Origin of the sequence: Sphingomonas desiccabilis (assembly GCF_004135605.1) — a bacterium.
GTDB lineage: Bacteria > Pseudomonadota > Alphaproteobacteria > Sphingomonadales > Sphingomonadaceae > Sphingomonas > Sphingomonas desiccabilis.
Map to the genome: position 1 here is coordinate 506767 of NZ_SDPT01000002.1, position 55363 is coordinate 562129.

At 70.0% G+C, this 55363-nt stretch carries 56 protein-coding genes (2 of these 56 running past the window's edge); 27 read left to right on the plus strand and 29 right to left on the minus strand.

Going from position 1 to position 55363, the window contains the following annotated elements:
- The 4 genes in view from EO081_RS10575 to EO081_RS10590 are tightly spaced (at most 15 nt apart) and all read right to left on the minus strand, a layout consistent with a single transcriptional unit that may run on beyond the window.
- Positions 1–748: the 5' portion of an NAD-dependent epimerase/dehydratase family protein gene (locus tag EO081_RS10575; protein WP_129341898.1), read on the minus strand. Its footprint begins 158 nt before the window's first position; only the first 748 of its 906 coding nucleotides appear in the window; the start codon lies at positions 746–748; its stop codon lies off the left edge, out of view.
- The gene (gene proB / locus EO081_RS10580; RefSeq protein WP_129341899.1) at positions 745–1863 is read right to left on the minus strand and encodes a glutamate 5-kinase; all 1119 of its coding nucleotides are present in this window, start codon (positions 1861–1863) and stop codon (positions 745–747) included. The genes EO081_RS10575 and proB overlap by 4 nt, the downstream gene beginning before the upstream one ends.
- Positions 1864–1878: 15 nt before the next feature.
- Positions 1879–2925, minus strand: a complete 1047-nt coding sequence (gene obgE, locus EO081_RS10585; RefSeq protein WP_129341900.1) for a GTPase ObgE — start codon at positions 2923–2925, stop codon at positions 1879–1881.
- A 9-nt stretch (positions 2926–2934) separates the two neighbouring features.
- Complete coding sequence (locus EO081_RS10590; RefSeq protein ID WP_129341901.1) at positions 2935–3546, minus strand: TetR/AcrR family transcriptional regulator; 612 nt, start codon at positions 3544–3546, stop codon at positions 2935–2937.
- 42 nt (positions 3547–3588) lie between these two features.
- Here EO081_RS10590 and EO081_RS10595 point away from each other — a divergent pair, with 42 nt between their 5' ends.
- The 5 genes from EO081_RS10595 to EO081_RS10615 all read left to right on the plus strand — a co-directional run bounded on the left by EO081_RS10595 (position 3589) and on the right by EO081_RS10615 (position 7785).
- The gene (locus EO081_RS10595; protein WP_129341902.1) at positions 3589–4437 is read left to right on the plus strand and encodes a metal-dependent hydrolase; all 849 of its coding nucleotides are present in this window, start codon (positions 3589–3591) and stop codon (positions 4435–4437) included.
- Positions 4438–4637: 200 nt separating this feature from the next.
- Positions 4638–4835 carry a hypothetical protein gene (locus EO081_RS10600; RefSeq protein WP_129341903.1) on the plus strand — a complete coding sequence of 66 codons (198 nt, stop codon included), beginning with the start codon at positions 4638–4640 and terminating at the stop codon, positions 4833–4835.
- Positions 4836–4844: 9 nt separating this feature from the next.
- Entirely contained in the window at positions 4845–5576 is a 732-nt protein-coding gene (recO, locus tag EO081_RS10605) for a DNA repair protein RecO (RefSeq protein WP_129341904.1), read from the plus strand.
- Between the two features lie 47 nt (positions 5577–5623).
- A complete protein-coding gene (gene leuB / locus EO081_RS10610) occupies positions 5624–6670 on the plus strand; it encodes a 3-isopropylmalate dehydrogenase (RefSeq protein ID WP_129341905.1) in 1047 nt (348 codons plus the stop codon).
- Positions 6667–7785 carry a glycosyltransferase family 2 protein gene (locus EO081_RS10615; protein WP_129341906.1) on the plus strand — a complete coding sequence of 373 codons (1119 nt, stop codon included), beginning with the start codon at positions 6667–6669 and terminating at the stop codon, positions 7783–7785. Before leuB ends, EO081_RS10615 begins: the two co-directional genes overlap by 4 nt.
- A gap of 183 nt (positions 7786–7968) precedes the next feature.
- Here EO081_RS10615 and EO081_RS10620 read toward each other — a convergent pair whose 3' ends face one another.
- Positions 7969–9213, minus strand: a complete 1245-nt coding sequence (locus tag EO081_RS10620) for a phospholipid carrier-dependent glycosyltransferase (protein ID WP_129341907.1) — start codon at positions 9211–9213, stop codon at positions 7969–7971.
- Positions 9214–9344: 131 nt separating this feature from the next.
- Here EO081_RS10620 and EO081_RS10625 point away from each other — a divergent pair, with 131 nt between their 5' ends.
- Genes EO081_RS10625 through EO081_RS10645 form a run of 5 tightly spaced genes read left to right on the plus strand, consistent with a single transcriptional unit; the run spans position 9345 to position 12895 of the window.
- A complete protein-coding gene (locus EO081_RS10625; protein ID WP_129341908.1) occupies positions 9345–10553 on the plus strand; it encodes a trans-sulfuration enzyme family protein in 1209 nt (402 codons plus the stop codon).
- On the plus strand, positions 10550–10948 hold the full coding sequence (gene apaG / locus EO081_RS10630; RefSeq protein WP_129341909.1) for a Co2+/Mg2+ efflux protein ApaG: 399 nt from the start codon (positions 10550–10552) through the stop codon (positions 10946–10948). The genes EO081_RS10625 and apaG overlap by 4 nt, the downstream gene beginning before the upstream one ends.
- Entirely contained in the window at positions 10945–11736 is a 792-nt protein-coding gene (locus tag EO081_RS10635) for a LysR family transcriptional regulator (RefSeq protein ID WP_129341910.1), read from the plus strand. Before apaG ends, EO081_RS10635 begins: the two co-directional genes overlap by 4 nt.
- Complete coding sequence (locus tag EO081_RS10640) at positions 11733–12290, plus strand: GNAT family N-acetyltransferase (protein ID WP_183947930.1); 558 nt, start codon at positions 11733–11735, stop codon at positions 12288–12290. Before EO081_RS10635 ends, EO081_RS10640 begins: the two co-directional genes overlap by 4 nt.
- Before the next feature lie 32 nt (positions 12291–12322).
- Positions 12323–12895, plus strand: a complete 573-nt coding sequence (locus EO081_RS10645; RefSeq protein WP_129341911.1) for a hypothetical protein — start codon at positions 12323–12325, stop codon at positions 12893–12895.
- A gap of 9 nt (positions 12896–12904) precedes the next feature.
- On the opposite strand, the gene EO081_RS10650 is transcribed toward EO081_RS10645, so the two are convergent.
- The 4 genes from EO081_RS10650 to rplU form a co-directional block, all read right to left on the minus strand.
- Positions 12905–14128: a threonine synthase gene (locus tag EO081_RS10650; RefSeq protein ID WP_183947929.1), complete on the minus strand. Its 1224-nt coding sequence runs from the start codon at positions 14126–14128 to the stop codon at positions 12905–12907.
- Positions 14129–14204: 76 nt separating this feature from the next.
- Entirely contained in the window at positions 14205–14765 is a 561-nt protein-coding gene (locus tag EO081_RS10655; protein ID WP_129341912.1) for a GNAT family N-acetyltransferase, read from the minus strand.
- A gap of 175 nt (positions 14766–14940) precedes the next feature.
- Positions 14941–15210: a 50S ribosomal protein L27 gene (gene rpmA, locus EO081_RS10660; RefSeq protein ID WP_129341913.1), complete on the minus strand. Its 270-nt coding sequence runs from the start codon at positions 15208–15210 to the stop codon at positions 14941–14943.
- Positions 15211–15234: 24 nt separating this feature from the next.
- Positions 15235–15561 carry a 50S ribosomal protein L21 gene (gene rplU / locus EO081_RS10665; protein ID WP_125958982.1) on the minus strand — a complete coding sequence of 109 codons (327 nt, stop codon included), beginning with the start codon at positions 15559–15561 and terminating at the stop codon, positions 15235–15237.
- A 281-nt stretch (positions 15562–15842) separates the two neighbouring features.
- Between rplU and EO081_RS10670 the strand changes: the two genes are divergently transcribed.
- The 4 genes from EO081_RS10670 (at position 15843) to EO081_RS10685 (ending at position 20071) form a co-directional block, all read left to right on the plus strand.
- Complete coding sequence (locus EO081_RS10670) at positions 15843–17129, plus strand: GumC family protein (protein WP_129341914.1); 1287 nt, start codon at positions 15843–15845, stop codon at positions 17127–17129.
- A gap of 506 nt (positions 17130–17635) precedes the next feature.
- Positions 17636–17830, plus strand: a complete 195-nt coding sequence (locus tag EO081_RS10675) for a hypothetical protein (protein WP_129341915.1) — start codon at positions 17636–17638, stop codon at positions 17828–17830.
- Between the two features lie 740 nt (positions 17831–18570).
- Positions 18571–19359, plus strand: a complete 789-nt coding sequence (locus EO081_RS10680; RefSeq protein ID WP_129341916.1) for a nucleotidyltransferase family protein — start codon at positions 18571–18573, stop codon at positions 19357–19359.
- Positions 19343–20071, plus strand: a complete 729-nt coding sequence (locus EO081_RS10685) for a metallophosphoesterase family protein (RefSeq protein ID WP_129341917.1) — start codon at positions 19343–19345, stop codon at positions 20069–20071. Before EO081_RS10680 ends, EO081_RS10685 begins: the two co-directional genes overlap by 17 nt.
- Positions 20072–20082: 11 nt before the next feature.
- On the opposite strand, the gene EO081_RS10690 is transcribed toward EO081_RS10685, so the two are convergent.
- From EO081_RS10690 to EO081_RS10725, 8 genes are all read right to left on the minus strand, one after another.
- Positions 20083–20823, minus strand: coding sequence for a cytochrome b (locus tag EO081_RS10690; RefSeq protein WP_129341918.1), 741 nt, complete (start codon positions 20821–20823; stop codon positions 20083–20085).
- A gap of 70 nt (positions 20824–20893) precedes the next feature.
- Positions 20894–21685, minus strand: a complete 792-nt coding sequence (locus EO081_RS10695; RefSeq protein ID WP_129341919.1) for a sulfite exporter TauE/SafE family protein — start codon at positions 21683–21685, stop codon at positions 20894–20896.
- An 18-nt stretch (positions 21686–21703) separates the two neighbouring features.
- Entirely contained in the window at positions 21704–22453 is a 750-nt protein-coding gene (locus tag EO081_RS10700; RefSeq protein WP_375781656.1) for a 3'(2'),5'-bisphosphate nucleotidase CysQ, read from the minus strand.
- Positions 22450–24369 (minus strand): sulfate adenylyltransferase subunit CysN, encoded by a 1920-nt coding sequence (gene cysN, locus EO081_RS10705; RefSeq protein WP_129341920.1) that lies wholly within the window; start codon positions 24367–24369, stop codon positions 22450–22452. The genes EO081_RS10700 and cysN overlap by 4 nt, the downstream gene beginning before the upstream one ends.
- Before the next feature lie 124 nt (positions 24370–24493).
- Positions 24494–25429 carry a sulfate adenylyltransferase subunit CysD gene (gene cysD, locus EO081_RS10710; RefSeq protein ID WP_129341921.1) on the minus strand — a complete coding sequence of 312 codons (936 nt, stop codon included), beginning with the start codon at positions 25427–25429 and terminating at the stop codon, positions 24494–24496.
- Between the two features lie 444 nt (positions 25430–25873).
- On the minus strand, positions 25874–26914 hold the full coding sequence (locus EO081_RS10715; RefSeq protein WP_240697636.1) for a glycoside hydrolase family 5 protein: 1041 nt from the start codon (positions 26912–26914) through the stop codon (positions 25874–25876).
- Positions 26911–27534 carry a P-loop NTPase family protein gene (locus EO081_RS10720; RefSeq protein WP_129341922.1) on the minus strand — a complete coding sequence of 208 codons (624 nt, stop codon included), beginning with the start codon at positions 27532–27534 and terminating at the stop codon, positions 26911–26913. The genes EO081_RS10715 and EO081_RS10720 overlap by 4 nt, the downstream gene beginning before the upstream one ends.
- A 304-nt stretch (positions 27535–27838) precedes the next feature.
- Positions 27839–29176 carry an ATP-binding protein gene (locus tag EO081_RS10725; protein ID WP_129341923.1) on the minus strand — a complete coding sequence of 446 codons (1338 nt, stop codon included), beginning with the start codon at positions 29174–29176 and terminating at the stop codon, positions 27839–27841.
- Between the two features lie 148 nt (positions 29177–29324).
- Between EO081_RS10725 and EO081_RS10730 the strand changes: the two genes are divergently transcribed.
- From EO081_RS10730 to EO081_RS10750, 5 genes are all read left to right on the plus strand, one after another.
- Positions 29325–30515 carry a GumK N-terminal domain-containing glycosyltransferase gene (locus EO081_RS10730; protein ID WP_129341924.1) on the plus strand — a complete coding sequence of 397 codons (1191 nt, stop codon included), beginning with the start codon at positions 29325–29327 and terminating at the stop codon, positions 30513–30515.
- Positions 30516–30687: 172 nt separating this feature from the next.
- Complete coding sequence (locus tag EO081_RS10735; RefSeq protein WP_165284600.1) at positions 30688–31269, plus strand: calcium-binding protein; 582 nt, start codon at positions 30688–30690, stop codon at positions 31267–31269.
- Positions 31266–32198, plus strand: coding sequence for a class I SAM-dependent methyltransferase (locus tag EO081_RS10740; RefSeq protein ID WP_129341926.1), 933 nt, complete (start codon positions 31266–31268; stop codon positions 32196–32198). Before EO081_RS10735 ends, EO081_RS10740 begins: the two co-directional genes overlap by 4 nt.
- Complete coding sequence (locus EO081_RS10745) at positions 32195–33124, plus strand: sulfotransferase domain-containing protein (RefSeq protein ID WP_129341927.1); 930 nt, start codon at positions 32195–32197, stop codon at positions 33122–33124. The genes EO081_RS10740 and EO081_RS10745 overlap by 4 nt, the downstream gene beginning before the upstream one ends.
- 284 nt (positions 33125–33408) lie before the next feature.
- Positions 33409–34521, plus strand: a complete 1113-nt coding sequence (locus EO081_RS10750) for a DUF5694 domain-containing protein (RefSeq protein ID WP_221215043.1) — start codon at positions 33409–33411, stop codon at positions 34519–34521.
- 22 nt (positions 34522–34543) lie between these two features.
- On the opposite strand, the gene EO081_RS10755 is transcribed toward EO081_RS10750, so the two are convergent.
- Positions 34544–35434 (minus strand): TraB/GumN family protein, encoded by an 891-nt coding sequence (locus EO081_RS10755; protein ID WP_129341928.1) that lies wholly within the window; start codon positions 35432–35434, stop codon positions 34544–34546.
- A 321-nt stretch (positions 35435–35755) separates the two neighbouring features.
- Between EO081_RS10755 and EO081_RS10760 the strand changes: the two genes are divergently transcribed.
- From EO081_RS10760 to EO081_RS10785, 5 genes are all read left to right on the plus strand, one after another.
- Entirely contained in the window at positions 35756–36298 is a 543-nt protein-coding gene (locus EO081_RS10760; RefSeq protein WP_165284601.1) for a hypothetical protein, read from the plus strand.
- The gene (locus EO081_RS10765) at positions 36295–37161 is read left to right on the plus strand and encodes a glycine--tRNA ligase subunit alpha (RefSeq protein ID WP_129342479.1); all 867 of its coding nucleotides are present in this window, start codon (positions 36295–36297) and stop codon (positions 37159–37161) included. Before EO081_RS10760 ends, EO081_RS10765 begins: the two co-directional genes overlap by 4 nt.
- On the plus strand, positions 37158–39713 hold the full coding sequence (glyS, locus tag EO081_RS10770) for a glycine--tRNA ligase subunit beta (RefSeq protein ID WP_240697637.1): 2556 nt from the start codon (positions 37158–37160) through the stop codon (positions 39711–39713). The genes EO081_RS10765 and glyS overlap by 4 nt, the downstream gene beginning before the upstream one ends.
- A gap of 97 nt (positions 39714–39810) precedes the next feature.
- Complete coding sequence (gene ppdK, locus EO081_RS10780) at positions 39811–42468, plus strand: pyruvate, phosphate dikinase (protein WP_129341930.1); 2658 nt, start codon at positions 39811–39813, stop codon at positions 42466–42468.
- A complete protein-coding gene (locus EO081_RS10785; RefSeq protein ID WP_129341931.1) occupies positions 42468–42674 on the plus strand; it encodes a hypothetical protein in 207 nt (68 codons plus the stop codon). Before ppdK ends, EO081_RS10785 begins: the two co-directional genes overlap by 1 nt.
- A 236-nt stretch (positions 42675–42910) precedes the next feature.
- Here EO081_RS10785 and EO081_RS10790 read toward each other — a convergent pair whose 3' ends face one another.
- From EO081_RS10790 to EO081_RS10825, 8 genes are all read right to left on the minus strand, one after another.
- Positions 42911–43504: a hypothetical protein gene (locus EO081_RS10790; protein WP_129341932.1), complete on the minus strand. Its 594-nt coding sequence runs from the start codon at positions 43502–43504 to the stop codon at positions 42911–42913.
- 63 nt (positions 43505–43567) lie between these two features.
- The gene (locus EO081_RS10795) at positions 43568–44566 is read right to left on the minus strand and encodes a type II secretion system F family protein (protein ID WP_183947927.1); all 999 of its coding nucleotides are present in this window, start codon (positions 44564–44566) and stop codon (positions 43568–43570) included.
- Positions 44567–44570: 4 nt separating this feature from the next.
- Positions 44571–45548, minus strand: a complete 978-nt coding sequence (locus EO081_RS10800; RefSeq protein WP_129341933.1) for a type II secretion system F family protein — start codon at positions 45546–45548, stop codon at positions 44571–44573.
- A 45-nt stretch (positions 45549–45593) separates the two neighbouring features.
- Positions 45594–46880 carry a CpaE/TadZ family protein gene (locus EO081_RS10805; protein ID WP_129341934.1) on the minus strand — a complete coding sequence of 429 codons (1287 nt, stop codon included), beginning with the start codon at positions 46878–46880 and terminating at the stop codon, positions 45594–45596.
- Positions 46880–47560 carry a CpaD family pilus assembly lipoprotein gene (locus EO081_RS10810; RefSeq protein ID WP_129341935.1) on the minus strand — a complete coding sequence of 227 codons (681 nt, stop codon included), beginning with the start codon at positions 47558–47560 and terminating at the stop codon, positions 46880–46882. Before EO081_RS10810 ends, EO081_RS10805 begins: the two co-directional genes overlap by 1 nt.
- A 20-nt stretch (positions 47561–47580) precedes the next feature.
- A complete protein-coding gene (locus EO081_RS10815; protein ID WP_129341936.1) occupies positions 47581–49110 on the minus strand; it encodes a type II and III secretion system protein family protein in 1530 nt (509 codons plus the stop codon).
- Between the two features lies 1 nt (position 49111).
- Entirely contained in the window at positions 49112–50146 is a 1035-nt protein-coding gene (gene cpaB / locus EO081_RS10820; RefSeq protein WP_129341937.1) for a Flp pilus assembly protein CpaB, read from the minus strand.
- A gap of 50 nt (positions 50147–50196) precedes the next feature.
- Positions 50197–50667, minus strand: coding sequence for an A24 family peptidase (locus EO081_RS10825; RefSeq protein WP_129341938.1), 471 nt, complete (start codon positions 50665–50667; stop codon positions 50197–50199).
- Positions 50668–50714: 47 nt separating this feature from the next.
- Here EO081_RS10825 and EO081_RS10830 point away from each other — a divergent pair, with 47 nt between their 5' ends.
- Both EO081_RS10830 and EO081_RS10835 read left to right on the plus strand, forming a co-directional pair.
- On the plus strand, positions 50715–51665 hold the full coding sequence (locus EO081_RS10830; protein ID WP_129341939.1) for an alpha/beta fold hydrolase: 951 nt from the start codon (positions 50715–50717) through the stop codon (positions 51663–51665).
- The gene (locus EO081_RS10835; protein ID WP_129341940.1) at positions 51662–52756 is read left to right on the plus strand and encodes an NAD(P)/FAD-dependent oxidoreductase; all 1095 of its coding nucleotides are present in this window, start codon (positions 51662–51664) and stop codon (positions 52754–52756) included. The genes EO081_RS10830 and EO081_RS10835 overlap by 4 nt, the downstream gene beginning before the upstream one ends.
- A 4-nt stretch (positions 52757–52760) precedes the next feature.
- Here EO081_RS10835 and rnhA read toward each other — a convergent pair whose 3' ends face one another.
- From rnhA to ispH, 3 genes are read right to left on the minus strand one after another with little or no spacing between them, the layout of a single operon-like run.
- Complete coding sequence (gene rnhA, locus EO081_RS10840; protein ID WP_129341941.1) at positions 52761–53222, minus strand: ribonuclease HI; 462 nt, start codon at positions 53220–53222, stop codon at positions 52761–52763.
- Positions 53219–54172: a homoserine kinase gene (gene thrB / locus EO081_RS10845; RefSeq protein ID WP_129341942.1), complete on the minus strand. Its 954-nt coding sequence runs from the start codon at positions 54170–54172 to the stop codon at positions 53219–53221. Before thrB ends, rnhA begins: the two co-directional genes overlap by 4 nt.
- A 3-nt stretch (positions 54173–54175) precedes the next feature.
- On the minus strand, positions 54176–55150 hold the full coding sequence (gene ispH, locus EO081_RS10850; protein WP_129341943.1) for a 4-hydroxy-3-methylbut-2-enyl diphosphate reductase: 975 nt from the start codon (positions 55148–55150) through the stop codon (positions 54176–54178).
- 115 nt (positions 55151–55265) lie between these two features.
- Here ispH and EO081_RS10855 point away from each other — a divergent pair, with 115 nt between their 5' ends.
- Positions 55266–55363 carry the 5' end (the start) of a hypothetical protein gene (locus EO081_RS10855; protein ID WP_183947925.1) on the plus strand. 550 nt of this gene lie beyond the right edge of the window, so only the first 98 of its 648 coding nucleotides appear in the window; its start codon is at positions 55266–55268; its stop codon lies off the right edge, out of view.

Consider the following 55363-nt stretch of genomic DNA (forward strand, 5'->3'; position numbering starts at 1 on the left):
CCTTGGGCCCGCGCGCCAGCCGGTCGAGGCGCGCGCTCAGCCGCAGCACGCTTGCGGGCACTGACAGCGGGACGACGCGGCGGCCGACGGCGGTGCCGATCGCGCGGGCGAAGCCGGCGTGGGTCCAGGCCCCGGGCGTGCCGTCGTCGGGCTCGTAGACGGTGCGGCCGGGGTCCTCGCCGGCAAGCGCCAGCAGCAGGCGGGCGAGGTCGTCGACGTGGATCAGCGACAGCCGGCCGGCGGGCGGCATCGGCACCACGCCCCACCGGGCGGCGCGGAACAGCTCCAGCATCTCCAGGTCGCCCGGGCCGTAGACGGCGGGCGGGCGTACCATCGTCCAGGCCAGCGGGGAGGCGCGCACCGCATCCTCGGCCCCCGCCTTGGAGCGGCCGTAGAGCGACAGGCCCGGCTCGCGCGCGGCGAGCGAGGAGACGTGGACGAAGCGGCGGATGCCGGCGGCTTGCGTGGCGGACAGGATCGCGCAGGTGCCGTCGACGTTGCCGCGGGTGAAGCCGTCCGGCGTGGGTGCGTTGACGACCCCGGCGACGTGGATCACCGCATCGGCTCCGATCGCCAGCTCGGCGAGCGCGTCCGGCGTGTCGAGTGCGCCCGCCACCCAGGTGACGCCCGCCTGCGGCGGCTGCGGCCGGCGGGTGAGCGCGCGGACGCTGTGCCCGGCCTCCCGCGCGAGCGCGAGGGTACGGCGGCCGACGAAGCCGGTGGCGCCGGTGAACGCAAGGACGCTCATGCGACCACCATATGGTTGCGGTGGACCAGCGCGGTGCGCGGCGCGTGCCCCAGGATTGCCTCGAGTTCGTCGCTGCGGCGGCCGACGATGCGCACCGCCTCCTCCGCGTCATATTCGCTCAAGCCGCGGGCGACCGGCTGGCCGGCCTCGTCCAGGATCATCACCAGGTCGCCGCGCGCGAACCGCCCTTCGACGCGGGTGGCACCGGCCGGCAACAGGCTGCGCCCGTCCTGGAGCGCGGCGGCAGCGCCGGCGTCGATGTGGATGGTGCCGCCGGCGACGAGCCGCCCCTGCAGCCAGGCCTTGCGCGCGGGCTGGGCAGGGCGGGCGACGAACACGGTGCCCCGCCCGCTGTCGGCGAAGCGCGACAAGGGACGCTCGACCCGGCCCGATGCGATGGCGAGGTGCGCGCCCGCCGCGGTCGCGATCCGGGCCGCCTGCACCTTGGACACCATGCCGCCCGATCCCATGCCGGAGGCGGAGCGGGTGTCGGCCATTGCCTCCACCGCCGCATCGATCCGCTCCACCCGCTCGATGAAGCGCGCATCCGGATCATGGGTGGGATTGCGGTCGTAGAGCCCGTCGATGTCGGACAGCAGCACCACGCCGTCCGCATTCGCTGCCTGGCCGACGCGCGCGGCGAGCCGGTCGTTGTCGCCGAAGCGGATTTCTTCGGTGGCGACGCTGTCGTTCTCGTTGACCACCGGCACGACGCCTAGCGTCAGCAGCCGGCCGAGCGTGGCGGCGACGTTCAGGTAGCGGCGGCGCTGCTCCAGGTCGTCCAGCGTCACCAGCAGCTGTGCGGCCGTGAGCCCCCGGTCGCCGAGCAGCTCGGCCCAGGCGCCCGAAAGCGCGATCTGCCCGGTGGCAGCGGCCGCCTGCGCATCCTCCAGGCTGGCACGGCCGCCCTTGGGCAGCCCCAACCGCCGGGCGCCGAGCGCGATCGCGCCGGAGGAGACGACGATCACCTGCTGGCCGGCGGCGTGGCGCTCGGCGATGTCGGCGATCAGGCCGCCCAGCCAGTCGCGCCGGATCGCGCCGCCGGCGTCGACCAGCAGCGCGGACCCGACCTTGACCACCAGGCGCGGGCAGGCGGCGGGGGCGAACAGCGACATGGGATCAGGCGCGCGTCAGATCGGCGACCATTCGATCGGGTCCTCGCCCTCGTCGCTGTCCTCGACCTGCTTGTTTTCCGGATCCATCAGCTCGATCAACTGGTCGAGCACCCAGTCGACGCCGACGCCGCTGGCCCCCGACATCGGGATCACCGGCGCGCCGCTCGCCTCTTCCAGCTCGGCCGAAAGTGCTGCGATCAGCTCGTCGTCCAGCGTGTCGATCTTGTTGAGCACGACGATCACGCGCTTGTCGGTGAGGCCCGCGCCATAGTTCTCGAGCTCGTCGCGCACGATCCGATAGCTTTCGGCCACGTCCGCATCATTGGCGTCCACCAGGTGCAGCAGCACGCGGCAGCGCTCGATGTGCCCCAGGAAGCGGTCGCCGATGCCCGCGCCCTCGGCCGCACCCTCGATCAGGCCGGGGATGTCGGCGATCACGAACTCGCGCATCTTATGGCTGACCACGCCCAGCTGCGGGCGGGTGGTGGTGAAGGCATAGGCACCGACCTTGGCCTGGGCGTTGGTGACGGCGTTGATGAAGGTCGACTTGCCCGCGTTGGGAAGGCCGACCAGACCGACGTCGGCCAGCAGCTTCAGGCGCAGCCACACCCACGCCTCGGCACCCGGCCAGCCGGTGCCGTGCTGGCGCGGCGCGCGGTTGGTCGAGGTCTTGTAGCTGGCGTTGCCGCGGCCACCGTCGCCGCCGCGCAGGAACACCTCGCGCTGGCCGGCGCGGGTGAAGTCGAGCAGCACGGTCTCCTTGTCCTCGGCGAGGACCTGGGTTCCCACCGGCACCTGGATGACCAGATCGTCGCCGCCGCCGCCGGTCTTGTTCGAGCCCGAACCGCCCTTGCCACGCTGGGCTCGGAAATGCTGGGTGTAGCGAAAGTCGATCAGCGTGTTGAGACCGGGAACGGCTTCGAACACGATGTCGCCGCCCTTGCCGCCGTCGCCACCGTCGGGGCCGCCATATTCAATGAACTTTTCGCGGCGGAAGCCGACGGCACCGGGGCCGCCCGTTCCGGAGCGCACGAAAATCTTGGCTTGATCGAGAAAATGCATGGCGCCGCTTTACGTGCGCGCGGGGCTTTTATCCACCGTCGCGTTCAGGTCGCCGTAGGAGGACAGCAGCCGCTGGCGGGCGAGCGCGCGGGCACGGTCGCGCGGCAGGCCCAGCGCCTTGGCCATGGCGCCGCCGAGCAGCGCGTCGCCGAGCGCGATCAGGACGAGGTGCAGCGTCTCGTCGGCAAGCGGCAGGTCGCCCAGGCCGGAGTCGGTCGCCAGCGTGTCGACCAGGCGATGGATCGCGTCCAGCACCGGATCGAGCAGCTGGTGGTTGCCCGACAGGATCATCCAGCTGGCAAGCGCGCCGGCACCCTGGTGGCCGAAGGCGTCGAAGGTGAGGTCCACCACCTCGGTCGGATCGCCCTTGCTGCGCGCCCGCAGCGCCGCCGCGCCGATCTCGGCAGTGATGGTGGCGGCCATGCGCTCGACCAGCGCCTCCTGCAGCCCGGCCGCCGAGCCGAAATGGTGGAGCAGGTTCGCATGGGTGCGGCCGATCCGCGCGGCCACCGCCTTCAGCGTCACGCTTTGCGGGCCGCTTTCGACCAGCAGCGCGCGGGCGGCGTCGAGCGCCGCCTCCCGCGATTGCGCCGACGACAGGCGCCGGCGTGTTATTGACATGGGTGTAAGTAGTACATAGCTCCTTCTGATTGGAGGATTTTCATGACGAAGGCAAAGACTCCCGCCGACCTGACGATCACGCCGCGCGACCTGCGCTTCGGGCGCGGGCAGGCGCGCCGGCGCTGGTGGCTGAACGACGATCCCATCGGGACCGCGCTGTTCAACGCGCTGTCGGTGACCTTCCCCAAGGGGGAGGCGTTCTTCATCGAAAGCGTGCGGCGCTTCCGCGAGGGCGTGTCGCCGCGGCTGGCCGGGGAAATCGCCGCCTTCACCCGCCAGGAGGCGATCCACACCCGCGAGCATGTCGCGTTCAACCGCCACGTCACCGAACAGGGCTATGACGTGTCGCGGCTGGAGGCGCGGGTGGACGAGGAGCTGGCGATCGCCCGCAGCCGGCCGCCGAGCGTGTCGCTGGCCGCGACCCTGTGCCTCGAGCATTTCACCGCGATCCTGGCGCACGCGATCCTCGCCGATCCCCGCCACCTGGAAGGCGGCGACCAGAGCGCTGCGGACCTGTGGCGCTGGCACGCGATCGAGGAGATCGAGCACAAGGGTGTCGCCTATGACGTGTGGATGCACGCTACCCGCGACTGGAGCCGCTGGCGGCGCTGGATGGTGAAGGCGCATGCGATGCTGATCGTCACCGCCCGCTTCCTGAGCGGCCGCACCCGCGGCATCCTCGACCTCCTGGAGCAGGACGGGCTGAAGGGCGCGGGCGTGAAGTGGCGGCTGTTCCGCTATGCGTTCGTCCGGCCCGGCGTCGCGCGCAGCCTGGTGCGGCCGTGGATCGCCTTCTTCCTGCCGGGCTTCCACCCCTGGAACCACGACGATCGCGCGTTGATCAACAAGGCCGACAGCGAGTTCGCGGCGGCGCGGCCGGCGGTGGCGTAGGGCGAGATCCCTTCCCAATACCCGTTCGCCTCGAGGTGCCGTCGAGCTTGTCGAGACGGCGTATCGAGAGGCCGGTTGTTGCGGCTCTCTCGGTACGGGCTCTCGACAAGCTCGACGACTACTCGAGACAAACGGGGTGGGAGCGGGAGAAGGGTCGGAGCCCACTGGCACCCCGCCCGCCGATGCGGCATGGCAGGGCCATGCGCACCATCTCGCACGATGTCGCCGTCCGGCTCTACCACCTCGACGACGAGGGTGGGGTCGCCACCACCATCCTCTACGGCACGTTGGCCGAGGCGCTGGCGCGCGCGGCGGCCGAGCCGGAGGACATCCAGGCCGGGCTCTACCTCCAGACCAGCAACGACGTGGTGTCGTACCTGGATTACTGCGAGGGCTGAGGCGCGGCCATGCACCTGATCGCCGAGGCCATCCTGCTGTCCGTGCGCGGGCATGGCGAGCATGGCGCGGTGGTGCGGGCGTTGACCGCGCGTTCGGGGGTGCAGCCGGGCTACGTCCGCGGCGGGCGCTCGCGGGCGCTGCGCCCGGTGCTCCAGCCGGCCAATCTCGTGCGCGGCGAATGGCGCGCGCGCACCGAGGAGCAGCTGGCCGGGCTGACGGTGGAGCTGGTGCACAGCCGCGCGCCCCTGTTCGCCGAGCCTTTGGCAGCCGCCGCGATCGAATGGGCGTGCGCGCTGACCGCCACCGCGCTGCCGGACGGACTGCCCTATCCGCGGCTGCATGCGGCGCTGTCGGCAGTGCTCGACGCGGTGGAGGCGGCGCCGGCGGCGCGTGGCTGGGCGGCGGCGCTCGCCCGCTACGAACTGCTGGTGCTGGCGGAACTCGGCTTCGGTCTCGACCTGGAGCGCTGCGTCGCGACCGGCACGGCCGAGGACCTCGCCTTTGTGAGCCCCAGGAGCGGCGGCGCCGTCAGCCGCGCCGCGGCGTCGGGCTATGAGACCCGGCTGCTGCCGCTGCCTGCCTTCCTGCGCGAAGGAGGCGAGGCGGACTGGCCCCAGCTGTTCGACGCGCTGCGGCTGACCGGGCATTTCCTGGAGCGCGACGTGCTGGTCGGACGCGGCGCGGAGGCGCTGGCGGCGCGGCAACGACTGGTCGAAAGGCTCAAAAGGGCGGTTGCGTGAGCGGGGCGGCTGGGCCAATCCCCGCAGCGCCAAGCGAAAGGAGTGGAATGTCGCTGATCGCCTTGCTGCCCGGAGACGGGATCGGACCGGAAGTTATCGCCCAGGCACGCCGTGTGCTCGAGGCTCTGTCGCTTGACCTGAGCTTCGAGGAAGCGCCCGTCGGCGGCGCCGCCTATCTCGAGAAGGGCCATCCGCTGCCGCCCGAGACGCTGGCGCTCGCCAAGCGCGCCGATGCGGTGCTGTTCGGCGCGGTCGGCGATCCCCGCTTCGATGCGGTCGAGCGCGCGTTCCGGCCCGAGCAGGCGATCCTGGGCCTGCGCCGCGAGCTGGGGCTGTTCGCCAACCTGCGCCCGGCCAAGCTGTTCCCCGGCCTGGAAGACGCCTCCGCGCTCAAGCCCGAGGTCGCGGGCGCGATCGACATGGTGATCGTGCGCGAGCTGAACGGCGACGTGTACTTCGGCGAAAAGGGCCGGCGCACCACGATGGACGGCCTGCGCCAGGGCTATGACCTGATGAGCTACAACGAGCGCGAGGTGGAGCGGATCGCCCGCGTCGGCTTCGAGACCGCCCGCGTGCGCAAGAAGCGGCTCTGCTCGGTCGACAAGGCCAATGTGCTGGAGACCAGCCAGCTGTGGCGCGACGTGGTGAAGAGCGTCGCGACCGAATATCCGGACGTGCACCTGACGCACATGTACGTCGACAACGCCGCCATGCAGCTGGTGCGCAACCCGGGCCAGTTCGACGTGATCGTCACCGGCAACCTGTTCGGCGACATCCTGTCCGACCAGGCGAGCATGTGCGCCGGCTCGATCGGCATGCTGCCCTCGGCCGCGCTCGATACCGGCAAGAAGGGCCTGTACGAGCCGATCCACGGATCGGCGCCCGACATCGCCGGCCAGGGCAAGGCCAATCCGTGCGCGACGATCCTGTCGGCGGCGATGATGCTGCGCTACTCGCTCGACGACGAGGTTTCGGCCGAGCGGATCGAGCGCGCGGTCGCGGGGGCGCTGACCGCGGGTGTGCGGACGCCCGACCTGGGCGGCACCGCCACCACCGCCGAGATGGCCGACGCGGTCCTGGCCCGGCTGGCGTGAACCTGGCGCTCGCGCTCGCGGTCGTCGTCCCGGTCTTCAACGAGCGCGCCAATGTGGCGCTGCTCGTGGAGAAGCTGGCGGCGGCGCTCGCAGGCCGGGCGTGGGAAGTGATCTTCGTCGACGACGACAGCCCGGACGGGACCGCGGAGGCCGCACGCGCGCTGGCGGCGACGGACTCCCGGGTGCGGGTGATCCAGCGGATCGGCCGCCGCGGGCTCTCGACCGCGTGCATCGAGGGGATGTGCGCCACCGCCGCGCCGGTGGTGGCGGTGATCGACGGCGACCTCCAGCATGACGAGACGCTGCTGCCGCGCATGCTCGACGCGCTGGAGGGCGACGCGGACCTCGACCTGGTGATCGGGTCGCGCTTCGTGGACGGCGGCGGCACCGGGGAGTGGGACGCCGATCGTGTCGCCAAGTCCGCCTTCGCCACCAGGCTGTCGCGCCGGCTGCTGAAGGCCGATCTGTCCGACCCGATGAGCGGATTCTTCATGATCCGAACGCCGCTGGTGCGGGCGCTGGTGCCGTCGCTGTCGGGGATCGGCTTCAAGATCCTGCTCGACATCGTGACGGCGAGTCCGCGACCCCTGCGCTTCGTGGAGCTGCCCTATGTGTTCCGCACGCGCGTGGCCGGCGAGAGCAAGCTCGACCATGTCGTGGCGCTCGAATATCTGATCGCGCTCTACGACCGCATGTTCGGGCGGATCGTGCCGGTGCGCTTCGTGCTGTTCTCCGCGATCGGCGCGGCGGGCGCGGCGGTGCACCTGGGGCTGCTGGCGCTGCTGCTGGAACTGGCGCCGATCGGCTTCGTCGCCGCCACCATCCTGGCGACGGTCGCGGCGATGACGTTCAACTTCTTCCTCAACAACGCGCTCACCTATCGCGACCGCCGGCTGAAGGGCGCGCGGGCGCTGCTCGACGGCTGGGTGTCCTTCTGCCTCGTGTGCGCGGTGGGGGCGGTCGCCAACGTCGGGGTCGCCGCCTTCCTCTATGACGTGCGCGGCGGCGCCTGGGCGGTGCCGGCGCTGGCGGGCGTGCTGGTGGGCGCGGTTTGGAACTTCGCGCTGTCGAGCCGCTTCACCTGGGGACGCTACGGCCGCAGGCCGGCGGCGTGAGGCATCGGTCGGATCGACATCCCTCCTTTCCCGCTTGTCTCGAGTAGGGATGGAGCTTGTCGAGAGCCCGTATCGAGAGAGCCGCAACCGCCGACCTCTCGATACGCCATCTCGACGAGCTCGATGGCTACTCGAGGCGAACGGATAAGGGGAAATGGCGCAACGCCTGCGCTGAACGTCGCTTCACCGCCAGCTGTCGAACCACATCCAGCGGTTGAACGCGCCCGGCCCGTCCAAGGGCGCGGCGCTCAGGATCGGCCAGAAGTGGAAGAAGGCGAACAGCGCCGCGAACAGGAAGATCTCGTCCAGGTAGCGGCGCCGGCTCTGCGGCCAGGCGTGAAAGGCCGCGGCGATCGCCACGCACAGGAAGATGCCCGACAGGTGGTAGTAATAGAAGAAGCCGAGCGACTTGGGGATCGCCGCCCAGATCGCCAGCGACGCGACCCACAGCAGCCCGGCCCCCCCGATCGCGGACGAGCGCCGGCGTAGCCCCGCCCACAGGCACGCCGCCACCGCGACCAGGCCGCCGTACCAGATCACCGGGTTGCCGATCAGCAGCACGCCGCGCTGCACGCCCCCGTCGGGCTCGTAGAAATACCAGATCGGGCGGACCAGCAGCGGCCAGCTCCACCAGTCCGACTGATAAGGATGCGGCGGCAGCAGCTGCGTCTGGCGCTCGTACATATAGCGCTGGAACGGGATCAGCTCGCCCAGCGTCATCGGATCGAGGCGGTAGAAGAAGGCCGGCAGGAAGGTGAGGAAATAGGTGGCGATGCTCGCCAGCCCCAGCACCAGCACGGCGGCGATCGCGTGGACGCCGGGGAAGTAACGGTCGCGGTCGCGCCACTTGGTCCACAGGATCAGCAGGCAGGCCAGGGCGACATAGGGCGCCGCCACCCATTTGGTGCCCACCGCCAGGCCGAACAGCACCCCCGACAGCAGCAGCCGCGGCCACACGCGCCCGCGCGGCGCCCGCATCGCCCATAGCAGGGCGGCGATCGCGCAGGTCACGAACGCGCCCAGAAACCCCTCCAGCATCGCGATCCGCGCCTGGATGTAGACGGTCTGGTTGAGCAGCACGAACACGGCGCCCAGCACCGCGATGCGGGCGCGCCCGAACAGCAGCCACAGGATCGCGAACACGCCCAGCACCGTGGCCGTCCCGGCCAGCGTCGACAGCGCCCGCCAGCCGATCGGATTGTCGCCGAACAGGCGGATGCCGAGGCCGATCAGTTCCTTTGCGACCAGCGGATGCTCGGTGTTGGCTGGCTCCGCCAGCGCCCAGAGCGTGCGCGCGGCCGGGACATAGTGGATCTCATCGAACGTCAGCACCGACGGCGCACCCAGCCGATAGCAGAACAGCAGCTGCGCGGCCGCGCCGATCAGCAGGGCCAGGGTCCACGGGCGATCGCGCAGGCGGGAGAGCATGGCCGTGCTGATAGGTCGGAAGCGCCGCCGGGGATAGGGCGTGCAGCGCGGCGCGGCGTACCTCCGGAGCGGAGCATCGGGCCTGCCCCAAATGCTTGCACGGCTCGCCTCAAGGGAGCAAAGCGAGCGCCATGAAGCGTACCACCGGACAAGACCGCACGATCACCCGCAACTGGCGCCCGGCGACGCAGGCCGTGCGCGGCGGCACCGCCCGCAGCGAGTTCGGCGAAACCTCCGAGGCGCTGTTCCTGACCTCGGGCTATTGCTACGACAAGGCAGGCGACGCCGCCGCACGCTTTGCGGGCGAGCAGCAGGGGATGACCTATTCCCGCCTGCAGAATCCGACCGTGGAGATGCTGGAGGAGCGCATCGCGCTGCTGGAAGGGGCCGAGGCGTGCCGGACGATGGCGTCGGGCATGGCGGCGATGACCGCGGCGCTGCTTTGCCAGCTGCAGCAGGGCGATCATGTCGTTGCCGGCCGCGCGCTGTTCGGATCGTGCCGCTGGCTCACCGACACGCTGCTGCCCAAGTTCGGCATCGAGACGACCGTGGTCGACGCGCGCGACGCGCAGCAGTTCGCCGACGCCGCGCGGCCCAACACCAAGGTCTTCTTCTTCGAGACGCCGTCCAACCCGACCATGGACGTGGTCGACCTGAAGGCGGTGTGCGGCATCGCGCGCGAACGCGGCATCGTCTCGGTCGTCGACAACGCCTTTGCCACCCCGGCGCTGCAGCGGCCGATGGAGTTCGGCGCCGACGTCGTCGCCTATTCCGCGACCAAGATGATGGACGGGCAGGGCCGCGTGCTCGCCGGTGCGGTGACCGGCACCAGCGCCTTCATCAACGACGTGCTGCTGCCCTTCACCCGCAACACCGGCCCGACGCTGTCCGCGTTCAACGCCTGGGTGGTGCTCAAGGGCCTGGAGACGCTGGACCTGCGAATCCGCCGCCAGAGCGAGAATGCGCTCGCGGTCGGCCGCTTCCTGGAAACGCGCGTGCCGCGCATCAACCATCCGGGCCTTCCCAGTCATCCGCAGCATGCGCTGGCGATGGCGCAGATGGATGCGGCCGGCCCGATCTTCTCGTTCGAGGTCGACGGCGGCCGCACCCAGGCGCACGCGCTGCTCGACGCGCTGGCGCTGATCGACATCAGCAACAACATCGGCGACTCGCGCTCGCTGATGACGCACCCGGCCTCCACCACCCATGCCAGTGTGGCCGAGGACAAGCGCGTCGAGATGGGCATCGGCGAGGGGCTGTTGCGCCTCAACGTCGGGCTCGAGGATCCGCAGGACCTGATCGAGGATCTCGACCAGGCGCTCACCGCGGCGGGGCTGTGAAGGCGTTCTTCCCCTATGTGGCCGAGACGCGCGGGATCACCGTGCGCGTCTCCGTCAGTTATCTGGCCGAACAGTCGGAGCCGGCGCAGGCGCGCTGGTTCTGGGCCTATCACATCCGCATCGAGAACAACGGCGAGCGCGCCGCCCAGCTGCTGACCCGCCACTGGATCATCACCGACGGCCGCGGCGAGCGCCACACGGTGGAGGGCGAGGGCGTCGTCGGCGAACAGCCGCTGATCCTGCCGGGCGCCAGCTACGACTATGTGTCCGGCTGCCCGCTCTCCACCCCCACCGGATCGATGCAGGGTAGCTATCACATGCTCGACACCGACGGCGCCGCGTTCGACGTGGCCATCCCCAAGTTCGCGCTCACGGCACCGGCGGTGGGCGCGTGAAGCGGACGCACCTGCCGCTGAATGGCCTGCGCGTGCTGGATGCGGCCGCGCGCCACCTGTCCTTCACCCGCGCCGCCGACGAGCTGGCGGTGACGCCGGCAGCGGTCGGCCAGCAGGTTCGCGCGCTGGAGGACACGCTGGGCGTGGTGCTGTTCCGCCGCACCACCAAGGGGCTGGAGCTGACACCGGAAGGCGAGGCGGGCTTGGCGGCGCTGCGCGACGGCTTCCTCCAGTTCGAGGAGGCGGTGCGCGCCATGCAGGCGGGCCAGTCGTCCAAGTCGCTGACGGTCGCGGCGCCGCGCGACCTGACCCAGAAGTGGCTGATGCCCAAGCTCGCGGAGATCGCGCGTACCGATCGCGAGCTCCGCTTCGTGCTGGTCGCCGCCGACGAGGCCGTCGAGTTCACCGAGGCGAACCTTGACCTGGCGATCCGCTGGGGCGAGGGGCCGGGCGTGCACGAGGGTGAGGCGCTGGAGTCGGAGGGGCTGGTGACGGTCGCCGCGCCCGGTTTCGGCACCGACACCGTGATCGGCTGGCCGGGTTGCCCGGGTGGCGAGGCGCAGGCGCTGGTGCAGGTCGCCGATGCCGGCCTCGCGATCGATGCGGCTGCCGCCGGGCTGGGGCGCACGACCGTGCCGGAGCTGCTCGCGCGGGCCGATCTGGCCGCCGGCCGGGTCGTGGCGCTGGGCGAGGCGCAGGCGGGGCGGGAGGGCTATTGGCTGGTCGCCCCGCTGCCGCAGTGGCGCCAGAAGAAGGTCCGGGCACTGGTCGAGGCGCTGGGCGCGTGAACCCGGTGCCGCCGGCATTGCCGGTGCTGGAGACGCCGCGGCTGCGGCTGCGCGCGCTCGAAGCCGCCGATGCGGAGGCGCTGCACCCGACGCTCTCCGATCCCGCCAGCATGACCTGGTGGTCGCATCCGCCAATGGAGAGCCTGGCGGAGACGCGCGCGCACCTGGAGCGCAACGCCGCCGCCCCCGACTGGCGCAGTTGGGTGTTCGCGCCGCGAGAAGGCGGGCCCGCGATCGGCTTCGTCGCCGTCGGCGAGAAGCGCAACGGCGCGTGCGAGCTCGGCTACATGATCGCCCGCGAGCATCGGGGCTCGGGGTTGGCGCGCGAGGCGGTGTCGGCCGTGCTCGACCAGCTCTTCGCCAGCGAGGGCCGCCGCCGCGTGTTCGCGGACACCGATCCCGACAACATGGCCTCGCGCGCGTTGCTGGGACGCTTGGGCTTCACGCTGGAGGGCCGCCTGCGCGCCGAGTGGGAAACCCACATCGGCATCCGCGACAGCCTGATCTACGGCCTACTGCGCGAGGAGTGGCTGAGCAGGCCGCCGCGGGACTAGCAGGCGCGCGCCGGCCGGGGAGGGGACGAGGCATGACGGCGATAGTTGCACTGCTGCTGTTGCTGGGCGCGTCCCCGCCTGTGCAGCCTCCGCCGATCCACGGGATTTGGGAGACCGCCTGCCTGCCGATTGGCGAAAACGGCCGGCACGGCGTCGTCACGCGCGTCACCCTCACGCATCGGCGATTGCAGGCCGTGTCCCAGGTCTATGAGACCCGCGCGTGCGACGTTCCAACGTTCAAACTCCACTTCCGGGGCACGCTCTTGCCCGTGCAGGTGGACGGCGGGCGGTGGCTCCTGCGCCACCATGTTCGCGCGATCACCCTGACACCGCAGGCCGCGGCAGTCGTCGCACAGTACAATCGTGCCGACAGCCCCTCCTCCGGCTGCGGGATGAAGGGCTGGAAGCTCGGTGTGGCGCGGTCGGTGGCGGGACGTCGCTGCGCCCCGATCGACTTCGCCCCGCTCGGGACCCTGCTCTACGACGCGGCCTGGACCGACGGGGAAGAGCTCCGCTTCGGCGCCTTTCCGGAGGCCTGGAGCAACCGCTCTGCCGGGCAGCGGCCGACCCGGCCGCTGCCGCAGAGCTTCCGCCGGGTGCGCTGAAGCAATCGCCTAAAGGGAAGCCAAATCGATTTCGGCGTTGCGGTCCAGCCAGTTGTCGGCCGGCGGCATCGGGTACTTCAGCCCCGTCGCGCAGTTGAACAGGACCGTGCGCTCCTCCGGGTCGACGAGCCCGTCGGCGAGCGCCTGGCGGTAGGCCGCAAGCGTCGCGCCGCCCTCGGGGCAGAGCAGCAGGCCGTCCTTGCGCGCCGCCTCGTCCACCGCAGTGAGGATGGCGGGATCGCCGACCGCAAGCGCGCGGCCGCCCGATTCGCGCACCGCCCGCAGGATCAGGAAGTCGCCCACCGCGCGCGGCACGCGGATGCCCGCGGCGACGGTGGCGGCGTCCTCCCAGCGCTCGGCATGGTCCACGCCCGCCTCGAACGCGCGCACGATCGGCGCGCAGCCGGACGCCTGCACCGCGTACATGCGGGGCCGCTTCGAGCCGATCCAGCCGAGCCGCTCCATTTCGTCGAACGCCTTCCACATGCCGATCAGGCCGGTGCCGCCGCCGGTGGGATAGAAGATCGCGTCGGGCAGCTCCCAGCCGAACTGGGCGGCGAGCTCCAGCCCCATCGTCTTCTTGCCCTCGATCCGGTACGGCTCCTTGAGCGTTGAGAAGTCGAACCAGCGGCCTTCCGCGGCGCCGCGGGCGACGATCGCGCCGCACTCGTCGATCTGGCCGTTGACCCGCCAGACGCGCGCGCCCTGCGCCGCGATCTCGCGGACGTTCACCTCCGGCGTCTCCTCCGGGCAGAGCACCACCGTCTCGATGCCGCAGCGCGCCGCATAGGCGGCGAGCGCCGCGCCGGCATTGCCGTTGGTCGGCATCGCGATGCGGGTGACGCCCAGCTCGCGCGCCATCGCCACCGCCATCACCAGCCCGCGCGCCTTGAACGATCCGGTGGGGAGCCGCCCTTCGTCCTTGACGATCGCACCAGGGCCGCCCGAGCGGGGGATCGGCACCAGCGGCGTCTCGATCTCGCCCAGCGACACGATGCTCGCGGTCCGGCGCACCGGCAGCAGCTCGCGCCAGCGCCAGAGGTCGGTCGGGCGCGCGGCGATCGCATCCCGTGACACCGCCTGCCCGAGCGCCTCCAGCTCGTAGCGGACGAGGAGCGGCCGACCGACCCGGGAGAGGCCGTGCAGCCGGTCGGCTTCGTAGCGCTCGCCCGTCATCGAGCATTCGAGGTGGCTGACGAAGGTCGGCCGGTCGCGGTGCAGATTCTCGTTCACCCCGCCTGCTTAGACCGCGCGGCGGCGGGCTGTCACGCGTCCGGGGGCGGGCCGTCGCGCACGACCCGCCCCTCGATCAGGCTGCGAGCGGCGGCGCGTCGAAGCGGTCGGGCAGGGCCGGGCTCCCCGCGCGCCGGCGGGTGTAGTGCACGGCCGGGAGGTCGCTCCCCCGCGCGCGGCAATGGGCGAGGGCCTGCTCCCCGGTCGGGCGGAAGTCCAGCTTGCGCAGCACGCGGCCGGAGGCGGGGTTGTCGAGGAAGTGGCGCGCGGACACCTCCGGGATCCCGAGCGTGTCGGCGATCGCGAGCAGCGCCCGCGCCGCCTCGGTCGCATAGCCGCGGCCCCAGGCGTCGGGTGTGATCCAATAGCCGAGCTCGTGCCCGCCCTCGTCGCCCCGGTGGAGGCCGGCGCCGCCCACCAGGCGGATGTCGTCGCCCTCGTGCGCGAACACCAGCAGCGCGGGGGTGCGCGGGGCCTGCGGCGTGCGCAGAAACGCCTCGGCATCGCCCAGCGCATAGGGCCAGGGCATGCGGCTGGTGTTGCGCGCGACGGCTTCGTGGCCCGCGGCGCGGGCGAGCTGAGGGGCATCCTCGGCCCAGCCGGGCCGCAGCGTCAGGCGTTCGGTACGGGCGAACATGTGCGCTCTCCTCTTGCGCGGGCGCCTACGCCGTCTTGATGACAGCGCCGCGACCATTTCGGGCAGAGGGAGCAAGAAAAAAGGGAGCCGGGGCGGACCCGTCTCCCTTGTTGGCTGGTCCCGCTGGATGCGGGACCCGGGTCGCCCTGGTGGGCAACCCGGTTGGTCGCCCTATTTATTCAGCCGCAATCGCCGGCATGTCGACCGAGCAGAATTTACGGCCGAGCTTGCCCTCGCGGAACGACACGCGGCCGTCGACGAGCGCGAACAGGGTGTGGTCCTTGCCCATGCCGACGTTGACGCCCGGGTAGAACTTGGTCCCGCGCTGGCGCACGATAATGTTGCCGGCGACCACTTCCTGGCCACCGAACTTCTTCACGCCGAGGCGACGGCCTGCCGAATCGCGACCGTTGCGCGAAGAGCCGCCTGCTTTCTTATGTGCCATGGTTCAAACTCCTCGTGTTCGCGCTCAGGCGGCTGCGCTGTCGTCAGCGCGGCTGTCGCCGATCGCGGTGATCTTCAGGATGGTGTGCTGCTGGCGATGGCCGTTCTTGCGGCGATAGTTATGGCGGCGACGCTTCTTGAAAACGATCACCTTCTCACCCTTCGCCTGGGCGACGATCTCGGCGGAGACCGTGAGGCCCTCGACCGACTTCAGCTCGCTGCCCTCGCCGGCGAGCAGAACGTCGCCCAGGGTCACGTTGCTGCCGGCGTCGCCGTCCAGCTTTTCAACGACGATCTTGTCTCCGGCGGCGACGCGATACTGCTTGCCGCCCGTGCGCACGACTGCGAACATGGCCCTCATCACTTCCCAAAAGCATGTGCCCGCGCAGGGAAGCCCGGCGCAGGAGAGAGGGCGAGCTAGGCGAGCCCGGCCCTTGTGTCAAGGCTGATCGCCCGCAAGGGGCCACGCAGGAGGGTGCGGGGCAGGCGGGAGGGGGCCGTTAGCGCCGCCCGCGGGCCGAGACAAGCCCTGCGCGACTCGGACGCGAATCACTCGGGAATGGAGGGGCTTCCCGTGGCCGCGCGCCGGGTCGTGGCCTAGCCTGTCCCCGGAAGCGAGGAACGGGGGCGCGGATGGGTGCGGGCGATCTGGTGGCGGCGGTGCGGGTCCGATGGCGGCTGGTGGTGCTGGTCGCGGCGGCGGTGCTGCTGCTGGTCGCCGGCTGGACGGTCGCCCAGCCGCGACTCTACCGCGCCTCTGCATCGGTGCTGTTCAACGTCGCCCAGTCCGATCCGCAGAGCATGGCCGGCGACGCGCCGCAGAGCAGCAACGCCCTGCTCGCGACCCAGGGCGACGTGCTGCGCAGCATGCGGGTGGCGCAGGACGTGGCGGCGCGGCTGGGCGGGGCGGCGGGCGGTGGCACGGACGCGGCCGGGCTGGAGCGTGCGGCCGCGTCCCTGCGCGCCCGCGTCAGCGTCACCAATGCGAAGGCCAGCAACGTGATGATCGTCAACGCGGAGGATCGCGATGCCGAGCGGGCGGCGCGCATCGCGAACGCCTTTGCCGAAGCCTATCTCGCCAGGGTGCCGCAGCTGCGGGCGGTCGCCGCGCAGGGCTATTCGAGCTGGCTGGAGCGCCGCACCCGCGACGTGCGCGAACGGCTCGAGACGGCGCAGCAGGCGCTGGCCCGCTACCAGCAGCAGCGCGGGTTGGTGGGCGCCGGCCGCTTCGACCTGGATGCGGAGGCGCTGCGGACGCTGAACGCGGAACTCGCCCAGGCGGAAGGTGCCGCTGCCGAGGCGCAGTCGCGCGCCGGCTCCCGCAGCGTGCCCGAGGTGGCGTCCGACATGGCCGTGCAGCAGCTGCGCACCAGCGTCGCGGCGCAGGCGGGGCGCGTGGCCGAACTCTCCCGCACGCTGGGGCCGAGCCATCCGGACATGCAGGCCGCGACCGCGCAGCTGACGGCGCTCCAGGGGCAGCTGTCCGCCGCGATCGGCAGCGCGGCCGAGTCGGTGGAGGCCGCCAGCACCGCCTCCCGCCGGCGGGAGGCGAGCGTCCGCGCGCGGCTCGCGGCGCGGGAGCAGGCGATGATCGCCGGCTCCGACGACCAGAACCGGCTCACCGTCCTCCAGCGCGACGTCGATGCCGCGCAGCAGACCTACGACCAGATGCGTCGCGAGATCGGGCAGCAGTTCGTGCGCAGCCAGGCGAGCCAGGCCAATGCCAGCCTGCTCGATCGCGCCGACCCGCCGGGTCTTCCCTACAAGCCCAACCTGCCGTTGATGCTGGTGCTGGGAACGGTGCTGGGCATCGCCGTCGGGCTCGCCACCGTGATGGGGCTCGAGTTCCTGGAGCCGCGCATCCGGACCGACCATGGCGTGGAACTGGCCACGGGCGCCCCGGTGATCGCGCTGGGCTAGGAGGAACCCGCGACTCTGCGTGCCCGAACCCAGGCGCCTGCGCGCATCGGCCCATGCATCCCGGAGTTCGGAAACCCCGCGCAGCCGAGAACCGCACGCGAGCCTGCTTCCCGGTCGTGACCTTCCCCGGCCAGGCCTTGGCAACCCGCCCGCGCCGTACTCCCGTAGGGCGGGAGTCCAGGTCCCCAGGCGCCTCCATCGCGGCTCCGCCTGTTCCCGGGGCCGCGTCGCGGCGTGCCGGCGGCGGGAGGGCTCGACGGCCCCCATCGCTGCCCTGGGGCGCGTCCTGCCGGGCAGCAGGAACCCTGCGCCCGCGCGGCTTCCGCTGGCGTTCACCCCGGCCCGCGCGGCCGGATGCCCTTCGCCATTGTTCGTTGGATCAACCCCGGCTTGGTCTGGTAGAAGCGGGCAGGTGCACCGGCGCGAACGCAGATGCGAGTCCACCCTTTCGCGCGCACGGCATCGAGACCGCTCGTGTTGAACGGTTGCGGCGGAGGGTTGGTGACATGGGGACGCGCATAAAGGTTCTTGCCGCTTGCTGGATCGTCGCAAGCGCGGTGCTGCTGAGCGGGATATCGCAACGAATAGGGGGGCTTGCCGACGCCGGGTTCCTCAAGGAGCAGGTCGCGAGCGTGCGCAACCTGACCCTGTCTCCTTCGATCGAGATCTCCGTCGAGGTCACGTTGAACCTGGCGCGGTGATCTTGCGCTTCGCCGTTCGCGGCGGTCGCGTGCGGCACGGGACTCGCGAACCCGTCGGACCTCGGCGTGTCGGCTGGTTCGGGAAGCGCGCGGGCTTGTCCCTGGAAGAGCCGGCCGCGCGGGCGGCCTGAGTGCCGCCGGAAGGGACGCATCGCGGGTGCTGGGGAGCTCCGGCATCCCGGCCGCCGCCTGCGTTCCTCGCCCGCGCCCGAGCGGGAGCGCCGCAACAGTGACCCTGCCGTGCCAGCGCCGGGCCGAGGCGCATCTCGCTGCAGGGAAGGCGATGCCGCTTCTGCCCGGGTAGTGACCATCGCAGCGATCCTTCGCCACCGACGCCGGCGCGCCGATCCGCTCCCCGGAGGGGCTCCTGCTCCTCCCGCGAAGGCCGCAGGTCCGCTTTCGGCCACGCGCCGCGACGCGCCTTTCCTACCGGAGATCGGGCGCGGTACACGCTTTGCGCCCTTCAGGAGGCGGAAGTGGTGCTGGACCGAGACCCTCATCCCATTGCCGGTTTTCTCGCGGTCCACGGCCGCCGCGCGGACGCTTCGCGGCGAGTGCGCGACGCCCGTTCCTGGACTAACTTTCGACTAACTTTCCGCGTTCGCAAGGGGGCGGCCGGAGGGGTCCGGCCGGCCTTGCGCGGCGTGCCGGATGTGCCGCCGTCCGGAACGCTTGTCCCGGCAGCCCGTTGTTTCCGTCCTGCCACCCCCCGGCAGATCAGGGAAGGAAACCGCGTGCGCATGACCGACACACCCCCGGTGCTGGATGCGTCCGCCTTCGATCCTCCGCCCAATTCGCAGGGCTTCTATACGGATTCGCTCCGGCTGCTGGGCGAATCGGGCGTGCCCTATCTGCTGTCGGGCACCTATGCGCTCAGCTGCCACACCGGCATCATCCGCCCGACCAAGGACATGGACGTGTTCTGCAAGGCGGGCGATGCGCCGCGGCTGCTCGCCTGGTTCAAGCAGCACGGCTATGCAATCGAGGTCGAGGACGACCGCTGGATCGGCAAGGTCTGGCAAGGCGAGCATTTCTTCGACGTGATCTACAACCTGTCCTCGGCCAGCATCCCGGTGACCGAGGACTGGTTCCGCGACACCTATGAGGTGGAGATCTACGGCAGCGTCGTGCCGGTGACGCCGCCGACCGAGTTCATCCTGTCCAAGCTCTTCATCCAGGACCGCTATCGCTATGACGGTGCCGACGTGGCGCACGTCATCCTGAAGAAGCATGACGAGATCGACTGGAAGCGGCTGCTGGCGGCCATGGAGCTGCAGTGGGAAGTGCTGCTGATCCACCTGCTCAACTTCCGCTTCATCTATCCGACCGAGCGGGACTGCGTGCCGCGCTGGCTGTTCGACGAGCTGATCGACCGCGCCCGGCTCCAGGCGGACCTGCCGCCGGCGAACGTGAAGGTGTGCCGCGGCCGGCTGCTGAGCCCGCGCGACTATCTCGTCGACATTTGTGATTGGGGCTTCGCCGACGTGGTCGGCAAGGGACTTGAGGAGCAGCATGAGCGAAAAGCCTGAGCGCATCGTCCTCGCCGCGACCGGCGACCTGCACGTCAACGACGCTGACGCCAACCGCTACCGCGACCTGTTTGCGGAGATCTCCGAAAAGGCCGACGTGCTGGCGCTGACAGGCGACCTCACGAACTTCGGCCGGACGCGCGAGGCCGAGAACCTGGCCGAGGACCTGCGCCACTGCACGATCCCGGTAGTCGCCGTGCTCGGCAACCACGATTACGAATGCGGCCAGCCCGAAGAGGTGGTGCGCATCCTCCAGGGCGCGGGCGTGACGGTGCTCGACGAGCAGGCGGTGGAGATCGCCGGGGTCGGCTTTGCCGGGGTGAAGGGCTTTGTCGGCGGGTTCGATCGCGCCGAACTGGGCGCGTTCGGCGAAAAGGCGATCAAGGACATCGTCGATGAATCGCTGGGCGAGGCACGCAAGTTGGAAAACGCGCTGCGGACGCTGCGTACCGACCGGGCGGTGGCGCTGCTCCATTATTCCCCGGTGGCGGCGACCGTTGAAGGCGAGCCCAAGGAGATCTGGCCGTTCCTCGGTTCCTCGCGCCTGGCCGATGCGGTCGACCGCTTCGACAACGTCCGGCTGGTGCTGCACGGCCATGCGCACCGCGGCAGCTATGAGGGGCGCACCCGGCGCGGCATCCCCGTCTACAACGTCGCGCAGTTCGTGCTGACCGAGCAGTTCGGCAAGCCGTACGTGCTGTACGAGGTCTAGCGGAGCGTCGCTTATCCGACCCGCGGGCCGGGCCGGCCCAGCCCCATGCGGGCGAGCTCGCGCTGGCGGTCGACGAACTGGTGCTTGAGGGCGCCGGCGACGTGCAGCAGCAGCAGCGCGAGCAGGATCCAGGCGCCGATGGCGTGGAAGGTCTCGATCCGCTCGTGCACTGCGCGCTGTTCCGGCACCCCTTCGGGCGTGCGGCCGAGTTCCTGGACCGGGCCGATCATCGGCAGCGGGAACAGGCCCCAGATCTCGGTCGGGCCGCGCTTGCGCGGGGGTTGGCCGCCGCCCTTGCCCTCGCCGGCAGGGCCGCCGCGTGAGCTCGTGTCGGGCTTGAGCGTGGGTGCGGGGGGCGGGCCCGGCGGGTTTTCGGCAGCCCAGGCCGCGCCCGCCGAATCGGCCGGCGGATTGGCCGAGATCATCGCCCAGCCGGAGAAGGGCATCAGCAGCATGGCGGCGTAGAGCAGGAGATGGACAGCGTTGGCGAGCCGCTTCTCCCACCGCGCCATGGGCAGGAAAGGCGGCGGGCGGTGGGTGAGCCGCCACCCGACCAGGACGACCGTCAGCACCAGGATGGTGATCCCCGACGAGACATGGAAGGCGAAGAAGCCGCGGGGCAGCACCGGACGCAGCAGACCGGAGGTGAGATTGTAGAGGATCAGCGCGGCGATCGCCCAGTGCAGCGCGATCGCGACATTGGCGTAGCGCAGCCGCCGGCGCGCCATCCTGTCGTAGGTGTCGACCCCCATGCGGACCCACTCCTCTAAACCTGCGTTAACCTGTCCCTCGGCGGCGGCCGGGTCAAGCGCTCGAACGCGGTCAGGCGAGCAAGCGCAGCCCGGTGACCACCAGCACCAGGGCGAGGGTGGGGCGAAGGACGCGGTCGGAGGCGCGGGAGGCGAACAGCGAGCCGGCGATGATGCCCGGGATCGAGCCCACCAGCAGCCCGCCGAGCAGGGGCGCGTCGACGTTGCCGAGCGAGAGATGGCCCAACCCCGCGACCAGGGTCAGCGGGACGGCGTGGACGATGTCGGTCGCCACCAGCTTTCGCGTGGTGAGGCGCAGCGGATAGAGCGCGAAGAGGATGACGGCGCCGAGCGCCCCGGCGCCCACCGAGGTGAGCGTCACCATCACCCCCAGCAACGCCCCCGCGAGCACCGTCAGCGGCGCCTGGAAGTGGTGGAAGCGGGCGGCGGATCGAGCCCGGAAGCGGATCGCCGCCAGTTGCAGCCGCGGGCGCAGCAGCGTCGCAACTGCCGTCAGCAGCAGCACCACGCCCAGCGCGTGCAGGATCAGCCCGCCCTTGATCGCATGGGTTTCGGTATGCGCGAGCACCCACAGGGTGAGCCCGGCGGCGGGAAGGCTGCCGAGGCACAGCCGGCGCACGACCTGGAAGTCCGGGCCGCCGTCGGTGCCGCGATGGCGATGATGGATGAAGCCACCGACCGACTTGGTGATCGCGGCGAACCAGAGGTCCGTGCCGACCGCGGTGATCGGTGCCACCCCGAGCAGCAGGATCAGGATGGGTGCCATCAGCGATCCGCCGCCCACGCCCGTCATGCCGACGAGCAGGCCGACACCCAGGCCGGCGATCACATTGTACAGGTCCATCGCCCCCCGCTGCGACGGCTAGGCCGGCCGCTCGGCGACCAGCGCGAGCAGGCGGGGCGCGGCTTCCGGCCGGCAGATCAGCAGGTCGGGGAGGTACGGGTTGGCGCGGTTGTAGACGAGCGGCTGGCCGTCGATGCGGCTGACGTGCAGCCCGGCCGCGGCGGCCACGGCGACCGGTGCGCAATTGTCCCATTCATATTGGCCGCCGGTGTGGAGGTAGATGTCGGCCTCTCCGCGGACGACCGCCATCGCCTTCGCTCCGGCCGATCCCATCGCCACCAGCTCGGCACCGATCGCCTGGGCGACCGCGACCGCCTGTTCGGCCGGACGGCTGCGGCTCACCAACATCCGGGGCGCGCCGCCGTGCGGCGGTGGGAGGAGGGGCGGCGTGTCCGACGCCAACGTCGCGCCGAGCGCCGGCAGCGCAACGGCGCCTGCCGCGGCCCGGCCGCCGACCGACAGCGCCACATGCACCGCCCAGTCGCTGCGGCCCTCGCTAAATTCGCGGGTCCCGTCGAGCGGATCGACGATCCACACGCGCTCGGCCGAGAGCCGCGTGGCGTCGTCCTGCTCCTCTTCGGAAAGGACCGCGTCGTCCGGGCGCACTTGCGCCAGCGCCTCCAGGATGAAGCGGTTGGCGACGGAATCCCCCGCCTTGCCCAGCGCCTTGCCCGCGAACAGGGAGGAGCCGCGGATTTCCATCAGCAGCCGGCCAGCGCTCTCGGCGATGCGGCGGGCGAGGGCGGCGTCCTCCGCCAGCGTCGTCACGCCGCGGTGCCGAGCAGCTGGGCGACGATCCGTTCGGCGGCGGCCTCCGGCGTTTCCCGCGTGGTGTCGACGTGGATATCCGGCGCCTCGGGCGGCTCATAGGGGCTGTCGATGCCGGTGAAGTTCTTGAGCTCGCCAGCGCGCGCCTTGCGGTAGAGGCCCTTCACGTCGCGGGCCTCGGCCACTTCCAGCGGGGTGTCGATGAACACCTCGACGAACTCGCCCTCGGGCAACATGCCGCGCACCAGCTCGCGTTCCGCGCGGAAGGGCGAGATGAAGGCGGTGAGCACGATCAGGCCGGCGTCGGCCATCAGCTTGGCGACCTCGCCCACGCGGCGGACGTTCTCGACGCGGTCCGCATCGGTGAAGCCCAGGTCCTTGTTGAGCCCGTGGCGGATGTTGTCGCCGTCGAGCAGGAAGCTGTGCTTGCCGAGCGCGTGCAGCCGCTTTTCGACCAGGTTGGCGATGGTGGACTTGCCCGATCCGGAGAGGCCCGTGAACCACAGCACCTTGGGTGCCTGATGCTTCTGGGCGGCGTGCGCGTCGCGGGTGATCTCGACCGCCTGCCAATGCACGTTCTGGCTGCGGCGGAGCGCGAACTGCAGCATGCCGGCGGCGACGGTCGCATTCGTGAGCTTGTCGATCAGGATGAAGCCGCCGAGGTCGCGGCTGTCGGCGTACGGCTCGAACGCGATGCCGCGGTCGGTATAGACCTCCGCCACGCCGATGTCGTTGAGGCCCAGCGTCTTCACCGAAAGCTCGGCCATGGTGTTCACGTCGACGGCATATTTGGGCGGTTGCACCGTCGCGCTTACGGTGCGGGTGCCGATCTTCATCCAATAGCCGCGGCCGGGGAGCAGATCCTCCGCATCCATCCACACGATCGTGGCCTGGAACTGGTCGGCGACCTGCGGCGGCGCGTCGGCGGCCACCAGCACGTCCCCGCGCGAGCAGTCGATCTCGTCGGCGAGCGTCAGGGTGACGGACTGGCCGGCGCCGGCCTCGTCCAGGTCGCCGTCCATGGTGACGATTCGGGCGATGGTGGAGGTGCGGCCCGATGGCAGCACGCGCACCGCGTCGCCCGGCTTCACCGTGCCACTGGCGATCAGGCCGGCGAACCCACGAAAGTCGAGGTTGGGGCGGTTGACCCACTGCACCGGCATGCGGAACGGCCGGCGGCGGTCGCTCGCGAGGTCCACGTCCACCGTCTCGAGATGCTCGATCAGCGTCGGCCCGTCGTACCAGGGCGTCTGTTCCGAACGGCTGGCGATGTTGTCGCCGCCCAGGCCGGAGATCGGGATGGCGGTGAAATCCTCGATCCCGATCGACTCCGCGAACGCGCGATAGTCGGCGACGATCTCCGCGAACCGGTCGGCGTCATAGCCCACCAGGTCCATCTTGTTCACCGCGAGCACGATGTGGCGGATGCCGATCAGGTGCGCGAGATAGCTGTGGCGGCGGGTCTGGGTCAGCACGCCCTTGCGCCCGTCGATCAGGATCACCGCCAGATCGGCCGTGGACGCGCCGGTGACCATGTTGCGCGTGTACTGCTCGTGGCCCGGCGTGTCGGCGACGATGAACTTTCGCTTCTCGGTCGCGAAGAAGCGGTAGGCGACGTCGATGGTGATGCCCTGCTCGCGCTCGGCGGCGAGGCCGTCGACCAGCAGGGCGAAGTCGATGTTCTGGCCCTGGGTCCCGATGCGGCGGCTGTCGTTCTCCAGCGCCGCGAGCTGATCCTCGAAGATCATCTTCGAATCGTACAGGAGCCGGCCGATCAGCGTCGACTTGCCGTCGTCCACCGAACCGCAGGTGATGAAGCGCAGCAGCGTCTTGTTCTGGTGCGCCTCCAGATAAGCATCGATGTCCTCGGCGATGAGGGCGTCGGTCTTGTAGATCGGTTCGTCGAGCACGGACATCAGCGGACCTCGTCGTGCTGAACGGGGTTCAGCGTCCACGGCGCCGAAAGGAGCGCCGGTGCGTGGGGGTGGATGGACCCTGCAACAAGTTCAGGGCGACGGGAGAGAAGGGAGGCGGGTCGCATCAGAAATAGCCCTCCTGCTTCTTCTTCTCCATGCCGGCGCCGCCTTCGTCCTTGTCGATGGCGCGGCCCTGGCGTTCGGAGGTGGTGGTGAGCAGCATTTCCTGGATGACTTCCGACAGGGTCGCTGCCTCGCTCTCCACCGCGCCGGTAAGCGGGTAGCAGCCGAGCGTGCGGAACCGGACGGAGCGTTGGACGGGGGTCTCGCCCGGCCGCAGCGGAAAGCGTTCGTCGTCCACCATCAGCAGCAGCCCGTCGCGCTCCACGGTGGGCCGGGGGGCGGCGAAGTAGAGCGGCACGATCTCGATCCCCTCGGCGAGGATGTACTGCCAGATGTCCAGCTCGGTCCAGTTGGAGAGTGGGAAGACGCGGATCGATTCCCCCTTTGCCTTGCGCGCGTTGTAGAGCCGCCAGAGTTCGGGCCGCTGCGCCTTGGGGTCCCAGCGGTGGCTCGCCGAGCGGAAGCTGAACACGCGTTCCTTGGCGCGGCTCTTCTCCTCGTCCCGGCGGGCGCCGCCGAACGCCGCGTCGAAGCCATATTTGTCGAGCGCCTGCTTCAGCCCCTCGGTCTTCCAAAGATCGGTGTGCAGGCTGCCGTGGTCGAACGGATTGATCCCGCGCGCCATCGCGTCCGGATTGTGGTGGACCAGCAACTCCATGCCGGCATCCGCCGCGGCCTTGTCACGCAGGTCGTACATCGCCCGGAACTTCCAGGTCGTGTCGACATGGAGCAGCGGGAACGGCGGCGGCGCCGGGAAGAACGCCTTCTTGGCGAGGTGGAGCATGACGGCCGAATCCTTGCCCACCGAATAGAGCATCACCGGCCGCTCTGCCTCTGCCACCACTTCGCGCAGGATATGGATGCTCTCCGCCTCCAGCCGCTGGAGGTGCGTGAGGCTGGACCCGGACGGCCGGCGAGTGGACGAAGACGCGTTCATGGCCCGGAGTTGGCAGAACGTTCCGTGGCGTACAATGGCGAATTGGCCCATTTACTCGGTCCGTCCCGGAGAGATCTTGGGCGGGTAGAAGCGGAACTTTAGGAGGGTCGGTGAAGCGGCCGAAACCGCAAACGATAACTTCGCAGGGCGATAGAGATGCTTTGATCGGAGGATCCCTTGCCGCGTCCGGCTGGCATGCCGGGCATGCGAGTCTCGATGGGTAATTGGGGCCTTTCAGGCGGGTGCCGCGATGAACGAGCCCAGGCGCCGGCGCGGCGGGGCGAGAGTTCGCGTCCTCCTGGAGTGGCTTCGCAAGAGCAGCGTCCGCTGTCGGCCGGATGGTCTTGGGACGCTTTTTCTCCGGCGTCGGCAGGGCCGCGTCCGCGGACGAGGGACAATGGGCGTGCTACCGGACAAGCTCGAAGCGGGGCATCCGCCGTTCCCTCAGGACGCGTCGGAAGGTGCCAGATGCTGGCGCAGCACCCGCATCTGCGGCCGCTCGCCGCCCGTGCGGCTCGGCTGCACGCTGTAGTCGTAGCTGGCCGGCCACCAAGGCCCTGCCGCCCAATAGGTCCAGCCGGACCAGACATCCCCGTTTCGGTCCAGGAAGGCGAGCATCCGCTCGAGCGTTGCGAGGCAGCGTGCGTCGCTGCCGGCGCCGAATTCGGCAAGGAAGCCGCGCGCCCGTACCGAGCGCAGCCAGGCGGTCGCAGCGCGGAGGCGGTCGACGCCGGTGTCCGGGCCGCCGCACCCGGGGTGGGTGCCCGAGGAGTCGCTGTCGAGATACTGGTGCATCTCGAACGCGAAGTTGCCGCCAGGATCGTGGAAGCCGGCAAAGGCATCCGCATTGGAGCCGCCGCCGCCGATGCGTGTCCAGCTGTGGGCTCCGGTCCATTTCGCGCCGGGCACGAGGATCAGGTTGCGCGCACCGGTGGCGCGGATCGCCGTCACCACGCGATCCACGATCCTGCGCCAGTCCTCCGGGACGATGCCGGCGGGTTCGTTCATCAGCCCGAAGACGACGGGCCTGCCCCGATAGCGAAGCGCGAGGCGCCTCCACAGATCGACCAGCCCATCGGCGACTGCCGGCTCCGTCACTTTGCGGCCGGCGTATTTGCCATAGTTGTGCACGTCCAGGATCACGGCCAGGCCCAGGGCGCGCGCACTGCCGACGACGGAGTCGAGGCGTCTGACTTCCTCGGTGGAAAGCGCACCGGAAAGCCCGGGCTGCACGCGCTCCCACCGGAACGGCACGCGCACGATGTTCACGCCCGCACGAGCGAACGCCGCCAAATCGGAGTCGCGCGGGTAGATATAGTCCTTGCCGTGGACGCCAGGGCGCCTGGCCGGCTTGAACTCGCCGCCAGCGATGTTGACGCCGGTCAGTTGGGGGCGGCGCTGGGTGGCGGCCAGGGAAGGGACGGCCGTGTTCAGCAGCAGCGCCGCAAGAAGCAGGAGCGCGGCCGCGCGAATGCCAGCGATCACGGCACGATCACCGTTCCCAGCAACGGTACGCCGCCCTCCTCCAGCAAGCCGGTCAGCCGCTGGAGAGGGCGGAGGGCGCTGCCGTTGCGACTCGCCAGCACCAGGGCGCCGTCGAAGCCGCTCAGGATCGTGTCGACCGCACCGAAACGGGTCGACTGGCTTCGGGCGGAGAGGCTGAGAAGCACCAGCCGGTGTCGTCCGATGCGCCCTTCCAGCGCCTCCACCAGCGGCTGGCGCTCGAGCAGCTCGGCGCCCTCCGCCGATCCCGGGCCCGCGGGCAGCAACGATAGCCGCTCGATCGCAGTGGGCTGGATCGCGGCGCGGCCTTGGGGCTCCTGGAGCAGCGTCGACAGGCCGGCGCGGTTGTCGGTGCGGAAGAGTCGGTCCTGGGCGGGCGCTTGCAAATCGCCATCGACCAGCAGCGTGCGCCAGCCCAGCTGTGCGCAGACCACCGCCAGGTTCGCGGCGACGCTTGCCACCTCCACGGTGGCATCCAGGCCGATCAGGGCGACCGCGCGGCGGTCATCCGGCGTGTCGCCGTGCCAGCGGCTCGAAAATGCCCCGCGCAGATCGCGGATACGGGCGACCGCGTCGCTCTGGGCTTCGAAGGCGGCGAACACGGTTGGATCAACGCGAGGGTCGCCCGGATGCAGCAGGGACCCGGCCCGGGCTGGTGGCGTGGTCGCGATGCTGGCGGCTGGGTTGCCAGGCCCCGATGCGGCTTCGGCACCGATGCTTGCGAGCTCCTGCGAAGGGGCGTCGATGGCATCTCCAGGGAAGTCCAGGGACGACGCCCGGGGCGCAAGGGGCGCGCCCAGGCTCGGATCGCCGCGGGCGTCGCTCGGCCAGAGCGCTCTGCCATCCGAACTGCCTGGATCAATCGCGGTGGAGCGCAGTCTCATGGCAGGATCCTCTCGATCGATTTCATTCTGCCGCCGCCACCGCCAGCGCAGGCTCGGTTGCCGCGAGCTGGAGCCGTGCGAGCAGAAACTGCGGCGCGAGTGAGTCCGCGAAGACGGCCGTCCCGGAGTCGTTGAAGAGCAGGGCAGGGGCGAGCGCCTGAGGCACCCGATCCGCCGCGACCGTCTGGTGTGCGGCGGCGTCGCAAGCGAGCGCCCGCAGCCGCTCCCGGAGCTCCGGGAGCCGGCAAAGGCGCTCGAGCAGCGCGGCGGCGGCGGCATTGACGCTGGCCCACTCCTCGAAGCTGCTGGCAAGGCCGGCACGCACCGCCCCCACGTCGACAGTGCTGGTGCCGGCCTCCACCGCCGCCAGTCCCGCGGCCTGGCAGAACAGGCGGACATGATAAGGAGAACCCGCCGCGGCCGCGCCGATCAGCATGCGCGCCTCTGCCGGAAAGGTGATGCCGCTGCGTCGCGCGCCTTCGTCGATCACCGCCTCGACGGCGCGCGGGCCGACGGGACGGATCGGCACCGCGACCATGTGGCGCCGAAGCGACGGGTGGGCCTCGAGCAGCTCGTCTACGTCGGCGGCGATGCCGACGAGCAGGAACTGCAGCGGCGCGCGCGTGTCGGACAGCAGCTTCAGCAGGCTGGCCATCTGCGCCTTGGTCTGGCGGTTCTCGATCCGATCGAACTCGTCCACGATCAGGAAGATGCGCCGCGTGAGCCCCGGCGCCGCCGCGCTTGCGAAGTCGCGCGCGGTGAAATCGCGCTCCCCGAGCGCGGCAAGCGCCGCCCGGCCGGCGGGCCGCGCCTCCGCCTGCAGAAAGGGTAGATAGGGGCGCAGCAGGTCCGCGAACCCGGTGTCGCCGGTCGCGGCGTGATAGAGGGCGACGCATTCCGCCTCGTCGGCGAGGTCGCCGAAGATCCGGGCGAGCGATGTCTTGCCCGAGCCGCGGGCGCCGAAGACCACCGCATGCTGGCGCCGCTCAACGACCCCGTCCACGAGGCGGTTCAGCTCGGTCATGCGTCCGAGCAGTTCGTAGCGGTCGTCCACCGGTTGCGCGGCGTTGAAGGCGGCGATCACGCGAGCGCGCTGCGATCGTGCGCCTATCGCCGCCGCAAAGCGCTGCGCCGGAGCCAGGGTGCTCTCCGGCGTCGGGTGGGCCGGTATTGCGTCCAATTCGGAGATGTTTGCCGGATCTTGAGCCGCAGGCGTGTCGCTGAGCATGCTGTGTCTGCCGCCGTTGTGCGCAGCCGCGCGGGCAGGTGCGGGCCGCTCGTTCACCGCCCAGCACAGGATGCGGTGCACGGCACGCCGCACCTGGTGCCACCAACCGCCTGTCTTGCCATCATCTGCCATGTCCAAGTCGTACGGTGATCTCGGGAAGTAGAAAAGCCGATGCGCCAACAAGTGCGGCAGTATTGAACCAATCCAAGATTGCACTGCCCGGCAACCGGCGCGATCCCGACGGGCGGCTGCCTTGCGGCTGGTGGATCAAGGGGCGGAAATGACGGGCGATTTGTTGTTCGACAGCGGAGAAAACGGCAGCCGGGAGTCACCTGTCGCCTTCCTCTTCACCCAGCAGACGATCGGCCTCGGCGCTCGCAAGACCAGCATGGTGTTCCTGGCAGAGGCGCTGCGGCGGCGCGGCTACCGGGTTCATGTAGTGACCGTGCAGCGGAGTTGGCTCAGCCGGCTGCGGCGGGATCAGGAACGCGCCACCGCGCGCGGTGTGCCCCGCAACCGCTGGTATGCGGCGGATGGCATGCAGGGGTTCCTTTGGGTTCCGCCGGTGCATCCGGTGGCGACGCGCGGCAAGGTGCGGCAGTGGATCTCGGCACCGCTGATCGCCGCCTATGGCGCCTTGTTGCCCCGCGCGGTGGTCGAGCCGCTCCGAAAGGCGGAACTGGTGGTGATCGAAAGCTGCTCGGCGGTTGCGCTGTTCCGGCGTATCCGCCGGGTCGCTGCCCAGGCGCGCATCCTCTACAGCATGAATGACCGACTGACGGTGATCGGCATGCATCCCGGGCTGCAGCGGCGGCTGCATGCCGATGCGCCGCGCTACGACCTGGTCCGCGTGCCGGCGCAAGCCCTGCTGGACGATCTGCCCGGAGCGCGCGCGGCGCTTGTCCGCCATGGCATCGATCGGCGCGCGTTCGACCGCGCCTCGGCTTCTCCCTATTCGGTCGGGCCGAATGCCGTGCTGATCGGCGACATGATGCTGGACCAACCGCTGCTGGAGCGGCTGGCCCGGACGTTCCCAACGGTGCGGTTCCATTACTTCGGGCGCACGCCGCTCGCATTCGCCGCGCCTGCGAATCTGACCGCCTGGGGAGAGCAGCCGTTCGAGCGGCTGGTGCCGTTCGTCCAGCATGCGGACGTAGGCCTGGCGCTCTACCGGCGCGTGCCGGGTCTGGCCTATTTGGCCGAGTCCAGCCTCAAGAACCTCCAGTATCGCTACTGCGGCCTGCCGGTCGTCGGGCCGGAATTCGCGATGCGGGGCGTGCCGGGCGCCCTGTCCTATGATCCGGAGTGCGCGGGGAGTGCGGTGGAGGCGTTGCGCCGGGCACTGGCGAAGGGGCGTGGCCCCCCGGAGGCCGTGGCGGACTGGGACGACGTCGCCGGTGAATTGCTCCGTCTGTCAGGCGCTCGCGAGGCGAGTGTCCATAGGTCCAGATCCAGCATCCATTCTGGATGAATTAAGCTACCTAATCGGAGCAGTCTTCGCGGCGAAGGCCGCGCATGCAATTGCCAGAAGATTTGCTTCGGAAGTAAATCACACGGTGGCGCGTCGGTAAGTCCATTATCGGTTCTTCCCTTGGGACAAAATGTCTCGAAGCCGATACTGCGCGCATACTTGGGAGGTAGATATGGCCTACTATAATGGTACTTCGGGCGACAGCGTGATCGTGGCAGATGGAAACGGGGCAGACGTGCTGAAGGGCGATGCCGGCAACGATCGCCTGAACGGCACCCACGGCACGGACCGCATCAAGGGAGGTTCGGGGGACGACAATCTCGCCGGGCAGCAAGGCAACGACTATCTGCAGGGCGACGCCGGGGACGACATCCTCTTCGGCGGATCGGGAAGCGACTTCCTGTTCGGTGGATATGGTGCCGACAAGTTCGTCTTCGACGACTTCAACCACAGCGACGGCACCGTCGACATCATCAAGGACTTCAAGCTGACGCAGGGCGATACGATCCTGCTGAAGAACGGCGTCACCATCACCGCGGCGGAGATCACCGATCTGCCCGACAGCCTCTACGCCGACAATGAGCGGCCCGACATCCGAATCACCCTGACGTCGGACAACGGGTCGACCCAGGAGCTGTGGCTGGCGGACGTGATGACCGAGAAGGACAACAAGGCGCAGGACCGCCAGATCGCCGCGCTCGAGGATTATCTCGAGAGCCTGGGCTACACCGGCGGCCTCGCGTTCACAGCGTGAGCGAGGCACCGGCACTCCGGCTGGTCTCGCAGGATATCGGCTCCGCCTCGCGCGGGGCCGATATCTCGACGGGCCAGGAGCCGATCGCGACGCTGGAAGCCCAGGTCGTGGTACCCTGTCCGCTGTGCGACCGGCGGGAGGCGTGGGGCTGGGGACATGAGAACGGCTATTCGGCGGTGAAGTGCGTCGGGTGCGGGCTGGTCTATGTCTCGCCGCGTCCGGCGGACGAGACGATCAGCGAGGCCACCCGCACGGGGCAGCACCGGCACGAGGCGGGGGCGATGTCGGTCGTCTACGCCCCCAGCCGCCGCAAGCTCGCGCGATACCGCAGTCGGATGCGCCGAGTGCTTGCCGGCGAACTGGGGCAGGATCCGGTGTCGTGGCTCGACATCGGTGCGGGCTTCGGCGAGCTGATCGAGGCGCTGGGCGACGTGCTTCCCGCCGGCTCTCGGATCCGGGGGATCGAGCCGATGGCGGCCAAGGCGGCACATGCGCGGGCACGCGGACTGCCGGTCACATCCGAGCCGCTCGCGCAGGTGACCGAGCGCTTCGACTTCGTATCGCTGATCAACGTGTTCTCGCACCTGCCGGACCCCGGTAGCTTCCTTTCGGGCCTTGGCCGGCTGGTGCGCCCCGGCGGTACGCTGGTGCTGATGACCGGCAACGGCGCGGAACTCGACAGTGCGGACAGCTATCCGGACCGGCTCGACCTCCCCGACCATCTGGTGTTCGCCGGACGCCCGCAACTCGACGCCTTCCTAAGCGAAGCGGGGTTCGAGCCCTATCGGAGGGACCTGGTGCGGCTCGATACGGCGAGTTGGGCAGCCAAGGCGTTGATCAAGAAGACGCTCGGTCAGCCCGTGCCGCTCGTCATTCCGTATCGTTCCCGGTTCCGGGACATGCTGTATCTCGCGCGGCGGGTGCGATGAGCGTTGCCTTGGAGCAGGCCGCTTCCGGCCCTGCCAAGGACTTGGCGCTGGCACCGGGCGGGGAAGGCGCACCCGAGGTGCCGCCGCTGCCGATCGACTTCCTCGTACTCGGCGCGCAGAAATGCGGCACCACCTGGATCCATCATGTCCTGAGCCAGCACCCCGAGGTGTTCATCCCGCCGGCCAAGGAGCTGCACTTCTTCAACAAGGCGGCGGGGCTGGCGCGCGGGCGCGGCTGGTATGCAGCGCAGTTCGCCGATGCCGCGCCCGGCCAGCTGCGCGGCGAATGCACGCCCAACTATCTGTGGAACCACCTCGCGCCGGAGGAGCGGCCCGCGCTCGGCGAGCGTCACGATCTCGGGCCGGCGCTGGCCGCGACGCGTCCTGGGTTGCGGTTGGTGGCGACGCTGCGAAACCCGGTCGACCGCGCCGTTTCCGCCTTTCACCATCACATCAACCAGGGGCGGATCGCGCCCGACGCGCGCATCCTCGACCATCTCTGGACGCTGGGTATCGCCTCAATGGGCATGTACGCGCGCCACCTGCGCCACTGGTTCGACGCCTTCGGGCGCGAGCCGCTGCTGGTGCTGGTCTATGAAGCGGACATCGCCCCCGACCGGGCAAAGCCGGTGACCGCCGAGCGGCTGTTCGCCCATCTCGGGATCGCGCCGTTTGTGGTGCCGTCGCTCTACGAACAGCGCAATGCGCGGCGCGGCTATCTCGCGATGCGGCTCGCGCGGCGGCTGCCGCCGTCGAGCCTTCCGGGCCGAGCGGTGCGTCGCGCGATCGAAGCGGTGACGCCGCAGCGCGTCGATCGCTGGTTCCGGTTCGAGGTGTCGGCCCAGGACCGCGCCGAGCTTGCCGGGCTGTTTGCACCGTATCAGCGCGAGCTGGAGGAATTGCTCGACCGGCGGATGCCGTGGTGAGCGGCGCCTGGACCGCCGCGACGCCGCCGTAGCTGCCGGGCGGCGAGGGTGGCTATGGGGCAGGGCGCGGTCATACGCGGTCTGCCGCCGAGCGACCCGAAATGCACGCGGAGCGCGCCGACGGGCTGAGCGCCATCGCAGTGCCCCATCGAGGCTCTCGCTTCCTTGCGTCGGGTCGCGGGATCGCCGCGCGACGATCGGCATCGGGGCAGTCGCCGTGGCGTGTGTTGCTCAGGTAATACGGTTCGGCTAGCGTTCCTCCACTATCAGGGGGAGGCGCTGGAATGATCGCATCGCTGGGCCGCATCGTCCGTACGTTCGTGTTGTGGAGCGCTCTGCCGCTGTCCGTCCTTCCCGCCGCGACGGCGCAGGCGCAGGCGTATCGTCCCGCCTTCCATCCGGAGACGTTGAAGGGGCCCCCCGCCGGCGCCCCCAACGAGGTGCTGGTGTTGGGCACGGCGCATCTGTCGGGGCTGCCGGAGACGTTCGAGCCGTCGATGCTGGCGCCGCTGCTCGACCGCCTCGCGGCCTGGCGCCCGACCGCGATCGCGACCGAGGACCTGTCCGGTCTGCAGTGCGACAGCTTGCGCCGCTACCCCGCGCGCTACGCCGAGACCGTCCCGGACTATTGCTGGGACCCGGCTCCGGCCGCTCGGGCGACCGGGCTGGACGTGCCGGCGGCGAATGCCGAGGCTGAGCGGCTGCTCGGCGCCTGGCCGACCGCGCCGACGCCGGCGCAACGTCGCCGCCTCGCCGCGACCCTACTGGCTGCCGGCGAGCGGGGGTCGGCCCTGGTGCAGTGGCTGCGCTTGCCCGCTCCCGAACGGCACGCGGGCGACGGGCTGAGCGCGGAGCTCGCTAAGCTGCTGGACGCCTATCGCGGCCGCCGTAACGAGACGGGGCAGATCGCCGCGGCACTTGCCGCGCGGCTCGGTCTGGAGCGGTTGTGGAGCGTCGACGACCATTCGGCCGATTCGGCGAGCAGTGCCGATCCGGCCGAGCGCAATGCCGCGGCCGATGCGATCTCCCGCGCGTGGGACAACCCGGCGACCCGCGCGCGTGCGGCCGAGGACGCTCGGCTGATGGCGCGGCTGGCGGCGCCGGGCGGCGTCCTGGCGCTGTATCGCGCGATGAACGCGCCAGAGGCGGCGATGCAGGTCTATCGTTCGGACATGGGCGCCGCGCTGGTCGAGCCGCAAGGATATGGCCGCGGCTACGTCGGCTATTGGGAAACGCGCAACCTGCGCATGGTGGCGAACATCCGCGACGTGCTCGCCCTGCACCCGGGCACGCGGCTGCTCGCGATCGTCGGCGCCTCCCACAAGGGGTATTACGAGGCGTATCTCGACCAGATGCACGACGTGGTGCTGGCCGATGCGGAGACGGTTCTGCGCTGAACCGGTCGCGGCGCCCGTTGGGTCAACGCACAGGAGGCGAAATCCGCCGGACGCGCAGCCCCTTGGCGGCGAGCGCGTCCTGCAGCGATCCCGCACCCACGAGGTGGCCGGTGCCGACCGCGACGAACACCCGGCCCGGCTGCGCCATGCGGCGTGCGATCCAGGCCGCCCAGGCGGCGTTGCGGTCGGCGAGCACCCGCTGCTGCACCGCGTCCGAGGTCTGGCGCAGGTCGTCGGCGACGATGGCAGCGAGGGCGTCGGTATCGCCCCGGCTCCAGGCTTCGGCGGTGCGGCGCATGACGTCGGTCGCCGCTTCCTGGCCGTCGAGCACCCGCGTCAGCATCGCGATCTGCTCGGCCTCCGGCAGCTGGTCGAACATCGCGATCTGGTCTCGCTGGGTTTCGAGGCCCTCGATCGGCTTGCCCGTACGTCGTGCGGACGCGGTGAGCACGGCCTCCACGCCTGCTTCCCGGCTGTAGCCGGTGCGGCGGAGCGGCAGGATCGAGAGCGAAGTCGCCGCGAGCCACGGATCCATGCGGTCGAACGCCCCTTCCGGATAGCCGGCGGCGCGCGTCGCGGCGGCGAGCTTCTTCGCATAACCCTGGGGCAAGCGCTCCGGGAGCGGCGGCGCATCGGCGGGTGGCGCGACGCGGCGAAGGGCTTCCTGCACTTCGGCCTCCGGCGGCGCGACGAGTTCGAGCACCAGCGCGTCGCTCGCCTCGAAGGCGCGGCGTACCGGCCCCTGGAACCAGGCGAGGTCGGGGCGCAGCTCGTGCACCGATCCGAACAGGTAGATGGTGGTGTCGGTGTCGCGCACCACCCACAGCGCCGGGCGGGCGGGCGCCGCCGGTCGCGCGGCAGGCCCGGCGAACATCAGCGCGAGCGTGGCTAGGAACAGGCGGGCGAGCGGCATGCGCTTGTCTTAGAGGCTGACGCGTGCAAGCAGAAGCGCGGCCGTGCGCGATGTGCAGGGTCGCGCCAGCGTCCATGTTGATCTGCATGGATGCCGTTACTGGGCCACCCCAGAGCGGGCAGCCCGTAATGTCTGGCCTCCTCCGCGTTGCGCCACAGGACGAGTGGGCGGCCAAACGCGGAAACGGGGTGCGGAGCGCTTCCGCAGCGCTTGTAGGCATGCCCGGTTGTCGTGGACATAGGAGCGGTGACTCGCCGTACCACCGTGCGGGTCCATCCGGAGGTGTCGATGTCCGCTCGATGTTTTCTGCCCGCTTGGATCATGGCCTGGGTCACGGCGGTCTTCTTGCCCAGCGTGCTGATCGCCTATTTCGGTATCTCCCCAGCGGCTGCGGCCATCAGCGTAGGCTTCGACCGGTTGCCGGCCACCAGCTGGAAGGTGGCGGACGATGTCGGTCCTGCCGTCAAGCTGATGATCGGCGGTCTTCTCCTGCTGGGCTTGCTTGGGCTCAGTCGGGCGCGTGGTCTGTCGCCGAGCCTGCGCAGCGGCGGGAGCGCGGCGGTCGGCATGATCGCGGTGACGGCGACGATCGGCATGGTGCCGCTGTCGCTGTCGCGCGGCTTTGCAGGCGCCCTGACGGGAACTGCGTTCGACTGGTGGACGACAGCGCCGCTCGGTGCGCACGCGGCCGCGCCGATCGAAAGGCAAGCGCACCGGCACCCCATTGAGCGTGACAGTGCCAGATCGCAGCCAGCGGCCGGACCGTCACCTTCTGATGCCTGCGGGGAGGCTCGATGCTTGACCCCTTTCGGGCCATGGGTCAAAGCGCCGCGGTGTCCGAGCCACTCAGCTTCCAGCGCATGATCCTCACGCTCCATGACTATTGGAGCGACCGGGGCTGTCTCATCCTCCAGCCGTACGACATGGAGATGGGCGCCGGCACCTTCCACACCGCCACGACGCTGCGCGCGCTGGGGCCGGAGCCGTGGAACGCCGCGTTCGTCCAGCCGTGCCGCCGCCCGACCGACGGGCGCTATGGCGAGAACCCGAACCGGCTCCAGCATTATTACCAGTATCAGGTGATCCTGAAGCCGAGCCCAGCCGATTTGCAGGAGCTGTACCTCGGCTCGCTGGCGGCGATCGGAATCGACTTCACCCGCCACGACATCCGCTTCGTGGAGGACGACTGGGAGTCGCCTACGCTGGGCGCCTGGGGGCTGGGCTGGGAAGTCTGGTGCGACGGCATGGAAGTCACCCAGTTCACCTACTTCCAGCAGATGGGCGGGTTCGATTGCAAGCCGGTCGCGGGCGAGCTGACCTACGGGCTGGAGCGTCTGGCCATGTACATCCAGAACAAGGATTCGGTGTACGATCTGGCGTTCAACGACGCGGGCGTCACCTATGGCGAGGTGTTCCACGAGAACGAGGTCCAGATGTCGACCTGGAACTTCGAGGTCGCCGACACCGACACGCTGTTCGACCAGTTCCGCAAGGCCGCGGCCGAGTGCGAGCGCAGCCTGGCCGCCGGCCTGCCGATCCCGGCGTACGAGCAGGCGATCAAGGCCAGCCACACCTTCAACCTGTTGCAGGCGCGCGGCGTGATCTCCGTCGCGGAGCGCCAGGCCTATATGGGCCGCGTGCGCGATCTGGCGAAGGGCGCGTGCGCCGCATGGATCGAGAAGAAGACGCCCGAATGGCAGGCGCGCTTTCCGGGGTGGACGGCATGAGCGACTTCCTTCTCGAACTCCGCTCGGAGGAAATTCCGGCACGCATGCAGGAGCGGGCGCGCGAGGACCTGGCCAAGCTGTTCGCGGCCGAACTCGCCAAGGCGGGGCTGAAGGCGGCGGAACTCGTCACCTATGCGACCCCGCGTCGGCTGGCGCTGATCGCGCGCGACCTGCCGCTCGCGACGGAAGCGGTGCGCGAGGAAGTGAAGGGCCCGCGCGCCTCCGCACCGCCGCAGGCGCTGGAGGGGTTCCTGCGCAAGACGGGCCTTGCCCGCGAGGACCTGGTCGAGCGCGACGGCGTACTGTTCGCCGTCACCGACAAGCCAGGCCGCGCGACGGCCGAGGTGCTGGCCGAGGCTGTGCCGGCGGTGGTCCGCGCATTTCCCTGGCCCAAGGCGATGCGCTGGGGCGCGGCATCGGTATCAACCGAGAGCCCGCGCTGGGTGCGCCCGCTGCAGGGCATCGTGGCGCTGCTCGACGAGGACGTCGTGCCGTTCGAGGTCGCTGGCGTCACCTCCGGCGCGGCGACGGTCGGCCACCGCTTCCACCATCCGGGCGTCATCACCATCGGCTCGGCGCATGATTACGTAGAGAAGCTGCGTGCCTGCCACGTCATCGTCGACGGGGCCGAGCGTCGTGCCGCGATCGCGGTCGGTGCCAAGCTCGCCGCGCAGGGCGCCGGGCTGAGCCTGGTCGAGGACGAGGGGCTGCTGTTCGAGAACGCCGGCCTCACCGAATTCCCGATGCCGCTGCTCGGCCGGTTCGACGAAAGCTTCCTGTCGGTGCCGCCGGAAGTGATCCAGCTCACCGCGCGCGTGAACCAGAAGTATTTCGTCTGCCGCGACGCCGACGGCAAGCTCGCCGACGCGTTCGTCTGCACCGCCAACATCGACGCCGAGGACGGCGGCGACAAGATCGTCGAGGGCAACCGCAAGGTGCTGGCCGCACGGCTGTCCGACGCCAAGTTCTTCTACGAGACCGACCTGAAGACGCGACTGGAGGACCTGTCCCCCAAGCTCGAGAAGATCGTCTTCCACGAGAAGCTCGGCACCGTCGCCGACAAGGTCGATCGCGTGGCCAAGCTCGCGCGTTGGCTGGTGGAGCAGGGCATCGTCGGCGCGCGCGAGGCGCCGGCGCATGTCGAGCTGCCGCTCGATCCGTCCTCCTCGCCGATCGACGCGCGCGACATCGCCGCGGGCACGGTGAGCGCCGATCGCGAGCGTCTGGCCGACATGGCCGAACGCGCGGCACGGCTCGCCAAGGCGGACCTCGTCACCGGCATGGTCGGCGAGTTCCCGGAACTGCAGGGCCTAATGGGCGGCTATTATGCCGCAGCCCAGGGCGAGGCGCCCGAAGTCGCCGAGGCGATCTGCGACCACTACAAGCCGGTCGGGCAGGGCGACGACGTGCCGACCGCGCCGGTGACGGTGGCAGTGGCGCTGGCGGACAAGCTGGACAGCATTTATTCGTTTTTCTCACGTGACGAGAAGCCGACCGGGTCCAAGGATCCGTTTGCACTCCGTCGCTCGGCGCTGGGCATTATCAGGCTGGTTTTGGAGAACAGGCTCCGCGCGCCCTTCCGCTACATTCTCGAAAGCGCCGACTGGATCGCCTTGCTTGATGAGGGCGGTGCAGACTGGGGGAATCCGACGAACGACCTTCTCGACTTCTTCGCCGATCGTCTGAAGGTGCAGCAGCGCGAGGCGGGGGTTCGCCACGACCTGATCGACGCGGTGTTTGCGCTGGGCGGCGAGGACGATCTCGTCCGGCTGCTGGCGCGGGTGCATGCGTTGCAGGGGTTCGTGACCACCGAGGACGGCGCCAACCTGCTCGCCGGCTACAAGCGCGCGGCCAACATCCTGAAGAAGGAAGGCTACACCGTTCCGGACGAGCCCCGCTCGCCGGTCGAGGCGGGGGCACGGCAGGTGGGTGGCGCGAACGGCGAGGCTACCGCGCACGTCAGCGGCGAAGCCGAGGGAGCAGCGCAGGGCGCTGCCATCGGTGTCCACCGCAGCGTTGCCGCCAATGCGCCCGATGCGCCAGGGTCGGCCGTGCCGGTGGGCAGCACGGGCACGCCGGGCAATCTGCGCTTCCAGGACGAAGAGGCGAACCAAGCGGTGGACCGCCAGGGCACGACCGAGCACGACGGCACCAGCCATCCCTTTGCCGGCGGCCAGCCCGACGGCATTCCCCAGACCGGCGAGGAAGACCCCTTGGTCGAGGTGGAGCAGGGCGCGTTCACCGATTCCGTCGCCGCCTTTGCGCGCAGCGAGCGTGCGCAGTCGCTGTCGTACGAGCCCGAGCCTGCCGAGGACGCGCTGATGGCGGCCCTCGACGTTGCCGAGCCGCGCGCGGCCAAGGCGATCGCGGACGAGGATTTCGAAGGCGCCATGGCCGCGCTCGCTTCCTTGCGCGCGCCGATCGACGGCTTCTTCGACGACGTGACCGTCAACGACGCCGATCCCGTCAAGCGCACGGCACGGCTCGCGCTGCTGGCGCGAGTGCGGGCGGCGGTGCACCGGGTGGCCGATTTCTCCCGGATCGAAGGATAGCGGACAGCCCGATGTGCTGATGCTATCCTTCGTCCGAAGGTCTGGTTTGTGATCCTCCTCCCCAGGGAACGCACTCCAACCCACGCAAGGAACCACGATGACGCAGTATGTGTACCGTTTTGGCGGCGGAGTTTCGGACGGGGGCTCCGGCGACAAGACGCTGCTTGGCGGCAAGGGCGCCAACCTCGCGGAGATGGCATCGATCGGCCTGCCGGTGCCGCCGGGGTTCACCATCTCCACCCAGATGTGCACCCGCTATTACGAGGAGGGGCAGAGCTTCCCGGACTCGCTGCGCCAGGAAGTGGCCGACGGGATTGCGCACATCGAGGGCGTGACGGGCAAGAAGTTCGGCGATGCGGCCGATCCGCTGCTGGTTTCAGTGCGCTCCGGCGCGCGCGTGTCGATGCCGGGCATGATGGACACGGTGTTGAACCTGGGCCTCAACGACCAGACGGTCGAGGGGCTGGCGGCGGCGTCCGGCGACGCGCGCTTTGCCTGGGACAGCTATCGCCGCTTCATCCAGATGTATTCCGACGTCGTGCTTGAGCTCGATCACGGTCGCTTCGAAGAAGCGCTGGAGATCGCCAAGGAGGACAATGGCTACAACCTCGACACCGAGCTGACCGCCGAGGACTGGCAGAAGCTCGTCGCCGAATACAAGGCGCTGGTCGAGGAACTGTGGGGCAAGCCGTTCCCGCAGGACGTGCACGACCAGCTGTGGGGTGCGGTCGGTGCGGTGTTCGGATCGTGGCAGGCGGAGCGCGCCAAGGTCTATCGCCGGCTCAACAACATTCCCGGCGACTGGGGCACCGCTGTCAACGTGCAGGCGATGGTGTTCGGCAACATGGGCGACACCTCTGCCACGGGCGTCGCCTTCACGCGCAACCCGGCGACCGGCGAGAACGCCTATTATGGCGAGTTCCTGATCAACGCGCAGGGCGAGGACGTTGTCGCGGGCATCCGCACGCCGCAGTACCTCACCCGGGCGGCGCGCGAGGGGGCGGGCGCCAAGCCGCTGTCGATGGAAGAGGCGATGCCGGACGCCTATGGCGAACTGGCGGCGGTGTTCGACCGGCTGGAGCGCCACTATCGCGACATGCAGGACATCGAGTTCACGGTGCAGCAGGGCAAGCTCTGGATGCTCCAGACGCGTTCGGGCAAGCGCACCGCCAAGGCGGCGCTCAAGATCGCGGTCGACATGGCCGAAGAGGGGCTCATCACCCGCGAGGAAGCGGTGGCGCGCGTCGATCCGGCCGCGCTCGACCAGCTGCTTCACCCGACGCTCGACCCGGATGCGCCGCGCGACGTGCTGACCAAGGGCCTGCCGGCCTCACCAGGTGCCGCCTCGGGCGTGGCGGTGTTCGACAGCGACACCGCCGAGCGCCGCGCCGCCACGGGCGAGCCGGTGATCCTGGTGCGCGTCGAGACCTCGCCGGAGGACATCCACGGCATGCACGCGGCCAAGGGCATCCTGACGGCGCGGGGCGGCATGACCAGCCACGCGGCGGTGGTCGCGCGCGGCATGGGCCGGCCCTGCGTGTCCGGCGCAGGGTCGCTCTCGATCGACAGTCGTGCGCGCGTGATGCGCGTCGGCACGCGCGAGATCCGCGAGGGCGACACGCTCACCATCGACGGCTCGACCGGCGAGGTGATGGCGGGTTCGGTGCAGACCGTGCAGCCCGAGCTTGCCGGCGACTTCGGCACGCTGATGGAATGGGCCGACGGCGTCCGCCGCCTGAAGGTGCGCGCCAATGCCGAGACGCCGCTCGACTGCCGGACGGCGCGGGACTTCGGTGCCGAGGGTATCGGGCTGTGCCGCACTGAGCACATGTTCTTCGAGGGCAGCCGCATCACGGCGGTGCGCCAGATGATCCTGGCGGAGGACGAGAAGGGCCGCCGCGCCGCACTCGACAAGCTGCTGCCGGAGCAGCGCGGCGACTTCGTCGAGATCTTCGAGGTGATGGCGGGGTTGCCCTGCACCATCCGCCTGCTCGACCCGCCGCTGCACGAGTTCCTGCCGCACCAGGAGGCGGAGTTCGCCGAGGTCGCATCGGCGGCGGGTGTGGGCGTCGAGCAGCTCAAGCGTCGTGCGGCCGAACTCCACGAGTTCAATCCCATGCTCGGCCATCGCGGCTGCCGGCTGGGCGTGACTTACCCTGAGATCTACGAGATGCAGGCGCGCGCCATCTTCGAGGCGGCGTGCGAGGTCGCGGAGAAATCCGGCGAGGCGCCGATTCCGGAGGTGATGATCCCGCTGGTCGGCACCGCCAAGGAACTGGAGCTGATGAAGGCGGTGGTCGACAAGGCGGCGGAGGCCGTGTTTGCCGAGAAGGGCCGCACGATCGAGTATCTGGTCGGTACCATGATCGAACTGCCGCGTGCTGCGCTGAAGGCGGGCGAGATCGCGGAGGTCGGCGAGTTCTTCTCCTTCGGCACCAACGACCTGACGCAAACGACGCTGGGCGTCAGCCGCGACGATGCCGCGCGCTTCCTGGGCGCCTATGTCGACAAGGGCATCTATGCACGCGATCCGTTCGTGAGCCTGGACGTCGAGGGCGTGGGCGAGCTGATCGAGATCGCGGCCGAGCGCGGGCGCAAGACGCGGCCGGACGTGAAGCTCGGCATCTGCGGTGAGCATGGCGGCGACCCCGCCTCGATCACCTTCTGCGAGAAGGCCGGGCTCGATTACGTTTCGGCCTCGCCCTATCGCGTGCCGATCGCGCGACTGGCGGCGGCCCAGGCGGCGCTCAAGTAATGGCACTGCGCCGCCCGGGCGAGGGGCAGAAGCTGACGCGGGAGGGGTTCGACCGGATCGGGCCCTTCCACCCCTATGTCGTCTGGGCGGCGATCCTGCTGTTCGACCTGCTGGTGGTGCTGGCGATCCTGGCGGCACTCACCATGGCCGGCGATCGGATCGAGGACCAGCTCTGGCCCGGCGGCACGGAGTGGGTGACGATCTGAGGCATATGGCCCGGCGAAAGACCGGGCCGAGTTCGGCGACGGCGTGTGGTGTGCGGATGCAGGGCGTCGCGACCGCCGCCTGCAAGCGCTCCTCGTGCTCCCGCGCAGGCGGGAGCCCAGGGTTCCACAAGCTATCGGCCGTTGTTCTGCTGGACCCTGGATCCCCGCCTGCGCGGGGATACGGATATGAGGTCCCAGACTGGCGGTGATGCCCCGCGCGGGGCGCCGCGCCCACCTTACCCCCAGCGGCGGACGTGTTCGTCGTCGCGACCTTCGCGGATCATCGCCGCCTGCTCGCGCCAGCCCTCGCGGGCGATGGTGCCGGGGGCGAGGCGGAGCTGGACTTCCAGCGACTGCTCGTCCTCTGCGGTCATCGCCTCGATCGCCTTGAAGGTCTTGATGCCGCGGTCGTTGAGCTCGCGCTCGCGGACCTCGTCGATGCCGCGGATGCGCGAAAGATTGTCGCGGCCCCAGCCGAACCAGCCGCCCAGCCCCTCGTGATGGCGATGCGAGTCGTGCGTGTGCGACGTCGCCGCAGCGGTCGCAGCCGTGGCCGCGACCGGAACCGCGGTGCCGGCGACGGTGCCGGTGGTGCCTACGGGCGCAGCACGCAACGCGCGGTCCCGCTCGCCCTCCAGCTCGCGGATGCGGGTGTCGCGCGCCTTCAACTCGGCCGTGGTTTCATCCCGATAGCGGCGGTGCTCGATCTCCTCGGCGTGATGCCGCTCGCGCCACTTGCGGCCTCCCGAACTGGAGGCGAGGCCGAACAGCCAGCCCGCGACCAGGCAGAGCACGAGGACGAGATATTGGGTCGGCGTGTGGAACAGCATGGCGGCCTCCGATCGATTCGGAGCGTCAACGACGCGGGGAAGCCCTGCGTTCCTTTGCGTCGGTCAGGATGACTTCAGCGCGTCGGAGATCGAGCAGGCGGCGGGGCCCAGGATCACCACGAACAGCGTGGGCAGGATGAAGAGGATCAGCGGCACCGTCATGATCGCCGGCAGCCGGGCCGCCTTCTCCTCGGCGCGCATCATGCGCTCGTTGCGGAACTCCCCGGACAGCACGCGCAGCGCGGAAGCGAGCGGGGTGCCGTATTTCTCCGTCTGGATCATGGTGGTGGCGACGCTGCGGATCGCGTCCAGGTCGATGCGCTGGGTCAGGTTTTCGAAGGCCTGGCGGCGCTCGGTGAGAAACCCGAGCTCGATCGCGGTGAGCGAGAATTCCTCGCCGAGTTCGGGATAGGCGCGTCCGAGCTCGCGTGCGACCCGGCCGAACGCGGCATCGACGGTCAGGCCCGCCTCGGCGCAGATCACCAGCAGGTCGAGCGCGTCCGGCAGCCCCTTGCGGATCGCGTCCGAACGCTTGGTGATGCGATTCTTGAGGTAAATGTCCGGCGCCTTGTAGCTCGCGACCAGCGCGCCCGCGACGAGGAGGTAGGATTTCAACGGCCCCCAGCTGGCGAAGGTCTCGGTGCCGTAGACCAGGAAAATCACGGGGCCGCCGATCAGGATCGGCAGGACCAGCCGGCCGAAGATCACCGCGACGGCCCATTCGCGCGACCGGATGCCGGCCTGGAGCAGCTTGGTCTGGGCGGCCTTCAGCTGCTCGTCCTGCAGCACCTTCAGAGACGAGAGGGTCGCGCGCATCCAGTCGGTCGTCTCGTTCTTCTTGACGAGTTGCGCCCGGCGGCGGGACACTGGCGCGACGATCCCCGCCTTGAGCTGCTCGCGGCGCTCGTGAAGGGCCTTGACGCGCTTGGTCATGGGATCGCGGACCGACAGGGCGGCATAGATCGCGATGAGCACGGCGAACGCCGCCACGCCGGCGAGCAGCGTCGCCACCATCAACACGTCGACGCCCAGGATCGTCGGCCCCTCGGGATTGCTCAGCATCGCGTCAGATCTCGAAACTGACCATCTTGGCCATGATGAAGCCGCCGATCGCCATCCACACGAAGCCGCCGACCCCGATGACCATCAGCCGCTGGTCGGTGAAGAAGTCTGCCAGATAGTCGCTGTTGACGAACCAGATCAGCCCGAAGACGACGAAGGGCAGCGAACCGACGATATAGGCGGATGCCTTGGACTCGGACGACATGGCCTTGATCTTGAGCTTCATCTGCGATCGCTTGCGCAGCACGTCCGCCAGGTTGCTGAGCGTTTCCGACAGGTTGCCGCCGGTCTCGCGCTGGATCGCGATGGTGATCAGGAAGAACTGGAACTCCGGCGTGCCGATACGCTCCGCGGTTTCCTGAAGCGCAGTATCCAGAGTGCGGCCGATACGCATGCGGTCCGATACCGCGCGGAACTCCTCGCCCACGGGACCCGGCACTTCCTGGCCGACCACGCCCATGGTCTCGGTGATTGGCAGGCCCGATCGCAGGCCGCGGACCAGTAGCTCGATCGCGTCGGGGAACTTGGCGGTGAACTTCCCCACCCGGCGGTTGATCGCGAAGCCCACGACCTTGTGCGGGATCCCGGCGCCCAGGAACAGACCCACGAACAGGCTGAGGAGCAGCGGCATGCCCTGGCTCCACAGCAGGATCGTCGCCCCGATGGCGATCCCCAGCGTCGCCATGCCGTACTGGCCGACGGTCCAGCTCTTTCCGGTCATGGCGAGCCGCTTCTGGAGCTGCGCAGGGTTGGGCAGCAGTCGCCCCGCCGCCACATCCATGCGCGTGGCGCGCGCGGTGGTGATCCGACGGATCTGCGCTTCCATGCTCGTGCCGGCGGTAGCCGCCTGATGCCGCTCGCGGACCGCGGCCAGCCGGCGCGCCCGGGCCTTCTCCGCGGACGGACCCATGAAGGCGAACGCCAGCAGCAGCAGGACCAGCGCCGATCCCAGGATCAGCAGCAGGAACGGCACCGGGTTCATGCCCGCCGGTCCCCGATCTGCCTCGTTCCGAGCATCCGGCCGCGCCTATCGCTTCGCCGGCTTGGCAGCGAAGCGGGAGCGGAACTGCCCCAGCCGTCCGAGCAGCGACGGTGCGCCGGCACTGGGCGCGGCCGGGCGACCCGCGCCGCCCTCGCCGAGCGCGTCGGCGACCGCCACCACCTGCGCTGCCAGGTCGACCAGCGGCGCGATCGTCTTGGACCCCTTGCCGACGTCCGCCATCGGCTTGCCGAGCTTCGCCGCCTGGGCCGCGAGCTTCTGGTCGAACGGCAACTGATAGTCGATCGGCCGCTCGATCGAATTTTCGAAGTCCTTGCGGCTGATCTCCAGCTGCTGTGCCGGGTGGACGCGGTTGGCGATCACGAACACCGTAGCCTCCGGCGCGTTGCTCTTGAGCCAGGAGAGGATGCGGATCGCGTCGCGGGCGGCAGCGAGCGTATATTCGGTCACCACCACGACCACCGGCATCTCCTGCGCCAGTTGCGGATGATTGACCAGGATCGAGCGCGGCAGATCGACCACCGTGCATTCATAGGCGCTTCGCATCTCCTCGCGCAGGCGACGAAAGACGCTGCCGTCGGTCAGCACGGGGCTGCTGATCGGCGCCTCCGCGGAGAGCACGGCCAGCCGGTCCGAGGCGCGCACCATGGCGCGCTCGATGAACAGTCCGTCGATACGGCTGGGGTTGTCGATCGCGTCGGTGAGGCCGCGGCCGGGCTCCAGGTCGAGCGCGAGCGCATCGGTGCCGAAGTGCACGTCCAGGTCGAGAAGGGCGGTGCTGCGCCCGGCGCGCTCGCTTACCAGCCAGGCAAGGGACGTCGCGACCGTCGACGCGCCGGCCCCGCCGCGCGTGCCGATCACCGCGACGGCGCAATGGGGCCGCTGCACCGACGCTGCGGCCGCCTCGCTCGGCTTGGGGGTGGTGAGCGCCGTCTGCGCCTGGGTGAAGGCGTCGCGCACCGCATCCGGATTAAGCGGCTTCAGCAGATAATCCTGGATGCCGCTGGCGATCAGGTCGCGATAGAGCCGGACGTCGTTGACCTGGCCGGTGGCGATCACGGCCGTACCCGGCTCGCACACCTCCGCCAGCGCGTTGATGTCGTTGATCGGATCGCTCGATTCGGAAAGATCGACGAACAGCACGTTGGGGCTGGAGGAAACGGAGAGCGCCTGCACGGCGCTGCGCAGGTTGCCGCGCTGGACCCTGTCGGCCGACCAGCCGAAGGCGTGGACGATCGGGCGCAACGTGTCGGCGGAGGCTTCGTCGGTGACGAAGCCGGCGAAGGGATCGCGATTGGCGGGACGGCTGGCCATCAGTTCCCCGCCGATCCGGTGGTGCTCGCGCCAAGGCCGCCGCCGCTACCCGCGCCGCCTGCGGTCCCCTGGACGCTCAAGCCGCCCGCGCGGTTGGATGCGGCACCGCGATAGGCCTGGATCGCGCGCGCGGCGTTCACCGGGTCCGAGACACCGGTTCCGGTCTGGCCGTGGATCAGGTCCTCGGGCCGCGCAACCATCGCCGCGAGGTTCGAGTTCACCGCGCACCCGTAGTTGGGGTGGGTGTGCGAATCGAAGGTGTAGGCGTTGAGCGGATCGCTGCGCGGACAGGACGGCACGCTCGCCGACGCGCGGGTGAGGACGACACGCACCGTTCCCGGGGCTACCGCGCTCGGCGCCGGCGACGCGGTGTCCGCGAGCAGGAGCCCGTAGCGCGCGGCCTCGGCCGCCACCTGCGCGCGGGCGCCGGTCGCGCCCGCCGGATCGTCGACCGCGATGCGATCGCCGTAGCCGGGCTGCAACGCGGCCAGCCAGCCCGCCAGCCGGCCCGCCTCGCCCTCGCTCAGGCCATAGGTCGTGGTCGCCAGGTCGACCGCATAGTCGCTGCGCGAGACGACCGGCTGGTTGACCGATTCCAAACCCCGGTTCGCGCCGGGGTCGCATGCGGCGAGGAGGAGGGCGGGGGCGCACAGCGCCACGGCCGCAAGACGCGAGTACATGTTCTTCTCCAACGGCGGCGTCATGGGTTGCTGAAGCCCGGCGCGGCGGACCTCTTCTTGCGCTTGCCTGAGCGATCCTCGGCCAGCACCGGAAGGCCGGGGCCGGCCGGCAGCGGGGCGCCGGCTACCGGCGCGCCCACCACCGGCGGAGGTGCCATGGTGGGCACCGGTCGCGGCCCGCCGAACGTCGGGCTGGTGGCATTGCCGAGCAGCACGCGGTCTGCGTCATCGGGCGCGCGATACCCATCGGTCGGCAGCACGATGCGGTTCGCGTCGATCGGCTTCACCAGATAGGGCGTGATCACGATCACCAGCTCGGTCTCGTTGCGCTGGAACGCGTTGGACCGGAACAGCGAGCCGATGATCGGCAGGTTGGCCAGAAAGGGCGCCTGGTTCACAGAATTGTCGTGGCTGTTGGACAGCAGCCCTGCGATCATGAAGCTCTGGCCGGAGCCGAGTTCCACGGTCGTTTCCGCGCGGCGAGTGGTGAGCGCGGGAATCGTGATGTCGTTGAGCTCCACCGCACCAGCAGTGGTGATCTGCGACACCTCCGGACGGACGCGCAGGGAGATGCGCCCGTCCGAGAGGACGGTCGGGGTGTAGGCGAGGCTGACGCCATATTGCTTGTATTCGACCGAGATGCTGCCGATCGCGCCCTGGCTGATCGGGATCGGAATCTCGCCGCCTGCCAGGAAGGTGCCCGTCTCGCCGGACACCGCGGTCAGATTCGGGTTGGCGAGCGTCGTCACCTGGCCGTTGCGCTCGCCCAGGTCGAGCGAGGCGAGCAGATCCAGCCCCAGCAGCCGGCCGGCAGCACCGATCGTGGTCCCGATCTCGGGAACCGCCGGACCGGTGAAGCCGGTGCCCCCGGAAGGCAGGCCCTCGATGGTGCCCTGGCGACCCTGGCCGATGTTGAACAGGAACCCGCCCGTGGTGTCGCGCGAGGTCAGGTTGACGCCGATGTTCTTGACGTAGCTGCGGCTGACCTCCGCGATGCGTACCTGCAGATTGACCTGCAGGGGGGTCGCCGTCTTCAGCCGGCTGAGCACGCGGGTGTTCTCGCCTACGAAGGCCTGTGCCAGGGACTGCGCCTCGGCCACGTCCTCGGGGGAGCGGACGGTGCCGGTCAGCAGCACCATGTTGTTCATGGACGTGGCGACGATCTGCGCCTCGGGCATCGCGAGCGCGAGCATCTCGCCGATCGTCGTGATGTTGTTCCCCACGCGAACGGTCGCCGCATAGACGGTCGCCCCGCTGCGGGAGACGGCGTGCACGGTGGTCTCGCCCGGCGACTTGCCGAACACATAGAGCTGCCGGGCCGAGCGGACCTGAACGTCGGCGATGCGATCGTCGGCAACGAACACGTCCGTCATGGGCGCTGGCAGGTTGATGATCTGGCCTCGGCCGGAGTTCATCTGGATCACCGGCGGCGAGGGAGCGGCGGTCTGTGCGGCGGTCTGCGCGGCGAGCGGGGCAGGGAGGCCCATGAGGGTCGCCAGGGCGGCGATCAGTGCGAGCGGCGTGCCCAGCAGCCTTGCCTGGATACGCATGTCAGTTCCTCCCCCCGACCGGGACAACGGTAACCGCGCTGCCGCGCGCGATGCGGACGCTCGGCCCGGCAATGGCCATGGCGCTGCCGGCGGCCCCCTGCATTGTCCCGAAGATCGGCGGTGGAGCCCTGTCCGTGCTCTGGGGCTTGCCGGGCACCGAACTGCGCTGGAAGCGCGAGACGTCGGCGCCGGTCGACACGGTACTGCCGCCGTCAATCGGACGTGCGGCAAGGCGCGCGAGGGCCGCGCGTTCCGCGTTGGGATCGTCGCGGTCCGGAAGGCCGGCGTCCTCGCCGCTCGCGATCGCCTCCTCGAGTTCGGTGCCGCTGTCGGCCAGCGAGCGGAGCGACAGGGACAGCTGGCCCACTGCCTGGGCGACCGAGATCTTTTCGGCGATGCGCGGGGTGGCCTCCAGCGTCACGGTCGAAAAGGCGTTGACTACCGTGTTGCCCTTTTCATCGACCTGCTTCTCGGTCCGCTGGTCGGTGGCGAGCACGCGCAGGTTGCGCAGCATCGTCTCCGAAGCCTTCAACGGCGGGCCGTCGCCGCCACCCTCGATGTTCTGGGTCAGGATCAGGTCGACGCGGTCGCCCGGAAAGACGAAGCCTGCGACCGCTGCCTGCGTGGAGACCGGCACCGTCACCGCACGCATGCCGGGGCCAAGCGCCGCCGCCAGGAACCCGCGGTCCCCCGGCTTCACCAGAGCGCCCTGGGTGATCGGCTGGCCGGCAGGGATCGGGTAGCGCACCACCGTCCCGACCAGCTTGGTCGCGTCCGGCGATCCCTCGGTGAAGTAGGCGTTGGTGACGAGGTCCTGCGGCCACGCCTGGAACGCGAGCGCGTCGGCGTCGATGATCGTGCCGACCGGGAGCGCGCGCTTGGCGACCAGCACCTTAGGCCCCGCGACGACGGTGGGCTCGCCGGATGCCGTGGTGGTCGGGGCCGACGCGCCCTGCATCAGGCTGCGCGCCATGAAGGCCGTGATGGCCGCCACGAACAATGCGCCCACCAGCAGCAGGACTTTACGAGAATCCATGAGGTCGAGGCCCTTCCGTGCCTTGGCGGCGTTGATGCGGCATTAGGCAGTCACCGGAACTGGTTAAGAATGGGTTCGCGGATCACGAGGAGCGCTGCCATCGCGATCGCGACCCCATAGGGTATCTCAGGAAGTTGTTTCTTTTTTCTCAACAGCTTGTCGAGAACCATCAACAGGGTGAGAGCACCGCCCAGCAGCGACATCAGTATCAGCATCCACAGCAGCGGCTGCGGCGGCAGCCACAGCGCCAGCGCGCCGATCAGCTTCACGTCGCCGCCGCCCATCTGCCCCAGCCAGAAGGCCGCGACGAACAGGCCGAAGACCGCCACCGCCACCGCCAGCTGGATTGCGACGCCGGGCCACGGGCTGAGCCCGCTCGCCATCCACCAGCCGGGTGCGAGCAGCGCGATCAGGCCATTCTTCCAGTTCGCGATCTCACGCGTGCGGACGTCCTCGATGCCTGCGGACAGCAGAAGCGCCACCAGCGCGAGCAGCAGAATGGAGGGGAGGGACAGCGGCATTGTCCAAGGCCCTAGACGCAGCCGCTTACGAAACCGTAACCGGGGGCATGGCTGCCCACGCCCTGTATCGCCGCGCGATTCCCGCCGCGGCGCGGATTACCCGATGGCATGCACCCGACGGGTGGGTGCACCGCCGGTTCGACTGGCCGGCAGCAGACGGCGCTCGCCAGCGCGGCGCCATGCTGTTCCAGGTCGGACGCGGCGACGTGTTCGAGAAATATCTGGAAAGCTTCGCGCATTGGCGTGCGTGCGGCTGGTCGATCACGAGCTTCGACTGGCGCGGGCAGGCCGGGTCGGGCCGGCTGACGGCCAACCCCCATTGCGGCCATATCGACACGTTCGACACCTATGTCGACGATCTCGCGGCCTTTGCCTCCGCATGGCGGGGGGAGCGGGTCGGGCGGCACGTGATGGTCGGACATTCGATGGGCGGGCACCTGGTGCTGCGCGCGCTGGCGGAGGGCCGGGTTACGGCGGATGCGGCGGTGCTGGTGGCGCCGATGCTGGGGCTGAAGTCGCCGGTGGGCCCGCGCTTCGGCGAGCGCGCGGCACGTCTGCTGGCCGGCTTCGGCTCCCGCAGTCGACCGGCCTGGCGCGGTAACGAGCGCCCGTTCACCCGCGCCTCGCGCCAGGCGCTGCTGACCTCCGACCGCGCGCGCTATGAGGACGAGCTCTGGTGGCTGGAGGCGAACCCGGCCCATCGCACCGGACCGCCGAGCTGGGCATGGGTGCTGGAGGCGTTCCGGTCGACCCGCACGTTGAACGCGAGCCCTGCGCTCGCCACGCTGGACGTTCCGGTACAGCTGCTGGTCGCGGACGGGGATGCGCTGGTCGATCCGGAGGCGGCGCTGGCGGTGGCGGCGCGGCTCAAGCGGGCGACGCTGGTCCGCTTCGGACCGGAGGCCCGGCACGAACTGCTGCGCGAGACGGATGCGATCCGCGACCGTGCGCTCGCCGAGATCGACCGATTCCTGGCCGAAGTGCCGGTGCCGGCGTGACCCGCCGGATCGCCATCGTCGGCGCAGGCATGGCCGGCGCGAGCCTTGCCGCGATGATCGCCGGTACGGATTCGGTCGTGCTGCTGGAGGCGGAGGCGCACCCGGGCTTCCACGCCACGGGTCGCTCGGCGGCCTTCTGGTCGGAGACCTATGGGGGGCCCGGGGTGCAGCCGCTCACCAGCGCGTCGGGGCCGTTCCTGCACCGGCCGCCGGCGGAGTTCGGGGGCGAGCCGTTCCTGGGCCAACGGGGCGAACTGATGATCGCGCCCGCAGCGGACCCGGCAGCCCTGGACGCATTCGAGGCGCGGTTTGCCGGGTCGGGAATCGCGATGGTGCGCGAGGACGCGGCACTGCGGGTGCCAGGCCTGAGAGGCGAATGGCAGGGCCTGTGGATGCCGAGCTGCGCCGACATCGACGTCGCGCGGTTGCACGGGGCCTTTCTTGCCCGCGCCCGCCGGATGGGCGCGATCCTGCGCTGCGACGCGATGCTGGTGGAGGCCCGGCGGGCGGCGGGAGGCTGGCGGCTGCGGCTGGGCGATGGCGCGGTGGTGGACGCCGACGTGCTCGTGAACGCGGCCGGCGCCTGGGCGGACCGAATCGCGGTGCTTGCCGGGGCCGCGCCGGTCGGCATCCAGCCCTATCGCCGCACCATGGTGCAGCTGCGCGTCGATCCACCGGCGCCGCCGTCGCTGCCGGTGGTGATGGACGCGGCGGGTGGCTTCTACTTCAAGCCCGAGCCCGGCGGGCGCGTGTGGCTGACGCCGCATGACGAGACGCCGGTGGAGCCCGGGGATGTGGCGGCGGAGGAGATCGACGTCGCCCGGGCGATCGACCGGATGCAGCGCGTCGTCGACTGGCGGGTCGAGGCGGTCGAGCGGCGCTGGGCCGGCTTGCGCAGCTTCGCGCCCGACCGGCTGCCGGTCTATGGCTGGGACCCGCGGGTCGAGGGGCTGTTCTGGTGCGCCGGGCAGGGTGGGTTCGGCATTCAGACCGCGCCCGCCGGCGCGGCGCTATCGGCGGCGCTGCTGGGACGGGGAACCATGCCGGCCGGCGTGGACGCCGGTCTCTACCGTCCGGAACGGTTCGGCTGACGCCTCAGGCGGCGGCGCTCCGGCCGCCCGCCGCCATCGCCGCGTCGCTTGCGAGCTTGTCGGCGCGCTCGTTCTCCGGGTGGCCGGCGTGGCCCTTGACCCAGACCCACTTGATCTGGTGCGGCTTGGCGGCGGCGAGCAGCGCCTGCCAGAGTTCGGCGTTCTTCACCGGCTTCCTGTCGGCGGTCTTCCAGCCGTTCTTCTGCCAGCCTTTGATCCACTTGGTGAGGCCGTCCATCACGTAGCGGCTGTCGGTGGACAGCGTCACCTGGCACGGCCGCTTGAGGGCGTTCAGCCCCTCGATTGCGGCCATGAGTTCCATGCGATTGTTGGTGGTATGCGCCTCGCCGCCCGACATCTCGCGCTCATGCTCGCCCGAACGGATCACCACGCCCCAGCCGCCGCGGCCGGGATTGCCCTTGCACGCGCCGTCGGTAAAGATCTCGACGGAGGTCAGTTCGGTCATCGAAACGCGTTCCTGTTGTTCTCGTACCAGTCGAGCCGCCGCAGATAGGCGAGCGGGTCCTTGCGCGTCACCAGCGCATCGGCGGGGGTGTTGATCCAGTCCCAGGCGCGCGTCAGCAGGAAGCGGATGCACGCCCCTTGCGCCAGCACGGGCAGCGCTGCGCGTTCCTCCGGCGAAAGGCCGAAGCCGGCTTCATAGCCCTCCAGCAGGGCGCGCCCGACGGCCGGATCGAGCGGAACGCCCCGGCCGTCGAAGCTCCACGCGGAGTGCATCACCGCCAGGTCGTAGGCGCGGACGTCGGTGCAGGCGAAGTAGAAGTCGATGAGGCCGGTGACCTCGTCCCCCAGCATCAGGACATTGTCGGGAAACAGGTCCGCATGGATCGCGCCGGTCGGCAGCTGGTGCGGCCAGGCGGCGAGGGTGCGGTCGAGTGCGCCGTCGACGCGCTCGCGCAGGCCGGCTTGGATGCTGTCGAGCCCGGGCGCGCATTGCTCGAACAGCTGCGGCCACGCCCCGACGCCCATGGAGTTGGGGCGGACCGGTGCGAAGTCGGTGAGCGCCGCGTGCATGCGCGCCATCGCCGCGCCCCCGGCGCGCGCCTGGGTGGGCGTCGGCTGGCTGAGCGACACGCCCGACAGGAACTCGATCAGGCAGGCGGGGCGGCCTTCCAGCGTCTGGATCACCATGCCGGTGCGGTCGGGCAGCGCGCGCGGCACCGGGTTGCCCGCATCGGCCAGCCGGTCGATCATCGCGAAGAAGAAGGGCAGGTCGCCCGCATCCACCCGCTTCTCGTACAGCGTCAGGATGAAGCGGCCGCGGGTGGTGTCGACCAGATAGTTGGAGTTCTCGACCCCTTCGGCGATGCCCTTGGCCGAAACCAGCGCGCCCACGTCATAGCGGGCGAGGAAGGCGCCGAGCGCCTCCGCCGAAACCTGCGTATAGACGGCCACCGGTCAGGCGGCAGCGGCTTCGAGGCCGCGGGGCAGCTTGAAGGTCAGGGTCTCGCGGGTCATCTCGACCTCGCGCTCGTGGATCTCGTATCGCTCGGCAAGGCGATCGACCACTTCGCGCACCAGCATCTCGGGGGCCGACGCACCGGCGGTGAGGCCGAGCGAGCCGACACCCTCCAGCCACGCGAAGTCGATCTCGCTGCCGCGCTGGATCAGGTGCGATGGCGTGCCCTCGCGCTCGGCGACTTCAACCAGGCGCAGCGAGTTGGACGAATTGGGGGCGCCGATGACCAGTACCAGGTCGCACGAAGAGGCGATCGCCTTGACGGCCGCCTGGCGGTTCGAGGTGGCGTAGCAGATGTCGTCGGCCTTGGGCGCCACGATCGCCGGGAATCGGCGCTGGAGCGTCGCCATGATGTCGGCGGTGTCGTCGACCGACAGCGTGGTCTGGGTGAGGAACGCGAGGTTGTTCGGATCGGCCGCTGTCACCGTTTCGGCATCCTCCACCGTTTCGATCAGCGTCATCTGACCCTGCGGCACCTGACCAAAGGTGCCGATCACTTCCGGGTGGCCGGCATGGCCGACGAACAGGATGTGGTGGCCGGTGGTCACCAGCCGCTCGGCTTGGCGGTGGACCTTCGACACGAGCGGGCAGGTGGCGTCGAGATATTCCAGGCCGCGATCTTCCGCTTCTGCCGGCACCGACTTGGGCACGCCGTGCGCGGAGAAGACCACCGGCACGCCGGCAGGAACCTCGTCCAGTTCCTCGACGAAGATCGCACCCTTGGCGCGCAGGCTGTCGACGACGAACTTGTTGTGGACGATCTCGTGCCGGACGTAGACGGGCGCGCCGTGCTTCTCGATCGCGAGCTCGACGATGCGGATCGCCCGGTCGACGCCGGCACAGAAACCGCGGGGCGCCGCGATCAGCAGCTCGAGGACGGGCTTGGCAGCGGGCGGCGTGGCGGGATCGGTCATCACCCTGGCGCATCTACGCGATTGCTTGCGCGCTTGAAAGGCGCTTCCTATGCTGGCGACGGTCCGGGTCGGCGCTAGCGCGGCGGCCCGTTCGTCGTGAAAGGTGTACTCCCCTGTGATCGTCCGAACGCTCGCTGTTTCCGCTGTCGCGCTCCTCGCTCTCGCGGGGTGCAGCCGTAAAGGCGAGATCGACGTGACCCGTGGCGTGGGCAT

Bases quoted from the DNA above. Each gene is read 5' to 3' on its own strand.
- EO081_RS10690 (WP_129341918.1), bottom strand. From the start codon at position 20,823: ATGGGGGTCGACACCTACGACAGGATGGCGCGCCGGCGGCTGCGCTAC.
- ispH (WP_129341943.1), bottom strand. From the start codon at position 55,150: ATGACCGATCCCGCCACGCCGCCCGCTGCCAAGCCCGTCCTCGAGCTG.
- EO081_RS10785 (WP_129341931.1), top strand. From the start codon at position 42,468: ATGGCACTGCGCCGCCCGGGCGAGGGGCAGAAGCTGACGCGGGAGGGG.
- rnhA (WP_129341941.1), bottom strand. From the start codon at position 53,222: ATGACCGAACTGACCTCCGTCGAGATCTTTACCGACGGCGCGTGCAAG.
- cysD (WP_129341921.1), bottom strand. From the start codon at position 25,429: ATGAACGCGTCTTCGTCCACTCGCCGGCCGTCCGGGTCCAGCCTCACG.
- recO (WP_129341904.1), top strand. From the start codon at position 4,845: ATGCACCTGATCGCCGAGGCCATCCTGCTGTCCGTGCGCGGGCATGGC.
- EO081_RS10750 (WP_221215043.1), top strand. From the start codon at position 33,409: ATGATCGCATCGCTGGGCCGCATCGTCCGTACGTTCGTGTTGTGGAGC.
- EO081_RS10790 (WP_129341932.1), bottom strand. From the start codon at position 43,504: ATGCTGTTCCACACGCCGACCCAATATCTCGTCCTCGTGCTCTGCCTG.
- EO081_RS10815 (WP_129341936.1), bottom strand. From the start codon at position 49,110: ATGCGTATCCAGGCAAGGCTGCTGGGCACGCCGCTCGCACTGATCGCC.
- leuB (WP_129341905.1), top strand. From the start codon at position 5,624: ATGTCGCTGATCGCCTTGCTGCCCGGAGACGGGATCGGACCGGAAGTT.
- EO081_RS10670 (WP_129341914.1), top strand. From the start codon at position 15,843: ATGGGTGCGGGCGATCTGGTGGCGGCGGTGCGGGTCCGATGGCGGCTG.
- EO081_RS10825 (WP_129341938.1), bottom strand. From the start codon at position 50,667: ATGCCGCTGTCCCTCCCCTCCATTCTGCTGCTCGCGCTGGTGGCGCTT.
- cpaB (WP_129341937.1), bottom strand. From the start codon at position 50,146: ATGGATTCTCGTAAAGTCCTGCTGCTGGTGGGCGCATTGTTCGTGGCG.
- EO081_RS10600 (WP_129341903.1), top strand. From the start codon at position 4,638: ATGCGCACCATCTCGCACGATGTCGCCGTCCGGCTCTACCACCTCGAC.
- EO081_RS10735 (WP_165284600.1), top strand. From the start codon at position 30,688: ATGGCCTACTATAATGGTACTTCGGGCGACAGCGTGATCGTGGCAGAT.
- EO081_RS10730 (WP_129341924.1), top strand. From the start codon at position 29,325: ATGACGGGCGATTTGTTGTTCGACAGCGGAGAAAACGGCAGCCGGGAG.
- EO081_RS10745 (WP_129341927.1), top strand. From the start codon at position 32,195: ATGAGCGTTGCCTTGGAGCAGGCCGCTTCCGGCCCTGCCAAGGACTTG.
- cysN (WP_129341920.1), bottom strand. From the start codon at position 24,369: ATGTCCGTGCTCGACGAACCGATCTACAAGACCGACGCCCTCATCGCC.
- rplU (WP_125958982.1), bottom strand. From the start codon at position 15,561: ATGTTCGCAGTCGTGCGCACGGGCGGCAAGCAGTATCGCGTCGCCGCC.
- EO081_RS10590 (WP_129341901.1), bottom strand. From the start codon at position 3,546: ATGTCAATAACACGCCGGCGCCTGTCGTCGGCGCAATCGCGGGAGGCG.
- EO081_RS10760 (WP_165284601.1), top strand. From the start codon at position 35,756: ATGGCCTGGGTCACGGCGGTCTTCTTGCCCAGCGTGCTGATCGCCTAT.
- EO081_RS10620 (WP_129341907.1), bottom strand. From the start codon at position 9,213: ATGCTCTCCCGCCTGCGCGATCGCCCGTGGACCCTGGCCCTGCTGATC.
- ppdK (WP_129341930.1), top strand. From the start codon at position 39,811: ATGACGCAGTATGTGTACCGTTTTGGCGGCGGAGTTTCGGACGGGGGC.
- EO081_RS10795 (WP_183947927.1), bottom strand. From the start codon at position 44,566: ATGCTGAGCAATCCCGAGGGGCCGACGATCCTGGGCGTCGACGTGTTG.
- EO081_RS10725 (WP_129341923.1), bottom strand. From the start codon at position 29,176: ATGGCAGATGATGGCAAGACAGGCGGTTGGTGGCACCAGGTGCGGCGT.
- EO081_RS10810 (WP_129341935.1), bottom strand. From the start codon at position 47,560: ATGTACTCGCGTCTTGCGGCCGTGGCGCTGTGCGCCCCCGCCCTCCTC.
- EO081_RS10755 (WP_129341928.1), bottom strand. From the start codon at position 35,434: ATGCCGCTCGCCCGCCTGTTCCTAGCCACGCTCGCGCTGATGTTCGCC.
- EO081_RS10655 (WP_129341912.1), bottom strand. From the start codon at position 14,765: ATGTTCGCCCGTACCGAACGCCTGACGCTGCGGCCCGGCTGGGCCGAG.
- EO081_RS10805 (WP_129341934.1), bottom strand. From the start codon at position 46,880: ATGGCCAGCCGTCCCGCCAATCGCGATCCCTTCGCCGGCTTCGTCACC.
- EO081_RS10645 (WP_129341911.1), top strand. From the start codon at position 12,323: ATGACGGCGATAGTTGCACTGCTGCTGTTGCTGGGCGCGTCCCCGCCT.
- glyS (WP_240697637.1), top strand. From the start codon at position 37,158: ATGAGCGACTTCCTTCTCGAACTCCGCTCGGAGGAAATTCCGGCACGC.
- EO081_RS10830 (WP_129341939.1), top strand. From the start codon at position 50,715: ATGGCTGCCCACGCCCTGTATCGCCGCGCGATTCCCGCCGCGGCGCGG.
- EO081_RS10695 (WP_129341919.1), bottom strand. From the start codon at position 21,685: ATGGACCTGTACAATGTGATCGCCGGCCTGGGTGTCGGCCTGCTCGTC.
- EO081_RS10625 (WP_129341908.1), top strand. From the start codon at position 9,345: ATGAAGCGTACCACCGGACAAGACCGCACGATCACCCGCAACTGGCGC.
- EO081_RS10800 (WP_129341933.1), bottom strand. From the start codon at position 45,548: ATGAACCCGGTGCCGTTCCTGCTGCTGATCCTGGGATCGGCGCTGGTC.
- proB (WP_129341899.1), bottom strand. From the start codon at position 1,863: ATGTCGCTGTTCGCCCCCGCCGCCTGCCCGCGCCTGGTGGTCAAGGTC.
- EO081_RS10685 (WP_129341917.1), top strand. From the start codon at position 19,343: ATGAGCGAAAAGCCTGAGCGCATCGTCCTCGCCGCGACCGGCGACCTG.
- EO081_RS10675 (WP_129341915.1), top strand. From the start codon at position 17,636: ATGGGGACGCGCATAAAGGTTCTTGCCGCTTGCTGGATCGTCGCAAGC.
- EO081_RS10595 (WP_129341902.1), top strand. From the start codon at position 3,589: ATGACGAAGGCAAAGACTCCCGCCGACCTGACGATCACGCCGCGCGAC.
- rpmA (WP_129341913.1), bottom strand. From the start codon at position 15,210: ATGGCACATAAGAAAGCAGGCGGCTCTTCGCGCAACGGTCGCGATTCG.
- obgE (WP_129341900.1), bottom strand. From the start codon at position 2,925: ATGCATTTTCTCGATCAAGCCAAGATTTTCGTGCGCTCCGGAACGGGC.
- EO081_RS10680 (WP_129341916.1), top strand. From the start codon at position 18,571: ATGACCGACACACCCCCGGTGCTGGATGCGTCCGCCTTCGATCCTCCG.
- EO081_RS10765 (WP_129342479.1), top strand. From the start codon at position 36,295: ATGATCCTCACGCTCCATGACTATTGGAGCGACCGGGGCTGTCTCATC.